Genomic DNA, 55,361 nt, shown 5'->3' with positions numbered 1-55,361 from the left:
GCCGGGGCGAGCGCGGTCAGCACCCGGCCCGAGGCGGCGCGGGTGGCCAGCCCCTTCGGGTCCGCGGGGAAGTCCGGAAGGCGGTCCGCCCAGCCGTCCGGCAGCCGGCGCTCCGTCAGCCGGTCCAGCAACGCGGCACGCTCGGGGTGCTCGGCGCGCCAGCGCTCGTAGCGCGGGGTCCACGCCTCGTGGAGCTCGCGGCCGCGCACCCGTGCCTCGCGGGTCCGGGCGAGGACCTCGTCCTCGACCGTGAAGCTGGCTGCGGGGTCGAAGCCGAGGAGTTCCTTGGTGGCGGCGACTTCCTCGTCGCCGAGCGCGGAGCCGTGGGCCTTGCCGGAGTTCCGGAGGTTGGGGGCCGGCCACCCGATGACCGTCCGCAGGACCAGCAGCGAGGGCCGGGTGGTCTCCGCGCGGGCGGCCCGGAGCGCTTCGAGGACGGCGTCGACGTCCTCCACGTAGCGGCCGGTGCGGGTCCAGTCGACGGTCTGCACGTGCCAGCCGTACGCGCGGTAGCGGGCGGCGACGTCCTCGCTGAACGAGACGTCGGTGTCGTCCTCGATCGAGATGTGGTTCTGGTCGTAGACCATGATCAGGTTGCCCAGCTGCTGGTGGCCGGCGAGCGAACTCGCCTCCGCGGTGACGCCCTCCATCAGGTCGCCGTCCGAGGCCAGGACGTAGACGTGGTGGTCGAAGGGGCTCTCGCCGGCCGGGGCGTCCGGGTCCAGCAGGCCGCGTTCACGGCGGGCCGCCATCGCGATCCCGACGGCCGAGCCCAGGCCCTGGCCGAGCGGACCGGTGGTGATCTCCACCCCTCGGGTGTGCCGGTACTCGGGGTGGCCCGGCGTGGCGGAGCCCCAGGTCCGGAGGGCCTTCAGGTCGTCGAGCTCCAGGCCGTAGCCGGTGAGGTAGAGCTGGATGTAGAGGGTGAGGCTGGTGTGGCCGCAGGACAGCACGAACCGGTCCCGTCCCAGCCACTGGTCGTCGGCGGGGTCGTGGCGCAGGACGTTCTGGAACAGCAGGTGGGCCAGCGGCGCCAGGCTCATCGCCGTCCCGGGGTGGCCGTTGCCGGTGCGCTGCACGGCGTCGGCCGCGAGCAGCCGGGCGGTGTCCACGGCCCGGACGTCCACGGCGTCCCAGCCCGACTGCGCGGCGACGGGGTCGGCCAGCGACTGGTGGCGGCTCGCGGGGTGCTTGTCGGGGGGTGTCACGGGTGTCCTCCCAGAGGGCCGGTCGGGTCGGTGAGGTCGCCGGGAACGGCTCGGGGCCGCCGCGCGGCCCCCAGCGTCTACCCGGTGTCCGGACCCGCATGGCCCGAACCGGTCCGGGATTCACCCTCCCGGGACGGCCGGCGCTCACCTGGCCCGCCGGCGCTCAGTGGGACGGCCCCACGCCCGGCGGGTGGAAACAGGCGGTGACCGTCTTGCCGTTCTTCTGCCGGCGGGTGTGCCAGTGGTCGGCGAGCGCCTCGACCAGCTTCAGGCCCCGCCCGCCGACGGCGTCGGGGGCGGCCGATCGCGGACGGGGGAGCCGGGGGCTGTGGTCGTGGACGCTCAGGTGCAGACAGCGCCCGTCCCACGTCAGCACCAGCTCCGCGTCACTGCCGGCGTGGACGTGGGCGTTGGTGGTCAGTTCGGACACGGCCAGCACCACCGCGTCCGCGACCGCCGGCGCGTCCCGGTTCCAGCCCAGGGCCTCCAGATGCGTCCGCGCCCACTCCCGGCCGGCCCGTACTCCCGCGCCGAGCGGAAGGCGTCGGGCCCACCCCACTCCGTGGATCCTGGCCATGCAGACCTCCCTCCAACCTTCGGATGCCTTCGAGAACCTCCGGATGCGTGCGTCCAGCGCCTGCCCGCATCCGGTCACCGCATGCCGACGCACCTCACGGTCCGTCGGCCGTCGGCCGACGGCCGGAGACCGGCGACCGGTCAGGCGCACCGGCGTTCCCGCCACTCGGCCGGAAGCGCCGCAGGGCCCCGACCTGGTGGTCGGGGCCCTGCGGGGCGCGCCGGTGAGGGGCGGTCAGAGAGCCCCGCCGTAGTACCCGCCGATCGCCCGGTGGTAGTCCGGGTCCGCGGTGTGCCGGTCCTTGTGGAACTCGGGCGAGTTCTTCACCTCGTCCTTCGTCCGGTTCACCCACACCGTCCGCTCGACGGTGTCCACGCGCCGGATGGTGCCGGCGGGCAGCAGCACTTCACGGCCGAAGATCCACGGGCCGGTGTCGACGACGATGTGCGCGGAGTCCACCTCCTCGGTGTGCCGGTCCACCTTGCCGATGTGACCGTCCTCGGCCTCGACCCGGTAACCCGTCAGGTCGGTGCCCGGGGCGTAACCCTCGGCGTTGCCGTAATCCCACAGTCCACTGGTCACAACTGCCTCCTCGTCGGACGGAGTTACCGTCTTCCTGGTGTGGCTGCCGGTTTCCCCCGTCCCGGCGGAACATTCCCCCGTAATCCGCACTTTCTCCCAGAGACGGGGCCCGTTGCGGGCGCCCGGCATCCGCTCGCGCCGGGCGCCCGCGCGCACGGGCCGCTGACGCATGAATCCGCAGATCAGGGGCAGACGGACGCGGAGAGCGGCCGGCGCATCCAGGGCCCGGCCCGACGACGAAGGGAGCAACCCGCCGTGACCGAGCAGACCCGGCCCCTCGAGGCCGCACCCCCTCCCGACCCCGGCGGCCCCTCCCGCCCCCCGCTGGTACCGGACCCACCGCCGCCACCCGGCGCCCCCGTACCGCCCCCGGAACCGCACCCGCGTACCCCGGCCCCACCGAACCCCGAACCGGCCCCACCGGGACCGGGCGAGCCCCACGCCCCCGAGCCGCCGGACTGACCCGGACCGATCCCGCCCGACGGGCCGCCGGGCCGGTCGGGCCGCGGGCCGTCACTGGGGTATCGGATCCGAGCCCGTCGGAGCCGCTCCGGCTTCCTTCCGCGGGGGCTCGGAGTCGAGCCGGCGGTGCAGCGCGCCCGCACCGGACGGGGCGCCCGAGGGCCGCCGACCACTCCCTCCTGCGCCCCTACCCGGGCTCCCGGGGCGCCCCTGTCGAGCTGACGCGCACCACCGCCCTCACCAACGCGAACGCCGCCGCCGGGACGGCGGCCACGGCCAGACGGCGGCGCCAGACGCGCTTGCGGCCGGGAACGTGCCGGCCCTGCGCAGGGTCGCCGCGACGGCGCCGCAGCCGTCGAAGGGCCCACCCGGCCGCCACACCGCTCCACGGCCCCGGTACCAGGCCGAACGCCTTGAACGTCACATCTGCAGGCTTCACGGTGCCCGCCTCCTTTCGCACAACGGCCCGGACGACCAACGAGGGCGTCCCGGGCCCGGCAGGCCGACCCGGCCCCGAGTACGAGACCCCCGCCGCCCACCGCTTCGACCCGCCCCGGCCCCGCCCACGGCGAGCCGGGGCCGGGGCTCATGACGCGGCGCCGCCGCTCACCGCGGGGCCGTCCTCCTCGCCGCCGTCGCCCGCGTCCCACACGTACTGGCCGTAGTCGTGGCCGGCCTTCAGAGCGTGGTACTGCACGGGGATCGGGTGTACGCCACGTCGCTGAACCCGGTTTCGCCGGTAGCCGTCGCGGGGCCTCCCTTCTCGGCGTTCGTCGCTCCGGTGCCCGGGCGCGTGCCCGGCGGGCGGGGCGGCAAACCCGCAGGCCCACGCCCCGCCGGAGGGACGCCGAGGGACGTCGCCCTCGTGGCTGCAGACGGCCCCCGTCCAACCCCGAATGGCCCCGCCGATCACCCGCAACCCGAGGTCAGGACCGGCCCCCGCCCTGGAGCGGTCATCCGCCGGCGCCCCCGTGTCGCGGAGCCCGGCGGCTTCCCGCGAGCACCGGAGCGGCGGGCCGCGCCGAGTGGACGTCAGCCCTCGAAGTCGGACCAGAAGTTGCCGACGCCCATGCAGCACAGACCGGCTCGACCGCCTCCGTCAGCGGCCCGGACCGCCCTTCACGCACCTGTCCGAGCGGTGCGGTCAGACTCCCCTGGCAGTCAGGTCGAGCCGCCAGTCGTTGGACTCCGACCAGGTGCCCTTGGGGTATTCGAAGGAGGTCGTGCCGACCAGGTCGAACCCGGCCTTGCGGCACACCGCGTTCGACGCCGCGTGTTCCACGTGGGGAAACGCGTGCAGGTAGCGCCGGTCGCCACGCGCCGCCGCCCGGTCCGCAGCCAACCGCAGGGCCTCGACCGCGTATCCGTTACCGCCGAACTCCGGAAGGATCCCGTACCCGGTCTCGTACACGTCCTCGCCGTTCCACTCCCGCTCCCAGTACCCGACCGAACCGATCGCCACCTCACCGAGGTGGACGATCAGCATCTCGCCGCCGTCAAGGCGCAGGTAGCGCGCATGACGATCGGCGATCGCCTGCTCGGTCTCCGGTCCGCCGAGGTGCTCGGTCATCTCGGGAGTGTTCTGGCGGTGCAGGATCTGCAGACCCTTTTCGGACCATGGTGCGAGGTGAAGAGTGTTCATGGCGCGGACAGTACGCCCCGCCACTGACATGACCGACCGCACCGCCGCCCCGGCGCACAGAGCCGCGCCCGCATGTCCTCGACTCGGACGCCACCACGCCGGGCGGAATCGGCTTCCGACGCCCGATGACTACCGGTACACCTGCCACGGCGGCGGCCCCGGCCACCCCGGCCAGGGTGGGGGCGGAGGCGGAGCGGGCTGCGGGAGCGGCGGGGGCTGGTAGACAGGCCCATCATGGTGACGCGGATGATCCGATCGACCATGACCAGGAGGTCCGGGCAAGTGGAGAACGAGGACCGTGGCGATCACCGTGAACAGGACGAGCAAGAGCGTGCGTGGCACTCGGAACTTGCTCCACATGTCCTCATTGTGCCCCGGCGGGAACGCGGTCACCCATCGTTTTAACTCGCGGAAATAACAAGTGAGTTACCACGTGCGACAGATTTCACGCGACGTACGCGACACGGACGCCGCGTCCCACACGAGGTTTTCCCCAGCGGGCGGCGATGGCGTCGCGGCCGCGCCTCGGTGCTCAGCCCTTCAGGCGTACGACCGCGTCGATCAGTGCGGTGCCTCCGGGCGAGTCCGGAGGCGACGATGCCGTAGCGCCAGCGTTCCAGGGCCCGGACGCGGTCCTCGTGGTCCATGAGGGTCTGGTCCACGGCGGCGCTGCTCTGGGGACGGGGTGGGCGATGCCGGCCGTGGGGATGGTGGCGACGTCCAGGCCGGGGCGGTAGGGGGTCATCGGCAGGACCGCGCCGAGGGCGCTGGCGGTGCGCTCCATCGCGGCCAGGCGGTGTCGATGCCCTGGAACTCGTCCACCAGGGTGGCTGCCGCCTCGTCCCCGCCGAAGCCCGTCTACGCCCTGTCCAGAGTCCAAGCGCCGCCGCGCCCCCGGCTCCGGCACCGCAGTCGTCCGAGGTGCGCCATCGGCGGACGCCGGGAGAATAGGAGCGGACCGGTCCTCCAGTACCCCCGCCCCCCGCTGCCCCGACCACCGGGCCGCGGGGCGTGAACGAGAGGGATGGCCATGGCCGTTTCCACCACCCCGATGAACCTCACCCGGGCCGCCCATGTCGGCATCTCGGTCTCCGACCTGGACGCGTCGATCGCGTTCTACACGGCCCTCACCGGACGGGAGCCCGTCGCGGAGGGGACCATGCACAGCGCGCCGTTCGGCCGGTCGCAGGGGCTGCCCGTCGCGAAGCTGCGGTACGCCACGATCAACCTGGACAACAGCCTCGGCATCGACCTCATCCAGTTCCAGGAGCCGGTCGGCGAGCGGACCAACGGGGTGGCCAACCGGCCCGGCTCGATGCACCTGTGCCTGCGGGTCGACGACTTCGACGCCGTGTACCGGCGGATGAAGGAGGCCGGCTACGAATTCCTCGGCGAGGACTACACCTTCATCGAGGGCGAGGTCACCCCGAACGCGGCCCTCGGCACCCGGGTCGCCTACTTCAACGACCCGGACGGCACCAACCTGGAGATCATCCGCCCCCAGGGCGGCTTCGCCAGCTAAGGGACCAAGGGCCGCCGGGCGCGCTGCCGCGTGGTCGAGCTGGTCATCGCCGCCGGGTTCCTCCACCAGGCCGGCCGGCGACGTCGCGGCCACCCTGGACGGCCGCGTCATGCTCACCATCTGGCAGCACCACCCCCCTGGAGCTGGAGCGCCAAACCGCCGAGAGCCGGGCCTCGTTCCTGCGATTGCGCGAGCAGGCCGATCGACACCCCAGGCTGAACCGGCGGCCGAGCGCCGGCGCACAGCCGACGAGCAGGCCGAACGCGAGCGCGCCCACCTGGCCCGCACCGGCGCGGACATCGACCTCACGTGGTCCGCGGCGGGTGCCGACCGCTGGAGCGTCACCGGCAGCGGCTGCGACCGTCGGCTCGACGTGGTTCTCAACGACTGCGACTTCGCATCGGACATGTACGAGATCCGGGAGAACGGCCACTTCCACTCCCGCCACCCCTACCGCCACCAAGCCGAGGCCGTCGTCCGGCAGTTGCCCGCCCATGGAGTGGAGATCGGAGGGCGGACACCAGAGCCCACCTCGAAGCGATCCATGCCATCTTCCCGCCCCACAAGGAAGCCCTCGGCGTGCTCACCTTCGAGATCGAAAGGGTGGACCCCGCGTGAGCCCGGCACGCCGCAAGGTCCTGGTGATCTGCAAGGGCAACCACTGCCGATCCCCGATCGCCGCGCTGATCATCGCCGAGCGGTCCGGAGGCACCCTCGACGTCCGCTCGGCCGGCATCCGGGACTGGCACGTCGGCACGGTCCGGCCCGACGAGGGCCCGGACGGCCCCGGCGGTCTCGTCGTCGACCGCGAGCAGGTCGTCCGCCCAGTCGAGCTGTTCCTCGTCCAGGAACGGACCCGTGGGCCGTCTCGGAGATCCAGGACGCCACGAGGCTCTTCCACGCCGCGTAGCGGTCCCCGGGATGTTGTGACAAAGGCGGGGAGCGGCCCGGCCCTTCCGCTCAGCCGAGCCCGTTCGACCAGTCCGTCAGCCGGGCGAAGTCCTTCGTCGTCAGGCCGGTCTTCGGGTCGACGTGGTGGAGGAGGGCCGGGCCGTCGTGGTGGGCGGCGACCCAGGTGCGGTCGGCGTCCGTGATCAGGTCGTCGACCCAGGCGAACGGGCGGCCCTGCGCCCAGGCGACGATCTCCGGGGTCTTCCAGAACACTCCGCCGTCCGGCTCGGGCCGGGGTTCGGGCCAGGCGAGGTACGGCAGGGCGGGCAGCCGCAGGAGGGGCGCGATGAAGGTGTTGGCCTCCTCTTCCCAGGTCGTCGCCCAGACCAGGTCGAAGGGCAGCGCGGCGAGGGCCGGCCCGTGGGCCGGGTTGAGCCAGACCCGCAGCGGCTTCGGGGGTTTGTGGGGAAGGCCCCACGCGGTGAGCCGGCGGCGCTCGGCCGCCGCCCAGCGCGGCGTCATCAGGCGGTGGGTCTCGTACCCCTCGGGCCGCCGATACGGCTTCGCCGCGTGCGGGTTCAGTGGTCCGTCGACGTCCACCAGCAGCAGCGGCCGCATCGTCTCGCCTCCTCCGGGTTCGTCCCCGCACGCTATCGGCGGGGACCGGGGAGGCCCAACGGATTTCCGGGCCCGGGACGGGGGGACGGTGGGCCCCGGGGCCTCGGGGCCCCGGAGCCTCAGCCGATGCTGAAGGCGCCGTCCGGCGGGGGCGGGGAGTCGGTGGCCTCGGCGTCGGTGACCGGGGCGATCCGGCCGACCAGGGCCGCCAGGTCCTCCCCCTCGGTGAGCCGGGCCGGGAAGATGTCGCCCGCGAGCAGCCGGGTCAGCTCGGCGACCGGCAGCGGCGCCGTCGAACCGGCCAGCAGGATGTTGCCGTACCGGCGGCCGCGCAGCACCGGCGCCTCCGCCACCAGGCAGACGTACGGGAACACCGCCCGTACCGTCGCCGCCTGGGCCTTGGCGAAGGCCAGCGGCGGGCCGTCCGCCAGGTTCGCCGCGTAGCAGCCGCCGGGGCGCAGCGCGGCCGCCGCCAGCCGCAGGAACTCCACCGAGGTGAGGTGGGCGGGGGTGCGCGAGCCGTGGAAGACGTCGGCGATCACCAGGTCCTGGGAGCCGGCCGGCACCTCGGCGAGGGCCGCTCGGGCGTCGCCGACGGTCGCGGTGATGTCCGCGCCGGGGCCCTGCCAGGGCAGTCGCTCGGTGACCAGTTCCAGCAGCGGTCCGTCGACCTCCACCACCCGCTGCCGCGAGCCGGGCCGGGTGGCGGCCAGGTAGCGGGGCAGGGTGAGGGCGCCGCCGCCGAGGTGCAGCGCGTCCAGCGGCCGTCCGGCGGGGGCCAGCGCGTCCGCGAGGTGGCCGAGGCGCCGGGTGTACTCGAACTCCAGGTGGGTGGGGTCGGCGAGGTCGACGTACGACTGCGGGGTGCCGTCGAGGGTGAGCAGCCAGCCGCCGTCGCGGTCGAGGTCGGGCATCAGCTTGGCGAAGCCCAGGTCGGTCTGCCGCCCGACCGGCAACGGATCGTCGTGCGAGTCGAACGAGTGGTACGAGTCGTCGGAGTCGCGCGAGTCGGGCTCGTGCTGCTCGGAGGTCACGCGTGCTCTCCGACGGCCCGCCCGGCCACGGGCTCGACGTCCAGGTAGGCCGCGAGCCAGTGGTCCAGCTCGGCGAACACCTCGGTGCGGGCCGCCTCGCCGGAGAGCACCAGGTCGTGCATGCCGCCCTCGATCCGCACGATGGTGACGTGCCGGCCCAGCCGGGGGCCCTGCGCGGCGATGTCGTCGGCGCGCAGCACGGCGTCGGCGTGGTGCAGCGCGTTGTGCCACTTGGTGGTGGAGATGGACCGGGTCGAGGCCATCAGCAGCACCGGCACGTCGATCCCCAGCCCGTGCCGCAGCCGCCGGTGGCCCTGGTGGATCGCCGACAGCCACCCCGCGAACAGCGGGAAGCTCTCGGGGCGCTTGAGGGTGAGGTCGAAGTCCCACTCGCCCCGGTGGTCCTTGTGCAGGCTGTGGGTGTAGTGCGGGTTGAGCGCGGACGGCAGGACGCGGGTCGGCGCCATCCGCCCGAGCGCCGTCAGGGGCGGCCCGCCGAGCGCGCGGACGGCCGGCCCGGTCGGCATCGACAGGAACGGCGAGTTGAGGAACAGCCCGTCCACCACCCCGCGCCCGGACCGCCGGCCGGCCCACAGTGCGGCGACGAGGCCGCCGGTGGAGTGCCCGTTCAGCAGCAGCTGCCGGTGGCCGTCCACCTCGCGGATGATCCGGACCGCCTCGTCGATCTCCTCGTCGTACTCGGCGAGGTGGCGGACGAAGTTCGGCGACTGGTGCGGGCGCAGCGAGCGGCCGTACTTGCGCAGGTCGAGGGCGTAGAAGGAGAACCCGAGCGCGGTGTAGTGGTCCGCGAGGTTGGTCTGGAAGAAGTAGTCGTTGTAGCCGTGGATGTACAGCACGGCCCGCTCCGACCCGGGCACCAGCCGGCGGACGAGCGTCGCGCACACCGGCCCCTCGCCGTCCGGCCGCAGCGTCAGCTCGGCCGCCTCGTAGGGGGCACCCAGGATGTCTTCACGGAAATCCATCAGCTCGCCGCACCCGTCCTCTGCTCCGCCTGCCCGGATCGGCAGGCGACCACCCGTTTCCGCCCCTGACCATACCGGCCGGTAGCCGCGGAGCGCTCGGCGGCCGGGGGTGTCACGCGTCGGTCCGCTCCCCGGCGCCGCGGACGGGGCCGGGATTCCACCTCGCCGGGGGTGAACAGGGCGACCATTCGGACGGAGGAACGAGGACGGCCGGGCGCCGCGGGGGGAGGGTCTCCCGGGAGGTGACCAGGAGGCGGCGGCGGGCGGACGGGGCCGGCGGAAGGCGGACCTGCTCGGGGGCCGGGCGGGGAGGCCGGCTGCGCCGTGTGCACCTGGACGACCGGGGCGTGGACGTTGCCGCCCCGAATGCCGTCGTGCACGCCGCCAGGGTAGCCGTCCGCCCCTCGTGCGCCTGCTGTGCGCCGGTGGTCGTGTGGAACGCTTCCCGGACGGACAAGGCGAGTTGGGGAGTCTGCATGCGGCACGGGCACATCGATCCGTCGCTCTACCGGTCGGCCGCCGAGGCGATCGCCGCTCCGCCGGAGAAGCTGGCGTACGTGGCCGGCTTCGACCGGTCGGGGCGGCGGCCGGACGCGCTGCTGAGCGTCGACACCGATCCGGATTCCGCGAGCTACGGGAAGGTCCTGAACTTCGCCGAACTTCCCACGCTCGGCGACGAGTTGCACCACTTCGGCTGGAACGCCTGCTCCAGTGCCCTCGCCCACGCCTGCCACGAGAACCCGGAGCGGCGCTACCTGCTGCTGCCCGGGCTGCGCTCCTCCCGGCTGTACGTGCTGGACACCCGTCCCGACCCGGTCCGCCCGCGCCTGGTCAAGACGGTCGAGGCCGGGGAACTGGCCGCCCGGGCGGGCTACTCGCGCCCGCACACCCTGCACTGCGGCCCCGACGGCGTCTTCCTGTCCTGCCTCGGCAGCGGCGAGGGCGACGACGGCCCGGGCGGGGTGGCGCTGCTCGACCACACCACCTTCGAGGTGCTGCGCGCCTGGGAGACCGAGCGCGGGCCGCAGCACTTCGCCTACGACGTCTGGTGGCACCTGGGCACCAACGTGGCCGTCACCAGCGAGTGGGGCACCCCGTGGATGGTCGAGGACGGCGTGGTGCCGGACCTCCTGCTGGGGCGCAGGTACGGCCACGCGCTGCACTTCTGGGAGTTGGACTCCGGCCGCCACCTCCAGCGGGTGGACCTCGGCGACCAGTACCAGATGGTGCTGGAGCTGCGCCCGGCGCACGACCCGCAGGCGGAGTGGGGCTTCGCCGGGGTGGTCACCAACGTGGAGGACCTCTCCTCCTCGGTCTGGCTCTGGTACCGGGAGGGGCCGGCCTTCACCGCGCGCAAGGTGATCGAGATCCCCGCCGAGCCGGCGAAGGCCGAGGACCTGCCGCCGGCGCTGCGGCCGTTCGGCGCGGTGCCGCCGCTGGTGACCGACATCAACCTGTCGGTGGACGACCGCTGGCTGTACGTGTCCGCCTGGGGCACCGGCGAGTTGTTCCAGTACGACGTGTCGGACCCGTTCCACCCCCGGTTGGCCGGTTCGGTCCGGCTCGGCGGGATCACCGCCCGCACCCCGCACCCGGCCGAGCCGGGCCGTCCGCTGAGCGGGGCGCCGCAGATGGTGGAGATCAGCCGGGACGGCCGACGGCTCTACCTCACCAACTCGCTGTACGGCGCCTGGGACGACCAGTTCTACCCGGACGGCATCGAGCCGTGGATGGTCAAGCTGGACGCGGACCCGGAGGCCGGCGGGCTGAGCGTCGACGAACGCTTCTTCCCGCACGGCGCCGACTTCCGGGGCCTGCGCGTCCACCAGACCCACCTGGCGGGCGGCGACGCCTCCTCCGACTCCTACTGCTACCGCTGAGCCGTCCGCACCGCCGGCGTCACCGGAACAGCGCCTGGTCGAACCGTACCCGCGCCGGCGGCAGCCCGGCCGCCGCCAGCCGGGTGCGGACGGACCCGACCATGCCGGCCGGCCCGGTGACGCAGGCCAGGTGCTCGCGCCAGTCGCCGGCCGCCGCGACGGTGTCGGCGAGTTCGCCGACGGTGACCGGGGTGACGGTCAACCACGGCTTGTGCAGGCCGAGTTCGGCCAGGGACTGCCAGTCGTAGAGGTCCGCGCGGTCCCGGGCGCCGACGAACAGGTGGACCAGGCGGCCGGTCGGCCGGTGGGCGGCCTGCTGCTCGACGATCGCCTTCATCGGGGCGAGGCCGGTGCCTCCCGCGACCAGCAGCAGGTCCCGGACGTCGTCGTCGGGCAGCAGGCTGCCGCGCGGCGGGCCGAGGCGCAGCCGGTCGCCGACGGCGGTGTGCTCGACCAGGGCGGCACTGACCCCGCCGGGCCCGGTGCGGCGGACGTGGAACTCCACCTCGTTGTCGGCGCGCGGGGCGCAGCCCATCGAGTACTGCCGCCAGGTGTGCGGCAGCGCCGGGTGCTCGACGGTGCCGTACTGCCCGGCCCGGTACGGGTACGGTTCGCCGGTGCGCACCCGCAGCACGGCGAGGTCGGGGCGGCGGCGCTCGTGGCCGGTGACCACGGCGTGCCAGTACGGGGGTTCGGTGAGCGCGGAGTCGGCGCCGGCGACCATCGCACCGACGGCGAAGCGCAGCATCCGCACCCAGGCGCCCTCCAGTTCCTCGCTCCAGCGCTCGCCGGCCCGGTGCCGGACGGCCGCGCACAGGGCCTCCTCGAACGCCTCGTAGTGCACCGGCCGGACGCCCAGTTTCCGGTGGTCGCGGCCGAGTTGGCGCAGCGTCCGCTCCAGTTCGGCCGGCCGGTCGAGGTGGTCGATCAGGTGGTGGAAGATCCGTTCGAGGTGGAGCTGCTGGAACTCCATGGAGTCGGGGAAGAGCGGCCGCAGGTACGGGCGGTGGTCGAACATCACCGCGTAGAGGTGGTCGATCAGGTCCGCGAGCGGGGAGATCAGGTCGAGGTCGCGCCGGATCAGGTACTGGTCGGCGGCGCCGTCGTAGCCGCTGTCCCCGCCGTGGGCGCCGTACCCGAGGTCGCCGCCGCCCGAGGAGGACGGGGCCAGGAGTCGGCGTCGCAGGCGCATCGCGTGATGGCGGGCGATCAGGCGGTCGTACTCGGCGGTGGCAGTGGCGGTGCCAGTGTTCGTGCTGCTGCTGTTGTCCATGTCCTGTTCAGTCAACTGCCCGCCCGCCGAACGCGAGAAGGGCCGATCGCCCCGGGCGGACCCGGGACCATCGACCCCTTGCGTCGGTGCCGACGGACCGGGAGGGTTGACGGCGGCCGGGACCGCGGCCGGAACCGCGGCTGGGACCGCCCGGAACGGGCGGGCACGACCGGAGGGTGCCCCCGCGCCCCGGTGCCCCGGCGCCCCGCGCCCTGGTGCTCTCCCACCACCAGGACCCCGGGGCGCCGCCGTCACGAGCCCCTGGCCGTCCGGCTGCGGCCCGCCAGGCGCCGGCCCCGACAGGCCGTGGAGACCCGTCAGGCCCGTCAGGCGCCCGCCCGGCGCGCCTCCCGGCGGTCCAGCCGCCGCTGCCGGCCCTGGCGCAGCGGCTGGTCGGGCAGCCATCCGAAGGTGAGGCAGGCGCCGACCACCCCGAGCAGCATCCCGATCACGAAGCCGCCCAGGTTGGAGGTGATCCAGCTGCCCAGCGAGGCCAGCAGGGCGAGGATGGAGTAGAACAGCCGCTGCGCCGGGTTGAACAGGATCAGCAGGCCGCACAGCACCATCACCGCCGGCACCAGGTACCCCGCCAGCCCCTGCATCCCGATGTGCAGGATGACGGGCAGCGGGGCCTTCAGGGTGAACAGGATCTCGGCGCCGCCGAGCGTCACCAGCAGCCCGCCCCAGAACGGTCGCTTGCCCCGCCAGTCGCGCTTGGCCGGGCGTGCGGCGGGCTCGGCGGCGGGGGCCGTCACGGCCTGGGCGGGCGCGGCCGCCGTCCCCTCGGCGGCCACCCCCTGGGCCCGTGCCGCGGTGTCCCCGCCGGTGCGGGCCGGCTCCGGTTCGGACTCCGTCATGGTCAGCAGCCCGTGGAGCTGAAGCTCAGCCGCAGGTTGGGCAGCTTGAACCCGACGGCGGTGCTCGCGTAGTTGTGCTGGTTCAGGTTGGTCAGCGTGACGTGGTCGGCCTGCTGGCCGAACACGCCGGGGTTGCCCTTGCCGATCGGTCCGGCCTTGGTGTACGTGCTGGCGTCGCCGCCGATCTCGATGTTCCTGAACTCCGCGTTGCCGGAGAGCAGGTCGGAGTCGGTGGTGAGGTCGGAGGCGGTGACCGGGGTGCCGCCGTCGCCCGCGTGGATCACCAGGTTGATGCCGCCGAGGTCGACGCTCTGGCAGAGGTTGGTGATCTCGGCCTTCTTGATCGCCGACACCGCGACCAGCACCTGGCCGCCGGTGGACCCGGCGTTGGGGCTGTCGGGGATCATCGAGTCCAGCGCGCCGAACTGCGCGAAGCCCTCGCCGTCCAGCTTGTCGGCGGTGATGGTGAACGGCATGCCGGAGATGGAGAACTGGGCGGCGAGCACGCCCTGCGCGGTGAGCGCCATCAGGACGCCCCCGGCCGCGACGGCCGGCACGGCCATCAGGGCGGTGCGCTTCATCCGAACCCGGCCTCTTCTCGGCGCGCTCGGCGTCTGCGGGGTCTCGGCCGCCGTGGCGGCGTCCTCGGACATGGCCATGTGTGCTCCCTGTGGATGGAATGGGTGTGCAGGCACTGGCACGTTGTCCTGGCGCGGACAGCGTTACCCGGCCCGACCGGGCCGTCCGCCCCTTGGCAGCGGGGCGGGCCCGGTCGGCGCTCGGTGAGTAACTGGGAAGCTACTGCCCGGTATTGGCCGGGTCAATACGGGTGCACGGAGGAACTTCACCAGTCCGCGACCCGCTTCGGCCAGTCCCGCACCCCCAGCCGCTCGGCCGCCTCCGCCGGACCGAGGAACGGCGACAGGCAGAACATGCTCAACACCGGTAGCAGTTCCATCAGTTGTTCCGTCCGGCCGGAGTCGATCCGCCGGTAGATCGCGCTGTAGACGCCGCCCACCACGGCGTCCACCATCTCCTTCGCCTCGACGCTGCCCGGCAGTTGGGGCACCTCGGCGAAGAACCCCCGGAATCTGGTGAGCAGTTGGGCCCGCTCATGCCGGCCGGCCGGACCGACGGCCTCGACCTCGATCACCGCCATGGTGGCGAACGCCGGTGTCCCGGCGAGCAGTTGGAGCATCACGCCGAGGGCCTTCCGGATGCCCCGGCACCAGTCGGATTCGGCCGTGAAGGCCTCCGCCATCCGCCGGATCACCACACCGGTGCCGTGCCGGTGCGCGGCCAGGAAGGCGTCCTCCTTGCCGCTGAACAGCTCGTAGAAGACCGGCCTGGTCACGCCGGCCGCCCGGCAGATGTCGCTGACCGTGGCGTGCTGGTAGCCGCGCTCGGCGACGGTCCGCACCAGACCGTCCAGCAGCCGGTCGCGCTGGGTGGCGGCGATGACGCCGGCGGGCAGTCGGCGCGGGCCGGGCTTGATCGAGCGGGCCGGGTCCCGGCCGGTCCGGGCGCCCGGCAGCAGGACCACGTCGGCTCCGCGGAGGTGTTTCCGATCCATCACCAACTCCTGTGTCCTGTATTGACATTGACGTAACACCGGGTTTACAACACTGACAGGTTTCCAACCGGTGGGCGAGCAGGCCCCCACCGGTCGAACCTCCGGGGGCCCCGGTCGGCCCGAGGCGAACGCCCGGGCCGTCGGGACCACGGCGGAGGCGGGACCGCGACGGTGGCAGCCGTCGACGTGCCCCCACGGCACCGCACGTCCCCGACCGAACGGCGCGGTGCCGCTGGTGGTCCACGCCGCCGTCCGTACGCAGGGCCGCACGGCAGCACCACTGCGGCCGGTACCACCACCGCACCACCGCACGCCGGTACCGCCGCACCACCACCGCACCACCCGCACCGCAGCACCACCCGCACCTCCGTACGCCCACCCTCGCGTACGTCCGCACCGCCGTACCGCACGGACGGGCCCGTGGCGCCGGGCCCGCCCTCCCTCGGCACCGTCCGAAGCCCGCGCGACGCAGCCTGCGGGACACCTCCCGCGGGACGAACCGGCTCGACGGAGCCTTCGGCACGAGGCCACCGGTACCAAGCCTCCGGCACGCCATGCACCTCCCCCGCCGTGCTCACCACCACACCCGCACGCCGGGATTCCCCCACCCGTCCTCCGGACGGAGAGAGGTACCCTCATGCGCATCCGCCGCACCCTCGCCACCACCGCCCTCGCCGCGCTCGCCCTCACCGGCGCGGCCGTCTCCCCCGCCCAGGCCGCCGGCGCGGTCCTGACCACCGGCAGTCCGACCGGCCCGGCCGTCGCCGTCGGTGACGTGCTGACCGCCAACCTGGTCTCCGGCACCTCCGCGACCTTCTACAACAGCGCCACCGGGACGACCGGCGTCAAGTGCGCCGCCTCCTCCTTCTCGGCGACCGTCACCTCCAACCCGGCCGCGCCGGGCAGCGCCGTCGAGCGGCTCGACACCCAGACCTTCGGGTCCTGCACCTCCAACGTCGTCGGTGTCACCGGCGTCAAGAGCGTCACGGTCACCAACCTGCCGTTCACCAACACGGTCAGCGACGCCCCCGGCAACCCGGTCAAGCTCACCCCCGGCGCGGCCGGCGTGATGGGCACCACCGTGGTGCTCAACACCATCCTGGGCAGCATCAGCTGCAACTACCAGAACACCACCGGGATCAACGGCACCACCTCCAACACCGGCAACACCATCGGGTTCGCCGGCCAGGCGTTCACCCTGGCCTCCGGCCCGAGCCTGTGCTTCTCGACGGGCTACTTCAGCGCCACCTACGGCCCGGTCGTCGACAGCTCCGTCGCCGGCAGCCCGGTCCTCTTCGTCAACTGACGCCGGGACGCGGCTGAGGGCCCCGGGTCCACCGCCCACCAGGCCCGCCGGCACCACGGCGGCGTACGGCACCTTCACGGGGCCGTACGCCGCTCCGCCGTACCCGCCCCGTAAGCGCGCCCTGACCGAACGCCCCCCGTCACCCGTCCCCGGACACCCGCCCCCGCCCCAACCCCCGAGACAGCGAAGTGACCGGCCGGTAGGGTGGCGCCGCACGCAGACGGCCAACCGGAACGGGGCAGGCGGATGAGCGACGACAGCACGGGCTTCTTCACCTCGGTGGCGGACGCCGCCGAGCAGTTGGCCGCCACCGGCTACCTGGCCTCCACCGCCGTGGCCACCACCGTCTTCCTCGCCGACCGGCTCGGCAAGCCGCTGCTGGTCGAGGGCCCCGCCGGGGTCGGCAAGACCGAACTCGCCAAGGCGGTCGCCGAGATCGGCCGCGCCCGGCTGGTCCGGCTCCAGTGCTACGAGGGCATCGACGAGGCCCGCGCCCTCTACGAGTGGAACCACGCCAAGCAGCTGCTGCGGATCACCGCCGGCCGCGACGAGGGCTGGCAGGAGGCCCGCACCGACATCTTCGGCGAGGAGTTCCTGCTCACCCGCCCGCTGCTCACCGCGATCCGCGGCGAGGAGCCGACCGTGCTGCTGATCGACGAGATGGACAAGGCCGACGTCGAGGTGGAGGCGCTGCTGCTGGAGGTGCTCAGCGACTTCCAGGTCACCGTCCCCGAGCTGGGCACCATCACCGCGACCCGCCGCCCCTTCGTCCTGCTCACCTCGAACGCCACCCGCGAGCTCTCCGAGGCGCTGCGCCGCCGCTGCCTCTTCCTCCACCTCGACTACCCCGACGCCGAGCTGGAGCGCCGGATCGTCCGGCTCAAGGTGCCCGGCCTGGACGAGACGCTGGCCGAGTCGCTGGTCCGGATCGTCGGCGCGCTGCGGGCGATGGAGCTGCGCAAGGCGCCGTCCGTCGCCGAGACCATCGACTGGGCCCGCACCCTGCTCGCCCTGGGCGCCGACACCCTGGACGAGGCCGTCGTCCGGGACACCCTCGGGGTGATCCTCAAGCACCAGGACGACGTCCGCAAGGCCGCCCAGAAGCTCACCCCGGCGTGACGGCGCCGCAGCCGGCCGACACCGCAGCCCGCCTCACCGGCCTGGTCCGCGCCCTGCGCGGCCACGGCCTGCGGATCGGCCCGGCCGAGACGGTGGACGCCGCCGCCGTGCTGGACGTCCTCGGCTTCACCGACCGCGAGCGGATGCGGGCCGGCCTGGCCGCCGCCCTGCTGCGCTCGGAGGGCCAGCGGACGGTCTTCGACGCCGCCTTCGACCTGTTCTTCCCGCTCGGCGTCGGCACCTTGGAGGCCGTCCGGGCGGACCCGCCGCCCGTTCCCGACGACCCCGAGCCGCCGCGTTTCGGCCGCCCCGACCCGCTGCGCGAGCAGCTGCGCGACCGCCTCGCCGCCGCGCTGGCCGCCGACGACCGCGCCGCCCAGGCCCGGCTGGCCGGCGAGGTGGTGGAGGCCTTCGGCCGGTACGGCACCGGCGGCTCGCCCGGCACCGGCGGCTCGCCCGGCACCGGCGGCTGGTCCGCCCAGCAGGCGCTCGGCCGGCTCGCCCCCGAGACGCTGCTGGCCCGCGTCCTGGCCGCCCTGCGCGAGGGCCAGGACGCCCCGGACCTCTCCGACCTGGTGCTCGCCGACGAGATTCGCCGCCGCATCCGGGACTTCCGCGCCCTGACCGCCGGCGAGGCCCGCCGCCGGGTCGCCGAGCTGCGCGGCCCCGAGCGGATCGCCGAACGCGCCGTCGCCCCCACCCCCGACCTGGTCGACTTCCTCTACGCCGGCCGCGACCAGCTCGCCGAACTGCGCCGCACCGTCCACCCGTTGGCCCGCAAGCTGGCCACCCGTCTGGCCGCCCGGCGCCGCCGCGCCGCCCGCGGCGAGATCGACCTGCGCCGCACCCTGCGCCGCTCGCTGACCACCGGCGGGGTACCGCTGCGCCCCGCGTACCGGCTGCGCCGCCCGGCGCGCCCGGAGCTGGTGCTGCTGTGCGACGTCTCCGGCTCGGTGGCCGGCTTCGCCGACTTCACCATGCTGCTGGTGCAGGCGATGAGCGAACAGTTCAGCAAGGTCCGGGTGTTCGCCTTCGTCAACCGCACCGCCGAGGTCACCGGCCTCCTCCGCGGCGGCGACGACCCGGCCCGCCTGGCCGCCCGGATCCTCGCCGAGGCCGAGGTCACGGGCTACCACGGCAACAGCGACTACGGCTCCGCGCTGGGCGGGTTCGCCGAGCACCACCTGGACGCGGTCGGCCCGCGCACCTGCGTCCTGGTCCTCGGCGACGCCAGGAACAACCAGCGCGACCCCAACCTGGACGCGCTGCGCCGGATCGACGCCCGGGCCCGCCGGGTATTCTGGCTCAACCCCGAGCAGCCCTCGCTCTGGCCGACCGGCGACTCCGCCGCCCTGGCCTACGCGGGCGTGGTGGAGATGCACTCCTGCCGCAACGCCCGCCGCCTCGGCGAGCTGATCGCCCGCCTGCTGCCGGTCTGACGCCGACCGGGGCCACTGGTCCGCGCCGAGGCGGAACGCCGGCTCCGGGCGGGCGGCCGCGACCGGCGTTCCGTCGGCCGATCACTTGTCCAGGTGCGCCAGGAAGTCCAGCAGCGCCTCGGTCACCTCCGCCGGGCGTTCCTGCTGCGTCCAGTGCCCGGTGTCCGGCAGCCGGACGTGGCGGTGCAGCCTGGGCAGCCGCCCCAGCAGGTGGTCCAGCACCGGGGGCGGGACCATCGCGTTGACCAGGTCCTGCTCGCCGACCACGAACAGCGCGGGCACGTCGACCGTCACCCCGCTGAAGGCGGCCAGCAGTTCGGCGTTGCGGTCGAGGTTGCGGTACCAGTTGAGGCCGCCGGTGAAGGCCTTCGCCCCGTGGGTGGCGTAGTCGGCCGTGAAGACGTCCAGGTCCGCGTCGGTGAGCCAGTCCGGCAGCCGCTCCGGCTCCGGGACGGTGTCCAGCAGCCCCTTGCCCTCGGGGATGATCCACGGCCGGGGCACGCCGTCCGGCTGCCTGCCGCAGAGGATGCGGCGCAGGCTGGACTTCACGTCCGCGGCCAGTTCGGCGTCGGCCTTGCCGGGCTCCTGGAAGTAGACCTGGTAGAAGCCCTCGCCGAAGGCCGCCCGGGCCGCCTCCAGCGGCGGCGGCCCGCCCACCGGCAGCGGCGGTACGCTCAGCCCGGCCACCCCGCGCACGAGGTCGGGGCGCAGCGCGGCGGTCGTCCAGGCCACCGGCGCGCCCCAGTCGTGCCCGACCACGACCGCCCGCTCCTCGCCCAGCGCGCCGATCAGCGCGGTCACGTCGCCGACCAGGTGCAGCAGGCTGTAGGCGTCCGCCCGCTCCGGCTGCGCGCTGCGGGCGTACCCGCGCTGGTCCGGCGCGACGACCCGGTAGCCGGCCTCGGCGAGCGGCCCGAACTGGTGCCGCCAGGAGTACCAGCTCTCCGGGAAGCCGTGCAGCAGCAGGACCAGCGGCCCTTCGCCCTGCTCCGCGAAGTGCAGCCGTACGCCGTTCACCTCGGCCTCGCCGTGCTTGATCGCCTGGTTCAACTCGAAGACTCCCCATCCGGTGACGACATCCGTTCACTCCCGACCCTGCCCAGCCGACCGGCCCCGGAACCCACCGGTGCCGCGCCGGTACCGCGTTGGTGCCCGCACGGCCCCACCCGCAAGGTGTCCGGCCCGCAAGGTGTCCGGCCCACCGGACGCGGCCGAGGCCGCCCCGGCGATCCGGGACGGCCTCGGTCTCGACTCCGGTGGAACCGGCGTGAGGTCAGCCCACCGTGTAGCTGTACGGGATCGCCGCGAGCACCGAACCGGTGGTGTTCAGGACGTTGTTGGCGGTGGCCACGCCGGTCGGGCCGGAGACCAGGTACAGCACGCCCCTCACGGTGCTGCCCCTGGGGCCGGCCGGGGTCAGCGTCACCTGGAGCGAGCCGGTGGCGCCGGGGGCGACGGTCACCGGGACGGCGGCCGCGGCCGAGGCGTCCACGGAGGCGGCGTACGGGTCACCGGTGCTGGAGGTCAGCGCCGGGTCGAAGGCCAGGGTGTGCGCGGTGGCCGTGACGGTGGAGGTGCCGGCCGGCGCCCCGCCGGTGCCGAACGGGCCGATCTGCTGGACGAAGGTGCCCCAGTTGCCGGGGACGACCGGCTGCTCGGCGGTGCCGTGGTCGGTCGCGACCGAGACGGCCGAACCGTCCTGGGCCTTCCTCAGGTCGCCGAACAGGTCCGGCGAGCCGGCGGTGGCGCTCAGCTCGATCTGCGCCGGCGTGGAGGACGCCGCCACGGCCTGGAGCCGGTCGGTGCCCGGCGGCACCAGGAAGGACGGCACCGCGGAGTCGAGGCTGAGCGGCAGGCTGACGGTCGCGGAGGCGCCCCGCGGTACCAGCGGCAGGTCCACCCGGCGGTCCAGCCGGCCGTCGGCCGCGATCCGCTGGGTCGCGACGGTGTTGTTGGTGTAGTCCACCTGGACGGTGACCGGCTTGCCGGCCGCCAGCCTGGTGCGGGTGTCGTTCGGCAGCCCGGCCGCGGTGGCCTGGTTCCGGTCGAACGCCACGGTGCCGGTGAAGTCCTGGGCGAGTTCCTGGCCGCTGACCGGGCCGAGCACGTTCAGGACGAACCGCCAGCGGCCGGCGGCCGGGGCGACGGCGGTGGCCGAGACGCCGTCACCGGTGCCGGCCGGGTTGCCCTGGGCGTCGAACAGCCCGTTGCCCTCGATGTCGACCGGGGTGCCGTTCGGGCTGATCAGCGCGCCCTGCATGAGCAGCTTCGGGTCCTTGCCGACAGTCACGCCGACCCGCAGGTCCCGCTGCCCCTTCGGGACGTCGAAGGCGTACGAGAAGCTCTGCGTCGGCGAGGCGCTGCGGGCGTTGCCACCGGTGACGGTTCCGGTGAAGGTGCCCTTGCCGTGGTCGACCGGGACGAGGCTGCGCAGCACGACCGGGACGCTGGTGGTGTGGCCGTCGGAGCTGGAGACCAGTACGGCCTGGCTGGAGTCGCCGCTGGTGGCCGGGGTGGTGAGCTGGACCTTGAGGGTCCTGGTCTGGCCCGGCTTCAGGTCGGTGGTGCTCGGGCTCACGGCGCCGGCCGGCACCGCGCGCTGGGTGGCGGTGCCCAGCTGGACGTCGCCCTTGTAGCCGGCGGGACCGGCCGGGGTGTAGAGGACGGCGGTCCACTCGCCGGCCACCGGGTGCGGGACGTCGACCAGGCCGAAGTCCGCCGGGGTGGCGCCGCCCTGCGGGCGGGTGTTGGTCTCGAAGCGGCCCGAGGGGTCGAGCAGCGTCATGCGGACCACCGGTCCGTTGGTGACCGGGTCGGGCGCGCCCTGCCAGGCGATCGAGGCCGCGAGGCGGTCGGCGCCGGCCGGGACGGTGAACGTGACCTGCTTGCGCACCCAGTCCGCGCCGTTGGTCGCGTACTTGAAGGTGTCCGTCGAGGACGGGTCCAGCTGGACGGTCTGCCGCTCGCTCGACTGCGGGGCGAAGGTGCGGGTCGCGGCGCTCACCGTCTGGGTGCTGTCGCCGGTGTTGGTGACGGACACCTCGGCGGTGTGGGTCGAGCCGGGGGCGCCGGCGATGTCGACCTGGCCGGTGCCGACCACCACGGTCCGCGCGCCCCCGGTGCCGTCCCCGTCGTCGTAGCCGCGGGCGGCCTCGACGGCGGCGCGGACGTTCAGCAGGCCGGCGCCCTGCTCCTCGGCCGGCACGCCGAGGTCGGTGGCGGTGCCGGTGAGGAGCTTCTTCACCAGGGCCGGGGACGGCGAGTCGCCGCCGTGGGTGTCCCGGTAGGCCTGGATGACCAGGGCCGCGGCGCCCGTCACGAAGGGGGCGGACTGGCTGGTGCCGCCGAACGGCTGGATCGGCGAGGGCCGGCCGTTGTAGCCCTTGCAGTCGGTGTACCTGCTGGTGTCGGGCGTGCACAGCGCCCAGTCCGACTCGCCGGGCGCGACCAGGTCGACGGTCCGGCCGGCCTGGGTGAAGCCGCCCGAGGAGAGCGCGGAGATCCGGTTGTCGCTCCAGGTCCGGTTGGAGAACTGGGAGGCCGCGTAACCGGTCTGCTGGTAGTTCTGGTTGTCGGTGGAGGCGCCGACCGCGATCACGTACGGGTCGGTGGCCGGGGTGCCGATCGTGCCGCTGATGCCGGCGTCACCGGTGGAGACGGCGACGGTGACACCGGCCTTGACGGCCTGCTCGTTGAAGAGCGAGATGGTGTCGTGGGCGCCGCTGTCCGGGGTGACGTTGCCGCCGAAGGACTCGTTCAGCACGTCCACGTGGGCGACCCGCACCGCGTAGTCGATCGCCTGGAGGATCGACGAGTTGGACATCATCTCGCCGCCGGCCTTCAGCGCGACCAGGTCGGCGTCCGGGGCGAGGCCGCGGATGCGGATGGTGCAGCCGGTCGGCAGCGGGTGCGAGGCGTTGACGAACGCGGAGACGTCGTAGACCTGGCGGCCCTGGGCGATGACCGCCGAGGCGTCGCCGAAGGCCTCGGCCGCGCCGGTCGGCGCGTCCCAGCCGTCGCCCGCGAAGTCCTGGTGGTCGACCACGGCGTGCGAGCCGTCGGCCCGGATGAAGTCCGGGTTGTCCGGGTCGAGGCCATCCGCGATGTAGGCGACCTTGACGCCCTTGCCGGTGGCCAGGTCCTCCACACCGGGCTTGCCGTTGCCGGTGACGGCCCGGGTCGAGTACAGGGCCTCGGGCTCCAGGAGCGGCTTGCCCGGGTCGGAGGGGCAGACCGTGTTGGTCGCGTTCTCCTCGGCCGCCTGAGCCTTGCCGCTCTGCCCCTTGCCGTCCAGAGCCTTGCCGTCCTGAGCCTTGCCGTCCTGACCGTTGCTGCCCGGAACGGCCTGCGGAGCGGCGTCGGCCTGTGGCGAGGCGTCGGCCTTGGGCGCCTTGGCACCCGCGGCGGCAGCGGCGGCCTTCGCCTTGGCCGCGGTCGGCGGGGCGACCTGGACCTGGCCGTCCGCCACCACCGCGGCGACCGCCGGGTCTGCCTGGAGCCGGGCCCGCAGGGCGGGACCGACCGTGGCGGAGAAGGCGTTGCCGACCACGAAGGTCTTGATGTCGGTGCCGCCGCCCGCCCTGACCCTGTCCAGCAGCGGCGCCTGGGCGTCGGCGGCCTTCTGCTGCCGGGCGCCCAGGTGGCGGTGGTCGGCCGGGGCGTCCGCGATCTGGTCCTTCAGGATCACGATCACCGGCACCGGGGCCCCGTCCGCGGGCGCCGCCTGGGCGTTCTGCGGGGCGGGGGCGGCCGGGGCCGCTCCGGCGACCGTCCCGAGGCTCAGGACCATGGACGCCGCGGTGACCGCGACGGCGGCTGTTAGCCGGGTTTTCCGCCAGCTGATCATATAAATCCTCTCGTCAGATGGACAGCTGACGCATTTCAACGCACCTGAGAGGATCACGACAAGGGGGTAAATCCCCATCAGAAAGTAAAGTTGACCATCGATCAGTAAAATTCGGAGCGGAAATCGGGCCGAACCCCCCGCTTTCAGCCGATCGGCCCTTTCCGAGCCCCGCTCAGCGGCCGGCCGACCGCTCCCGGGCGTCCGCCAGGTCCTCGGGGGTGGGCGCGTCGTCCTGGGTCAGCCGGTGGCGCCAGTAGCCGGTGAAGTCGATGTTCCCCTTCGGCACCCCCTGCTCCTCGACCAGGCACCGCCGGATCGCCCGGACCGCCCCCGCCTCCCCGGCCAGCCAGACGAAGGGCTCGCCCGCCGGCAGCACACCGTCCCGGAACGCCTCGGTCAGCACCGCACCCGGGGTCGCGCCGTCGCGGTACAGCCACTCCACCTCCAACTCGGCGCGGCTTTCCAGGCTTTGGCGCTCCGCCCGGTCGGCGACCTCGATCCAGGCGTACGCCCGCACCCCCTCGGGCAGCGCCCCGACCAGCGTCGCGAGCGCCGGCAGCGCGGTCTCGTCACCGGCCAGCAGCACCCAGTCGGCGGCGGCCGCCGCCTCGGCGAACGGCACCGCCGGGGCGTACAGCGCGGACGGACCGACCATCCCGAGCCGGTCCCCCGGCGCGGCCCGCAGCGCCCAGGCGGCGGCCGGGCCGGTGTCGCCGTGCAGCACGAAGTCGATCTCCACCAGTCGGGTGCCGGGGCGCCGTCCGCGCAGGGTGAAGCTGCGCAGCAGCGGGCGCCGCTCCTCCGGGATCGCCAGGTAGGCCTGGTACCAGCCCATCGGGTCGTCCTGCCGGGCGGGCAGCACCGGTTCGCGCTGCCCCGGGCGCGGGAAGCAGAGCTTGAGCTGCTGGTCGGGGGCGGTGCCGACGGTGTCGGGCAGATCGTCGGCGGCGAAGGTGATCCGGGCGGTGCGCGGGGTGATCCGGCGGACCTCGACGACCTCGACGAAGGTGACGGGCAATGTCATCGCGAAACGCCTCCGATTGATAGCCTTACGGCATAAAGAATTGCTCAGGAGAGATACTTTACGACATAAGGAGATGCCGGATGACCGTCTACGCCGGGCAGGGCGACGCCCACCGCTCGCTCGCCCTGCTCTGGGGCGCGCCCGAGGAGCCGCGCACCGGGCGCAGCGGCCCCAAACCGGGCCTGAGTGTGGACGCGATCGTGTCCGCCGGCATCGCGGTCGCCGACGCCGAGGGCATGGCCGCCCTGTCGATGCGCGCCGTCGGCGAACGGCTCGGCCGCACCGCGATGGCGCTCTACACCTACGTGCCCGGCAAGGCCGAACTCCTCGACCTGATGCACGACCGGGCGCTCGCCGAACTCCCCACCGCCGTTCCCGCCGAAGCTCCCGCGCCCGACGACTGGCGGCAGGCCGTCACCGGCTGGGCCGAGGAACTGTGCGCCTGCTACCTGCGCCACCCCTGGGTGCTCCAGGTCTCGCAGGCCCGCCCGGTGCTCGGCCCCGCCGAACTCGCCGCGATGGAGGCGCTGTTGAGCGCGCTGCGACCGGCCGGCCTGACGCCGCCGCGACTGCGCGGGGCGGTCGCCGCCCTCTGGCAGTTCGTCCGCGGCCTGGCCGCCACCGCCGCCGACGCCCGCGGCGCGGCGGCCGCGACCGGGGTCACCGACGAGGACTGGTGGGCCACCCGCTCGGCCCGACTCGCCGAACTGGCCCCGGACTTCGCGCAACGCTTCCCGCTGCTGGCCGCCCTCCAGACCCCCACCGGCGACGCCCCGGAGGACCCCCACCGGGAGGCCTTCCGCACCGGCCTCGCCGTGCTGCTCGACGGCATCGCGGCGGAGGAGGCCTCCGAGGCGCACCGGGCCCGGGGGGCCTCAGGGGCGGACGGTGACCCGGGCGCCTGGGCGGTTGGTTTCGATCATGGCGAGGGCGAGTGATGACGGCGGTTCCCGGGTGGCACCCTGGTGCGATGCGACCTGGAACCGACGCCACCGAGAACGACCTGCGGCAGCTGCTCAATCAGTGGGATCCGATCGGCGTCGCCGACGAGGTGCGGGACGAGTATGACTGCATGCTCGCCCCTCTGCTCCAGCGCCTCCGTGGTGGCGCGGACCAGCTGGAGATCGGTGCGCTTCTGCGGCAGGAGCTGGAGGAACACTTCGGTCTCGACCCTCTGGGCCTGCGACCTGACGCGATGGCAGCCCGAGTGATCGGCTGGTGGGCAACTGTCGGCAGGGCTGATGGCACCAGCTGCGTCTAGGCTGTGTGGCGAAAGTGGATCTGGTGCTGTGGATGATCACGGTTCATGGGTCGGGGAGATCTCACGGACGAGCAGGGCGGTGCTGGAGCCGTTGTTGCCGAAGGGCACGAAGGCGGGCCGGCCACCTGTCCGGCCTCCGCGGCGGTTGATCGATGGCATACGGTTTCGGGTCCGTACTGGGGTTCCGTGGCGGGACGTGCCCGTCGAGTACGGGCTCAACGCCCACATCGCCCGGTTCCTCGGACACTACGGGTAGGCTCGTAGGTATGGGAATTGACTGGGAGAACATACTCGACGCAAGCGGTGACGACCTCGACGATGCCTACAACAGGGCGGTCTCCGCGGCCATCCACAGCGATGACCCGGCGGAGGACCGTCGGCCACTCCCAGTCGGCGAAGAGCACGACGACACAGACGGCTTGCGCTGAACCGAGGAAACGCCCCGGCAAGCCGCGGCGTTTCGCCATCGGGTCAGAGGTCAGTCAAGAGGCGGCGAGCTCGACTATGCGGCTCGCTCGCCGCCTTCACCGAACTCGTCATCCCCGGCAACGGCACGGGTGACGGCCGGCACTACGGCACGGGGGTGCTGCCCGAGCACCGAGGTCACGGCTTCGGCCAGATGATCCGAACGGAACGACTAACCGCGGTGGGCGGCGGGGAGGGCCAGCACGACGCCGAGCACCACCAGCGTGGCGTACCCGGCGACCTCGTGGCCGACCGGTACCAGGACCCGGACGAAGCCGAACAGCCGGAAGCCGTCGATCCAGGTGGACAGCAGGCCGGAGGTGCCGCCGACGATCAACACGGAACCGAGGTAGCCGAGCAGGGTCTTCATGATCCCGAGCCTAGGAAGCCGCCCCTCGGCCGGGCATCCGACTTTCGGCGCGGCCGGGCACCACCAAAGTCGTGGTTTCCGCGCGGCCGCGCACAGCTCCGCACGGCTCCGCACGGCTCCGGACGGAGCAGCCGGCCCGGCGGCCCGGCGGCCGCCCGGGTACGTTCGCCGTGTGCTCCCCACCCGCATACCGCCGAAGCCGCCGTACGTCGCCAGGGCCGCGGCCACCGCCGGTACCGCCCTGGCACTCGCCGCCGTCGCCCCGTCGGCCCTCGCCCAGGACGCCGTCCCCGCCGTCGGCGGCGAGCGGCTCGGCCTCTCCGCCGTCCAGGTCGCACCGCTGGCCGGGGCCCCCGCGCTGCCGTCGGCGCTGACCGGCCGCTCCTGGCTGATAGCCGACGCGGCCACCGGCGAGGTTCTCGCCGCCCGCGACGCCCATCTGCCGCTGCCCCCGGCCAGCACCCTCAAGATGCTGTTCGCGGACACCGTGCTGCCCAAGTTCGACCGGGCGCTGGAGCACCGGGTCACCACCGCCGAGCTCGCCGGCCTCGGCGCGGGCAGCAGCCTGGTCGGCGTCAAGGAAGACCTCCCGTACCGGGTCGAGGACCTCTGGCGGGGTGTCTTCCTCAGCTCCGGCAACGACGCCGTCCACGTCCTCGCCCACATGAACGGCGGCCTCCAGCGGACCGTCGCCGAGATGCAGGAGCGCGCCCGGGCGCTCCAGGCCCGCGACACCAGGGTGGTCTCCCCCGACGGCTACGACATGGACGGCCAGGTCTCCTCCGCCTACGACCTCACGCTCTTCGCCCGGGCCGGGCTGCGCAACGCCGACTTCCGCGCCTACTGCGCCACCCGCACCGCGCGCTTCCCGGGCGGGCTGGACAAGCTCACCGGCCAGCGCGCCAGCTTCGACATCGCCAACACCGACCGGCTGCTGGGCAAGTACCCCGGCCTGATCGGCGTCAAGAACGGCTACACCACCAACGCGGGCGCCACTTTCACCGGCGCCGCCGAACGCGGCGGCCGCACCCTGCTGGTGACGGTGATGCACCCGGAGGTGCAGAGCAAGGTCTACGACGAGGCCGCCAGCCTGCTGGACTGGGGCTTCGCCGCCGCCGGGAAGGTCCAGCCGGTCGGCCGACTGGTCGACGAGGTCGCCGCGCCCTCCCCCACCGCGCAGGCCGGGGCCCAACCCGGGGCCGACGCCGAGACCGACGCCGTCGAGCAGGTGCCGCCCTGGTCCCGCCCGCCGGTGACCGGCGGCTCCGGCACCGGCCTCGCCCCCGCCGCCTGGACCGCCGCCGCCCTCGGCGCCGCCCTCGCCGCCTGGGCCACCGCCCGTACCGCCGCCCGCCGCCGCACCGCACCCGCCCGGGCCGTGGCCGCCCCGGCGTACGGCGGGGGCGGCGCGACCGCCCTCGGGGGCGCCACCACCGTCGGCGGGCGCGGCCGGCGCCGCCTCACCCGTCGCGCCCGCGCCCTGGTCCACTCCGCCCGGAGCCACCGGCACCGCCCGCCGCGCTGAGCGCCGGCCGGTCCCCGCTCGGGAGCGGGTCGGGCAGCCGCCCCGCCGTGGCCGGCCGGAGAAATCGGTGGCCGGACACCCGGCTCCGCGGGCACCATCCAGGGGTGACGACGTTGTTCCTGATGGTCGGCCTGCCGGGCGCCGGCAAGACCACGGAGGCCCGGCGGCTCGCGGCGGAGCACGGCGCACTGCGCCTGACGCCCGACGACTGGATGCTCCCCCTGTTCGGCACGGCGGAGGCGGACGGGAAGCGCGACGTGCTGGAGGGGCGCCTGCTCTGGCTCGCCCTGGAGGCGGTCCGGCTGGGCACCGACGTCGTGGTGGACTACGGCTGTTGGTCCCGGGACGAGCGCTCCGCGATCCGCTGGCTGGTGGAGGCGGAGGGCGCGTGCTTCCGCATGGTCTACCTGCCGGTGGACGACGCCACCCAGCGCGCCCGGATCGCCCACCGCTGGGCGACTTCCCCCGAGGAGACGTTCCCGATGACCGAGGCCGACATCCGGCACGGGCGGGCGCACTTCGAGGAGCCCGACGCGGCGGAGCTGGAGGGCCGCGGGCCGGTCGGCCCGCCCCCCGGCCCGGTGGACTGGCGGCGGTGGGCCGCCCACCGGTGGCCGTCGTTCGGCTGACCCGCGCCGACGCGTGGGAGGCCCGGGAGACAGGCCCTAGACTTCCGGCCATGACCACGCCCGACCCCTCCGCCGCGGACCGGCTCGCCCGGATCGTGCAGCTCTCCTCCGGGAGCTACCTGCTCGTCACCACGTACAAGAAGGACGGCACCGCCGTGCCGACCCCGGTGTGGGTGGTGCGCGACGGGGAGGCGCTCGGTGTCTGGACCGTCGCGGACTCCTGGAAGGTCAAGCGGATCCGCAACCGCGCCGACGTGCTGGTCGGTCCCTGCGACGTCAAGGGCCGCCCGACCGGCGAGCAGTACCCCGCCACCGCCGAGATCCTTGGCCCCGAGCGCACCGGCGCCTACCGCACGCTGCTGCGCCAGAAGTACGGCTTGCTGGGCGTGCTCACCCTGCTCGGCAGCCGGCTGCGGCGCGGCGAGCGCGGGACCGTCGGCATCCGGATCACGCTGACGGACTGACGGCGGCCCGGACGCCATCCGCCGCCGGGACACCGACCGCCGCCGGGACGCCACCCGTCGGCCGGACGCCTGCCACCCCACCCCGGCAGGCCGACCGCCGCTGCGCGGCCGTCCGGGCGTGGCAGGCTGGCGGCCATGGAACAGAACGAGGCCGCGCCGCCGCCCCTGCTGGTGGTCGACGGCGCGAACGTGGTCGGCTCCGTCCCGGACGGCTGGTGGCGGGACCGGCGGGGCGCCGCCGGGCGGCTGCGGGACGCCCTGGTCCCACTCGCCGCCCGGGGCCTGCCGGAGCTGCCCGGCCCGCTGGAGGTGGTCCTGGTGGTGGAGGGCGGCGCCCGGGGTGTCGCCGGGCTGCCCGAGGTCCGGGTGGTCGAGGCGGACGGCAGCGGGGACGACCGGATCGTGGAGCTGGTCCGGGCGGCGCGGGCCGAGCACCCGGAGCGGGCCTGCCTGGTGGCCACCGCCGACCGCGGACTGCGGTCCCGGGTCGGCGCCCTCGGCGCCGCCGTGACCGGGCCGCGCACTGTGCGGCCGTAGCGCCGGGCCCCGACCAGGTGACCCGGAGCCCGGCGAGGAACCGTACCGCGCCTGCGGGGAACGGTCCGGCCGGCGAAGCGGGCGCTTCGCCGGCCGGATCACCTCGATGAGGCGTGACGGTCAGAAGACGAGCTTCCAACCGTCGAGGCGGCCCGAGTCGCCGCGGTACACGTCCTGCACCCGGAGCCGCCAGGTGCCCTTGGCGGGCTGGGCGGAGGCGTCCACCGTGTAGGTCGCGACGACGTTCTCGGCCGAGTCGCCGAGGTTGCTCTTCTTCAGCGGGTACACGGTGCCGTCCGGGCCGACCAGGTCGATGGCCAGGTCACCGCGCCAGGTGTGCTTGATGTCCACGGACACCCTGAGGTCGCTCGGCGCCTGGCCGGGGAGCCGGTCGACGGCGATGTCCGAGAAGACCGCCGGGCCGCCGTCCGGGATCGGCAGGGGGGTGGTGTTCGCGAAGATGCCCGCGGAGACCTTCCAGGAGAACGTCGTCGTCAGGCTGCTGTGGTGGGAGGCCTTGGCGGTGAGGGTGACCGGGTACGTGCCGGGAAGGGCCGGGACGCCGGTGACGCGGCCGGTGACCGGGTGGAGCGTCAGGCCCAGCGGGAGGCCGGTCGCGTGGTAGGTGACGACGCCGGGGTTGAAGTTGACGGCCTTCACCTGGAGATCGGCGGCGGTGCCGATCGCGGTGATCTGGCTGTCGACGGGGTCCAGCAGGAGGCCGTCGACGACGCGCGGGCCGACGTTGATGGCCGCCCAGGCGTTGGCGACGTTCTGGTAGGTCGCGCTGGTCGACCCGTAGAGGTCGGCGGTGGCCTTCAGAGTGGCGACCCGGGCGGCCGCGTAGTTGGTGGACGAGGTCATGTAGGTGGTGAGCGCCCGGTACCAGATCTTGGTGGCGGCGTCCCGGCCGATGCCGGTCACCGGCAGGCCGTCGGAGGTCGCGGAGTCGTAGGCGACGCCGTTGACGGTCTTGGCGCCGCTGCCCTCGGAGGCCAGGTAGAACCAGTGGTTGGCCGGCCCGGAGGAGTAGTGCACGTCGACGGAGCCGAGGTCCGCCGACCAGTAGTCCCTGGACTTGCCGTCCTTGGACGGCTTGTCCATGTAGCGCAGCGGGCTGCCGTCGCCCCTGATGTCGATCTTCTCGCCGATCAGGTAGTCGCCCTGGTCCTGGGGGTTGTTCGCCCAGAACTCGATCGCGGTGGCCATGATGTCGGAGGTGGCCTCGTTCAGGCCGCCGGACTCGCCGCTGTAGACCAGGTTCGCGGTGGCGGAGGTGACGCCGTGGGTCATCTCGTGGCCGCCGACGTCGATCGAGGTCAGCGGCTTGACGTTGCCCGCGCCGTCGCCGTACGTCATGCAGAAGCAGGCGTTGGACCAGAACGCGTTGACGTAGTTCTTGCCGTAGTGGACCCGGGTGTACGCGGCGACGCCGTCGTCCTTGATGCCGTTGCGGCCGTGGACGTTCTTGTAGTAGTCCCAGGTGAGTTGGGCGCCGTAGGCGGCGTCGACGGCGGCGGTTTGCCGGTTGGCGACGGTGCCGTCGCCCCAGGTGTCGGTCGGGTTGGTGAACAGCGTCCTGGTGCCGGTGGTGCCGTTCAGGTCGTAGGTGCTGTGGCCGCCGCGGGTGTTGTCGGTCATCGCGAAGCCGCCGCCGGCCGCCGTGGTGCCGATGTCGACCTGGCCGGAGTACTTGCTGTTGCCGACACCGGTCTCGATGCCCTGGTACTCGAAGATCTTCTTGCCGGATGCGGCGTCGGTGATGACGTGCAGTTCGGACGGCGTGCCGTCCTCCTGGGTGCCCGTCACGACCGTCTCCCACGCCAGGCGCGGGGTGCCGGAGGCGGCCCAGACCACCTTGCGGGCGTCGTCGGCGGCCGGCTCCGCGACCTTCGCCTCCCCGGCGCTCTCCAGCGCGAGGCCCTTCGCCGCCTCCGCGCTCTCCTTGGGCGCGGTGTCGACGGCGATGCTCGCCTCGGTGGCCTTGTCGACGCCCTTCGTGGAGCCGTCCGGCGCGGTGTGGACGACCAGGTCGCCACCGAGCACCGGCAGTCCGTCGAAGGTCCGCTCGTAACGGGTGTGCACGGTGCCGTCCGCGTCCTTGGTGACGCCCCGGACGACCAGCGCCTCCTTCGACTCCAGGTTCAGCGAGGCGGCGGTCTTCGCCAGCGACGCGTCGGCGGAGGCCAGCAGATCACCGCGCTGCTCCGGCGAAAGCTCCACCGGCAGCGCGCCGGCGAAGGCCCGGGCCTCGGCGGAGGCCACGGCGGGAGTCTCGTCGGCGGCGGCGACGCCGGACGTCAGAGCGGTCACCACCATCGCGGCGCTGGCTATCAACGCGCCTGCGGCGGTGGCCTTTCGGAAGGATCGAGTCACACGGAACTCCTTCTGCGACGGCCGGGTTCGGGGCGGCCGGAGTCAGCCGGGCGGCGAGCGTGGTGCCGCCCGGTAGAGCTGGTGGTCCGAACGGGTGGAACGGTGTGTCCGACCCGACCCGACGCGATCGCCGCGTCGGGTGGTGCGCGTGCGACGGCAAGGGCCTCTGCCGCGATGGGACGGTACAGTGCCAGCTTTGGTGGGAACGCGTCACCCCGTGCGGCGACAAGTTGGCCGAAATCCCTTCGCCATCAACCTAATGTCGAGGTGATGATCCGTCAGCAGACGGGCAAATGCGGGAGAAAAGGCGGGCAGCGCCGACGGCGCCCCACCGTCCCCGGCTCCTCGGCCGTCATCCGATTGTTCGCGCACTGTTTCCGAGCTTCCGGGAACCGGCCGGGGTGGCCGTCCGACTGGTGGGGCGTGAGTGCGAAGTCGCCGGGTGTCCGGCCGTTGAGTGTGCTGGCGGGGTTCCTCCTGCTGCTGGTGGTGGTGTTCGCGGTGGCCTACGGGGTGGGGCGGCAGGTGGGGCCGGTGTCGCCCGGGCTGCGGCCCGCCGACGGGGGCGGCGCGCCGCCCGGGGCGGGTGGGCACGACATGGGCGGCATGCGGTGAGCGCCGTCGCGGAGCCCGTGGTCGCCACCGATCTGGCGGTCGGCGGGATGACCTGCGCCGCCTGCGTGGGCCGGGTCGAGAAGCGGCTGGCCCGGATCGAGGGTGTGACGGCCGGGGTGAACCTGGCGACCGGGCGGGCCCGGGTTCTGCACCCGGCCGGGGTGCCGGTCGGCGAGCTGGTGGCGGCGGTCGAGCGGGCGGGCTACACCGCCGCGCCGCTGCCCGCGGGGGCGCCGGTCGGGGTGGCGGCCGAGGAGCCGGACGAGCGGTGGCGGCTGCTGGTCACCGCCCTGCTGGCCGTCCCGGTGCTGGTGCTGTCGATGGTGCCGTCGGCGCAGTTCACCGCCTGGCAGTGGGTCTGCTTCGGGCTCGCCGTGCCGGTGGTGACCTGGGGGTCGGCCGGCTTCCACCGCCGGGCCCTGCGGGGCCTGCGGCACGCGGCGGCGACCATGGACACCCTGGTCAGCCTGGGTGTGGTGGCCTCCTTCGGCTGGTCGGCGTACGCGCTGTTCCTCGGCGGGGCCGGGGATCCGGGCATGCGGATGCCGTTCTCGCTGACCGCCGACGGCGGCGGCACCGCGCACGTGTACCTGGAGGCGGCGGTCGGCGTGCCGCTGTTCGTGCTGGCCGGGCGGCTGCTGGAGGGCCGGGTGCGCCGGCGCAGCGGCTCCGCGCTGCGGGCGCTGGCCGAGCTGGGCGCGAAGCAGGTCTGCCTGCGGGACGCGGACGGCGAGGAGCGCCTGGTGCCGATCGAACTGCTGCTGCCCGGGCAGGAGTTCGTGGTGCGGCCGGGCGAGCGGGTGGCCACCGACGGGGTGGTGGTCGAGGGCGGTTCGGCGCTCGACCTGAGCCTGCTGACCGGGGAGAGCGTGCCGGTCGAGGTCGGCCCCGGGGCCCTGGTGGCGGGGGCGACGGTGAACGTCGGCGGCGCGCTGGTGGTCCGGGCCACGGCGGTCGGCGCGGACACCCAACTGGCCCGGATCACCGCGCTGGTGGCGCAGGCCCAGGCGGGCAAGGCGCGGGCGCAGCGGCTCGCGGACGCGGTGGCCGGGGTGTTCGTGCCCTGTGTGCTGGCGGTCGCGGCGAGCGTGCTGGGCTTCTGGCTGGGGGCGGGCGCCGAGCCGCAGGCGGCGGTGACGGCGGCGGTCGCGGTGCTGGTGGTGGCCTGCCCGTGCGCGCTCGGGCTGGCCACACCGACGGCGCTGCTGGCGGCGACCGGACGGGGCGCGGAGCTGGGCGTGCTGGTGCGCGGCCCGGAGGTGCTGGAGAGCCTGCGCCGGGTGGACACGGTGGTGATGGACAAGACCGGGACGCTGACCACCGGCCGGATGGAGCTGGCCGCCGTCACCACCGCGGGCGGTCTCGCCGAGGACGAGGCGCTGCGGCTGGCCGGCGCAGTCGAGCACCGCTCGGAGCACCCGATCGGCCGGGCCGTCGCGGCGGCCGCCCGGGAGCGCTGCGGGCCGCCGCCGGCCGTGGAGGGCTTCGCGGCCACCACCGGGCTCGGGGTGTCCGGGACGGTCGGGGGCCGGGCCGTCCGGGTGGTGCGGCCGGACGACACCGTCCTGCCGCCGGCCCTGGCCGAGGCGGTCGCGCGGGCCGGGGAGACGGGCCGCACGGCCGTCGCGGTCGAGCTGGACGGGCGGCCGGCGGCCGTCCTGGAGGTCGGCGACACCGTGCGGTCGGGCAGCTGGCGGGCGCTCCACCGGCTGCGCGGGCTGGGCCTGGAGACCGTCCTGCTGACCGGGGACGGCCCCGGCGCCGCCCGCGCGGTGGCGGCCGAACTGGGCATCGGGCGGGTGCACGCCTGCGCCTCCCCCGAGCGCAAGGCCGAGGTGGTGGCCGAGCTGCGCGCCTCCGGCCGGACGGTGGCGGTGGTCGGCGACGGCGTCAACGACGCGGTGGCACTGGCCTCGGCGGACCTCGGGGTGGCCCTGGCCTCCGGCAGCGACGCCGCGATCGGTGCGGCCGGGCTGACCCTGGTGCGCGGCGACATCGAGGCGGTGGTGGACGCCGTACGGCTGGCGCGGCAGACCCTGGCGACCATCCGGGCCAACCTGCTCTGGGCCTTCGGCTACAACCTGGTGCTGATCCCGCTGGCGGCGGTCGGGCTGCTCAACCCGATGCTGGCGGCGGTCGCGATGTCGCTCAGCTCGCTGCTCGTGGTGGGCAACAGCCTGCGGCTGCGCACCTGGGAGCCCGGGCACGGACGGCGCCGGGGAGGCCGTCGGTGAAGGCGGTCGGACGGCTCGGGGTGGTCGGCCCGCCGGTCGGCGCGGCGGCGCTGGCCCTGGTCCTGCTCTCCGGGTGGACGGCGGTCGGCGGGGCCGGCCGCGCCCGCCCGGTGGAGGCCGGGCCGGGCTGGGTGCTGCTGCCCGCGGCGGGCGCGGCCTCCGCCACCGCGGCCTTCTTCACGGTCCGCAACCCGGGCGACGTACCGGACGAACTGACCGGTGCCAGTTGGCGGTTCGGCGGCCGGATCACCCCGAAGCGGCACCTGCACCAGGGCGCGGCGGGCCGCTGGGAGGCGGCCCCGGCGCTCCCGGTGCCGGGCCGCGGCGAGCTGCGGATGACCCCGGAGGACGCCGACCTGATGATCGCCGACCCGCCGCCGCTGCGGGCCGGCCAGTGGGTGGAGTTCACCCTCACCTTCCGTCACAGCCCGCCGCTGCGGCTCGCCGCCCAGGTGCTGCCCGCGGCCGAGCGGCCGCGCTGAGCGGGGCACGGGCCGAGCCGGCTGCTGGGCGACGGCCACTGGGCAGCGGCTACTGGGCGACGGCTGCTGGGGAACGGCTGCTCAGGAACCCCCGAGGGTCTCCTCGGCGGACCGCCGCGGGGTGGCCGCACCGGGCGGGCCGTAGCCGGCCCGCAGCACCAGCTGGACGTGGCCCGGCCCGGCGGCCGGGTCGCGCAGCGCCCAGCGGGTGTCCGGCCACTCGATCGCCTGGTGCCAGACGGTGAGCCGCACCCCGTGCACCGTGGCCAGCAGCCACACCCTCTCCAGCGCCTGCCCGGTGCGCAGCCAGTCCAGCGGGCCGTCGCCGGGGGTGCTGAGCGTGCACAGCTGGGGCAGCGCCTCGAAGCGCTGGGACGGCTGCTGCCCGGGGGCCACCGGCGGGCGGCCCGCGAACCCGCGCATCGGCACCCGGGCGTCGTGGTCCTGCGGGCCGAGCGCGGCCTGCGGGATGCCGTCCCCGGCGGTGCCGTCGTCGGGCCGCAGCCAGGCGCGGGACTCGGCGGTGCGGGCCGGGTCGGCGGCGTTGCGGCGCTCGGCCTCGGCGGTGAGCGCCTGCACCCGCCGTACGCCCTCCTCCTCCAGCACGGTCAGCACGACGCCCTCCTCGCGGGCGGCGTCGATGAGCTCGCCGACCACCGTTTCGGGCACGTCGCGCTGGGTGAAGGGCAGGCGGCTGGAGTGCCGGGCGGCGACGGCGGGGTAGAGGTCGCGGCCGAACGGCGTCTGCTCGGCGGCCGGGCGGGAGAGGTCCAGCACGGCGAGCAGCCCGGGCTCGGCGGCGTCCGGCAGCAGCCGCACCAGCGGTTCGCGGTCCAGCCGCCCGGCCGCCACCCGCAGGTTGAACACGGCCGCGCCGACCGCGATGTGCACCGCGGCGCCGACCGGGTCGGCCAGCGGTACGGAGCGCCCGGTGTCGGCGTACACGGCGAGCCCGCGCCCGTCCGGGGTCGGCGTGAAGCGCCAGGGCTGGCTGTTGTGCAGCGACGGCGCGGCGCCGCCGGCCGCGGCGAGCAGGCGCAGGTCGGCGGCGCTGAGCATCGGGGTGAGGGCCGGGTCGAGCGTCATGGCGATGCACTCCTTCAACCGCGGGGCTTCGGCTTCGACCGCCGGGTCCGCGCGCGTGCCCGGAGGTCCCGCTGCTTCCGAGGGTGCGCGCCCGGCACGGGCCGGCGAAAGGGCCCTTGGGCCTGTTCCTCCGGCCGCCCCCAGGCGTTCGCAGGCCTGGGGAGGGCCCGTCCGGTGGATCGGGACGGGGGCGGATCCACCGGACGGGCCGCCCGTCACCCGTGCGGAACGACCGCGACGGGGGCCTCGGTGTGGTGCAGGACGGCGTGCGCGACCCGGCCGAGCCGGGGGCCGAGCTCGATCGGGCGGCGGCCCCGGCCGACCACGACCAGCGCGGCGCCGGCCGAGGCCTCGACCAGGGCGCGGGCGGCGCCGAGCTGCACGTCCTCGACCACCTCGACGTCCGGGTGCCGCTCGCGCGGCCCGGCCAGGGCGAGCGTCAGCAGCTTGGCCTCCAGCGCCTCCAGCTGCGCGAGCTCGGCCGCCGGGACGGCGCCGCCCGCGTAGCCGAACACCGGCGGCAGCTCCCAGCCGTGCACCGCCCGGACCCGGGCGCCGCGCAGGGCCGCCTCGCGGAAGGCGAAGTCGAGCACCTCGGCCTCCGGGGTGTGGGCGTCGACGCCCACCACCACCTCGCCCGCGCCCTCCGCGCCGGCCTCGCGCACCACGACCACCGGCACCGGGCTGCGCCCGGCCACCGACCTGCTGACCGAGCCCAGCAGCAGCCCGGTGAAGCCGCCGCGGCCGCGCGAGCCCAGCACCAGCAGCTCCGCCTCCTCGGCGGCGGCCACCAGACCGTCCACCGGTGCGTCCAGCACGGCGTCGGTCTCCACGGCCAGCTCCGGGTGCGGACCGCGGACGTCCTCGGCGGCCTCGGCCAGGATGCGGCGGACGGCCTCGGGCAGCGTGTCCGGCTCGGCGAAGGACGACACGCCGTCGGTCAGCCACGGCCAGGCGTGCACCAGGCGCAGCGAGGCGCCCCGGCGCGCCGCCTCGGTGGCGGCCCAGCGGGCGGCCGCGGTGCTCTGCGGCGATCCGTCGACCCCGGCCAGCACGGTTGACGTCATGAGTCCTCCTCCACACTGTCGACACGCTGTCGACGCTCGGCGGTTCGGTGCGGGCCGCGGTGCGCTCTGACGCCCCGTCCGCTCCTCCCCCACCCTGGCAGCGGTGCACGGCCCGGCGGCAGAGGCCGCAGGACCCTCCGCGACGGGACGAAAGGCCCGCCCGACGGAGCCTACGGCCGACCCCGCCGTCCCCACCGCCGACACGATGGCGCTGCCGGGAACACGGCGGTCCCGCCGATCGGACGGCACTCGGTCCCGGCCGGGCGCCGGGGCCGTCAGCCGTCAGCCCCGCAGGGCGCGCAGGAAGCCCAGGAGGTGGGCGTTGAACTCGGCGGGCCTTTCCATGTTCGGGTAGTGCGCGGTGCCCTCGACGGTCACCGCGCGGCCGTCGACGACGGTGCGGCAGACCCGTTCGGCCAGGCCGATGTGGTCCACCGAGTCGATGCCGCCGTTGATCGCCAGCAGCGGGACGGTGATGCCGGTCAGCCGCTTCCAGGTGTCGGTCACCGGCACCAGGTACTGGGGCTCGTCGGGGGTGTGCTTGGCGACGGTGTGCCGGGTCATCTCCTTGAGCCGGCGCACCACTTCGGGGTCGACCTCGTCCAGGCCGCGGTACGGACCGGAGGCGAGCCGGGTGAACGAGTCGAGCCAGCGCTCGCCGTCCCCCTCGGCGAGCGCGGCGCCCTGCTCGGCGGCGAGTTCGCGCAGCCACGGGTCGTTGAACTCGGACTCGCCGGTGCCGTTGCCGCTGATCACCAACGCGCGGACCAGCTCGGGGTGTTCGAGCGCCAGGTCGAGGGCGATCGTCCCGCCCATGGAGAGCCCGACCACGGTGACCGGGCCGAGGCCGAGGTGGCGCAGCAGGTCCGCCAGGTCGTCGGCGGGGCGGAACGGCCGCCTCGCGTTGTCGGAGGCGCCGTGGCCGCGGGTGTCCGGTGCGATCACCCGGTGTTCGGGCAGCAGGGCGGGGAGCTGGTCCGCCCAGCTCCGGTGGTCCAGCAGGCCGCCGTGGAGGAGCACCAGCGGCTCGCCCGAGCCGGCGTCGAGGTAGGCGAGGCGGCCGTGGCCGCTGTCGAACGAATGCAGGTCGAAGGTCGATCCGGGGGCAGCGGAGTACGTCATGACGACAATTTTAGGTCGGACGACCTATATTTGTCTCCCATGAGCACCGACCCCGTGGGCGACGGCCTGCCCGTACACCCCACCTTCCCCTCAGACCGCCTCAGCCACAACCCCGACGGCCCCGTCCTGCTGGTCGGCGGCTACGGCACCGTGGGCGCCGAACTCGCCCGACTCGCCTCCCCCGCCTGGCCGTTGCTGCTCACCGGCCGCTCCGAACGGCGCGGCGCCGCCCTGGCCGCCGAACTGGGCGACGCCACCGTCCGGCGCTGGGACCTCGCCGACCCCGAGCCGTTCGGCGCCGCCGTCCGGGCGGTGGTCGGGGTGGTCAACGACCCGGACGACCGGGTGCTGCGGGCCGCCGTCCGCGCCGGCGTCCCGTACGTGGACGTCACCCGCTGGACCGCCCGGCTGCAGCGCGCGGCCACGCTCGCCGCCCTGCTGCGCCCGACCGCCCCGGTGCTGCTCTCCTCCGCCTGGATGGGCGGGGTGACCAGCCTGGTCGCCGCCGCCCTGGCGGACCGGCTGGGCGGCGCCGAGCGGATCGAGACCGCCGTCCGCTGGGACCTCGCCGACCGGGCCGGCGCCGACTCGGTGGAGTTCATGGACCGCCTCGGGCTCGACTACGAGGTGGTGCAGGACGGCCTGCGCCGCTCCGTCACCCCGCTCAGCCGCCCCCGCACCGTCCGGATCGGGGACTCCCCGACCCTGGTCGCCGGGATCGACACCCCCGAGCAGTTCACCCTCCCGCTCACCCTGGGCGCCACCACCGCCACCACCCGGATCGGCTTCAGCTCCCGCTCCTCCACCACCGCCCTGCTGGCCGCCCGCCGCGCCGGGTTCTTCCGCTGGGGGCGCGGCGAGCGCTGGCAGGGCGCCCGCCGCGCCCTGCTGTACTCCCCCGGCGAGGGCGGCACCGCCCGGCTGCGCGTCGACGTCGGCTCCGGCGGGCGCACCCTCACCGCCACCGTCGAGGACCGGGCCGGACAGGCCCGGCTCACCGCCGTCGGCGCCCTGCTCGCGCTGCGCCGGACGCTCGGCACCGACGGCGCCCCGCCGCCCGCCGGGGTGGCCTTCCCGGAGCAGACCCCCCTGCCCGGGCGAGTCCTGGGAGCCCTCGCGGCCCTGGACGTCACCGTCACGGTCTCCGCGGCCGACGGGCGGCCCGGTACGGAGGCGGCGGCATGAGCAACACCCGGGGCCTGAGCGGCAAGGGCGCCCAGCGGCGCGAGCAACTGCTGAACACGGCCGAGGAGTTGCTGGTCACCACCGGCGGCAGCGAGCTGTCCATGCGGGCGGTGGCGGCTGCCGCGGGCGTGCGCCTCGGCCACCTCCAGCACTACTTCCCGACCCACGCCGAGCTGGTGGGCGCCGTACTGGAACGCGTCCTCGGCCGCTCGGCGGAACGGCTCGCCCCGCTGCTCGACCCCGGCCGCGACGAGGACGACCTGATCCGCGCCCTCCTCGCCGAGCAGCAGGACGCCCGCCTGGTCCGGCTGTTCGCCGAGCTGTGGGCACTGGCCGCCCGCGACCCCTCGGTGGCCACCGCCGTCCAGGCCTTCTACACCCGCTACCGGGACCTGGTCGTCTGCTTCCTCGCCGAACGCCGCCCGGCCCTCGGGGAGGACGAACGCCGGGCCCGCGCCCAGGTGTTCATCATGCTGATCGAGGGCGCCTCGCTCTTCCGCTCCGGCCTGGCCGGCGCCCCGGAGACCTCGGCGGACACCGAACTCCTGCGCACCGCCCGGGGGTTGCTGGGACTGTGAGGGAGCCGAACCGCCCCGGAGGGAGCCGGGCGGCCGGGTCAGAACCGGCCGGCGCGCAGCACGGAGGACTGCGGGGCGGCGGAGGCCTGGCGCAGCTCGGTGGCGATCAGGGCGGCCTGCACCCGCCGCTCGACACCGAGCTTGGCGAGCAGCCGCGATACGTGGTTCTTGACGGTCTTCTCGGCGAGGTAGAGCCGCTCGCCGATCTGCCGGTTGGTCAGGCCCTCGCCGATGAGCTCCAGGACCTCCTGCTCGCGCGCGGTCAGGCCCGGCCCGGTGGTGACCGGCTGGGCCGGCTCGGCGTCGCTGCGCAGCCGGTTGAGCAGGCGGGTCGCGGCGCCCGGGTCCAGCATCGAGCGCCCGGAGGCGACGGTGCGGACGGCGGCGACCAGGTCGGTCCCGCTGATCTGCTTGAGCACGTAGCCGGCGGCACCCGCCATCACGGCGTCCAGCAGCGCCTCCTCGTCGTCGAAGGAGGTCAGCATCAGGCAGGCCAGCCCGGGCATCCGCGAGCGCAGCTCACGGCAGACCGAGACGCCGTCGCCGTCGCCCAGCCGGACGTCCAGCACGGCCACGTCGGGCCGCAGGGCGGGCACCCGGACGAGCGCCTGCTCGGCCGTCGCCGCCTCGCCGACCACCTCCAGGTCCGGCTCGCTGTCCAGCAGGTCGTGCACGCCGCGGCGCACCACCTCGTGGTCGTCCAGCAGGAACACCCGGACCGGTGCCGAGGCCTCGGCACCCTCCGTCTTGGTCGCCATCATGATGCGGCTCCGCCTTCGTCACACCCCCGCACACTCCCAGCGGGGCCCAGGGCATCCTCCCCCGGATCCGGCCGCCGCCCCAGGGCCCAACGGCCCCATTCGGACCGGGCCCCGGTGCCCTGGGCCCGGAGCCCCGCCCCCGCCCCCGCCCCCGCCCCCGCCCCCGGCAACGGGCACCCGGCTGTCGGCGCGGGCGCCTCAGCGCCCCTGCCGCCGTACATTGCCCAGCCCCATCAGCAGGAAGGCGAGCGCGACGCCCGCGCCGCTGACCGCCGCGAGCACCACCCGGGGCACCACCGCGCCGCCGCCGGACAGCAGGATGGCCGCCGCCCCCAGCGAGGCGACGGCCGCGCCGACCACCAGCCACCCGGCCAGCACCAGCGCCGGCGGCCGGTCGGAGCGCGGGGCGGGCCCGGCGTCCAGGGCGGCCCAGCGGGCGGCCGCCTCCCGCACCTCCCGGCGGCGGTCGCCCAGGGCCCGCAGCCGCAGCGCCGCGCCGCCGACCAGGCCGGCGAGTGCGATCTGCGCGGCGGGCCGCCAGTCCGGCAGGACGAGCAGCAGCCCGCCCGCCAGCGCGAGCCCGGCCCACCACAGCACGCAGGCCGCGGCGGCCGTACGGGTGGAGCGCGGTCGGTCGGCGCCGGCCTGGAGGTCGGCGATGGCGGGCAGGTACCAGACACAGCCGCTCGCGGTGAGGGCGGCGGTGCCGATGGCGAGAACGGTGTGGTTCACGACCCGGCCTTCCTGGTCACGAAGGGGTGGCGAGAGTGGACGGGCCGTCCCCGCCCGCCCGGCGGCGGCGAGGCGGGCGGGGACGGCGTTCGGTACGGCGGAACTCAGCCGCCCGACGGCGGGTCGGCGGGCCCGGCGGCCGGGGCCTCGGCGGCGAGGGCGGCGGCCGCCCGGTCCGCCCGGCTCAGCGGCCGGTCGTACTTCGCCGGCTCCACGCCCTCCAGGTGCTTGGCGGGCTCCCCGCTGTGCTCCAGCACGTCCCGGGCCGCGATGTCCGGGTGGTGGAGGTCGAAGGCCGGGGATTCGGAGCGGATCCGCGGCAGCTTCACGAAGTTGTGCCGCGGCGGCGGGCAGGAGGTGGCCCACTCCAGCGAGCGGCCCCAGCCCCACGGGTCGTCCACGGTGACCTTCTCGCCGTACTTGGCGGTCTTCCAGACGTTGTAGAGGAACGGCAGGATCGACAGGCCGAGCAGGAACGAGCCGATGGTGGAGACGGTGTTCAGGGTGGTGAAGCCGTCCGACGCCAGGTAGTCGGCGTAGCGGCGGGGCATGCCCTCGGCGCCCAGCCAGTGCTGGACCAGGAAGGTCGAGTGGAAGCCGACGGTGAGGGTCCAGAAGGTGATCCGGCCCAGGCGCTCGTCGAGCTTCCTGCCGGTCATCTTCGGCCACCAGAAGTGGAAGCCGGCGAACATCGCGTAGACCACGGTGCCGAACAGCGTGTAGTGGAAGTGCGCGACCACGAAGTACGAGTCGGAGACGTGGAAGTCGATCGGCGGGGCCGCGAGCAGCACGCCGGTCAGGCCGCCGAACAGGAAGGTGACCAGGAAGCCGACCGTCCAGAGCATCGGGGTCTCGAAGCTCAGTGAGCCCTTCCACATGGTGCCGACCCAGTTGAAGAACTTCACGCCCGTCGGCACGGCGATCAGGAAGGTCATGAAGGAGAAGAACGGCAGCAGGACCTGCCCGGTGACGTACATGTGGTGCGCCCACACCGTCACCGACAGGCCCGCGATGGCCACCGTCGCGGCGATCAGGCCGGAGTAGCCGAACATCGGCTTGCGGCTGAACACCGGGATGACCTCGGAGACGATCCCGAAGAACGGCAGCGCCAGGATGTACACCTCGGGGTGCCCGAAGAACCAGAACAGGTGCTGCCAGAGCATCGCCCCGCCGTTGGCCGGGTCGAAGACGTGCGAGCCGAACTTGCGGTCGCACTCCAGCGCCAGCAGCGCGGCTGCCAGCACCGGGAAGACCAGCAGCACCAGCACCGAGGTCAGCAGCACGTTCCAGCAGAAGATCGACATCCGGAACATCGTCATGCCCGGGGCGCGCATGCAGATGATGGTGGTGATGAAGTTGACGGCCCCGAAGATGCTGCCGAAGCCGGACAGCGTCACGCCCATGATCCACATGTCGGCGCCGACGCCGGGCGAGTGGATCGCGTCGGACAGCGGCGCGTAGAGGAACCAGCCGAAGTCGGCGGCGCCCTGCGGGGTCGCGAAACCGGCCGCGGCGATCAGCGAGCCGAACATGAACAGCCAGTAGGACAGCATGTTCAGCCGCGGGAAGGCGACGTCCGGGGCGCCGATCTGCAGCGGCATGATCCAGTTGGCGAAGCCGGTGAACAGCGGCATCGCGAACAGCAGCAGCATCACCGAGCCGTGCATGGTGAAGGCCTGGTTGAACTGCTCGTTGGAGAGGATCTGCGTTCCGGGCCGGGCGAGTTCGGCGCGCATGACCAGGGCGAGGATGCCGCCGATCAGGAAGAACGCGAACGAGGACACCAGGTACATGGTGCCGATCGTCTTGTGGTCGGTGGTGGTCAGCAGTCTGACCAGGGCCGAACCGGGCCTGCTGGGCCTGACCGCCCCGGCGGGGAGGGCCGTCGGCGGTGAGGTGGGGTCGCCCTGTGCCTGGGTGGCGCTCAAGGACGCGCTCCTTCGGAACGTCGTGCGGATGGGTGGCGATCCATGATCCGAACAGACCGCCTCCGCACCCCAGGGCCCTTCGGCCCGCCCGCCCGGGGCCGCTGGGCCCGAGTTCCCGGGCCCCGACCGGGACCTCCCGACCGCGTGCCCGGGGCCTCACCGGCCGCGCACCCGGGGCCTCCGCACCGCCCGCGCGGGACCTCCCGACCGGCCGTCAGGCTCCAGGCCGCGCCGGCGCCAGCCGGGCGATCTGCCCGCGCTCCAGCGCCGCGTACACCGTGCCGTCCGGGGCGACCGCGATGCCGTGCGGCTCGGCGCCGTCGCCCGGGACCGGGTGGCCGTCGAGCCGCCCGTCCGGGGTGAGCACCCCGATCCGCCCGGCGCCCCACTCGGTGAACCAGAGCCGGCCGTCCGGCCCGGCCGCGATCGCGTGCGGCCGGGCCGAGCGGTCGGCCAGCGGGAACTCGGTCACCCCGCCGTCCACGGTGATCCGCCCGACCAGCCCGCCGCCGATCCCGACGTACCAGAGCGCCCCGTCCGCCCCGGCGGTGATCCCGACCGGCGCGGTGCCCGCGGTGGGCAGCCGATGGACGGTCACCTCGCCGTCGGTGGCGACCCTCGCCACCGCGTCCGCCTGGTTGAGCGTGCACCACAGCGCTCCGTCCGGCCCGGCGGTGATCAGCGACGGGAACGCCCCTTCGACCGGTAGCGGGTACTCCGTCACCTCGCCCCGCACGGTGATCCGCCCGACCCGGTTCGCGTTCAGCTCGGTGAACCAGAGCGCCCCGTCGGGCCCGGCCGCGATGCCGTACGGCCCGGCGTCCGCCGTCGGCACCCCGTACGAGCGCGCCGTCCCGTCCGCGCCGATCCGCCCGATCCGGTGGTCCCGCATCCGGCAGAACCACATCGCCCCGTCCGGCCCCGCCGTGATCACCGAAGGCCCGCATCCGGGCGCCCCGAGGCCGTGGAGCTCGACACCGCCGCCCGCGTCGAGCCGCCCGACCTGCCCGCTGTGCACCAGCGTGAACCAGACGCCCCCGTCCGGCGCCACCGCCACCCCGTACGGCCCGGCCCCCGCCTCGGCGACCTCGATCAGTTCCATGCGACCCCTCCAAGCGCTATCGCGACTCTCGTCGCATTAGCGATCTTCGCACAGCGGTCAGGCCCCGGCAACCGACTTCTCCGCCGCCGGTCCCGGGTCGCCCCGCAGGACCGAGACGACGCCCATGCCCGCGGCGCAGACCGGGACGGCGAGCAGGGCCCCGATGATGCCCGCGATGCCGGAGCCGGCCACCACGGCGACCATGATGGTGGCCGGGTGCAGCTCCACCGTCCGGCTCTGGATGACCGGTTGGAGGATGTTGCCCTCGATCATCTGCACCGCGAGCACCACGCCGAGCGCCCACAGGGCCGTGCCGAGACCGCCGTCGGCGAGGGCCACCAGCACCGCCACCGTGCCGGACAGGAAGGCGCCGACGAAGGGGATGTAGGCGCCCATGAAGACCAGCGCCCCGAGCCCCGGCGCACCCGGAACACCGAGGGCGACCAGGCCGACGGTGATGAAGCCCGCGTCGATCAGGGCGATCAGGGTGGTGCCGCGCATGAACCCGGCCATCGCGGCGAAGGCCCGCTCGGCGCAGGCGATCACGGTCGTGGCGCTGCGCTCGGGCAAATAGGAGCGGATGGCGTCGCCGGTGCGGTGGCCGTCCCGGAGGAAGAAGAACACCAGGGCGAGCGACAGCACCCCGCCGGCGATCAGCTGGGTGAGCAGGCCCAGCCCGGAGAGCACCCCGCTGGTGAGGGTGGAGACCAGCGAGTCGGTCTCGCCCTTGGCGTTGCTGAGCGCGTGCTGGATCTTCGCGCCGAACGGGCCGAGCCAGTCGGCCAGCCGCTCCCCGGCCTCCTGGAGCGAGGAGGCGATCTGCGGGGCGCTGTGCACCAGGGAGTTGACCAGCAGCGCCAGCACCCCGCCGACCGCGCAGACCAGCACGGTGCAGGTCAGTCCGGCGGCCAGGCCCCGCCCGACGCCCCTGCGCACCAGCCAGGGCACCACCGGGTGGAGCAGCGAGGCGCCGAGCAGCGCCAGGACGAACGGCACGGTCGCGGCCCGCAGTTCGACCAGCGCGAAGACCGCCAGCGAGGCGACGGCGATCAGCAGGATCACCGCCACCGACCAGGCCGCCGCCTGCCGCAGCGCGGGCGGCAGCATCAGGTACGGCCTGCGGTGGTCCGGCGGCCGCTGCTCGCCGGGCTCGCGCTCCACGGACACGGCCACCTCCGCCGGGGTCGTCGGGGATTCCGGACCGCCCCAGCTCAGCAGAGGTTCCGACGGCCCGCGCGGCGGACCTGCCGGGAGTACCCGAACGGACTACCCGGGCGCCTGGAACCGCACCACGCCGTCCTCGCCCGCCCCCGCGAACGCCAGCACCCGCCGCGCCTCGGCTTCCGCCGCCTGCCGGTCGGCCCGCCCCAGCGGCGCGAACGGTACGACGTCCACCTCGCGTTCGCCGGTCAGCCGCCAGGTGCCGGCGACCAGCCCGTCCACCAGCAGCGTCCCGGGCACGATGCCGTTGCGGGTCATCACCCGGCCCCGGTGCTCCTCGGGCAGCACCCGGGTGCGGTCGGCGTGCGAGAGCAGCAGGTTGTCGAAGGGCGCGACCAGCCGTACCGGCGCCGGGGTGTCCGGGTCGGGGCGGGGCGCCTCGGGCAGGTCGTAGAGCTGCCGGCCCCGCTCGTCGCGGAAGGCCAGGAGCCGCGGAGCGAGCCGCCGCAGCACCGGGGCGAGGCCGGCCAGGCCGCACCACTGGCGCAGGTCCGCCGCGGAGGCCGGGCCGAAGGCGGCGAGATGGCGCAGCACCAGGCCGTCCGGGTCGGGCGACGGATCGAGCGGTCGGCCGAGCCAGGCTTCGGCGGTGGTGTGGGCGGCCGGGCCGCCGCGCCCCCACAGCCCGCGCGGTGGGACCTGCACCAGCGGCAGCCGGCAGCGGGCGGCCTGGGCGAGGGCGGCCGGGTCGCGGTCCGGCCGGCTCTGCGCGAGCAGCGCGCCGAGCTGCTGGAAGGTGCGCGGCTCCGCCTCGACCAGGGCGCGGGCCTCGGCGGCCAGCGCGTCCAGGTCCAGCCCGGCGAGCCGCTTGCCGTAGGTGGTGCGCAGCGCCTGGTCCAGCATCGGCTGGAGGAGCGGGCGCAGTGTCCGGCAGTCCTCGGCGGTGACCAGGTGGATGGTGCCGCGGTGGAGGGCGATCCGGACCGCGGCCCGCTGCTCCAGCAGCGTGCTCAGCCGCTCGGGCGTGAAGCCGTCGAGCCGGGCGAGCAGGCCGAGGTAGGGCGGCTGGGGCGCGGCCTGGGCCTGGAGTCCGCCGAGGTGGTGGATGACGGCGGCGGGCGGCTGGTCAGTGCGGGCGAGCAGGTGCTGGCGGGCCAGCAGGGCCCGGCCGAGCGCCCGCCGCCCGAGGACCGGGCCGGTCACCGGCGGCCGTCCAGCACCGAGCGCAGGACGCCGATCCGGTTGGAGGTGATGGAGGCGACGCCGCTCCCGCGCAGTCGGCGCATGGTGCGGCGCAGGTCGGCGGTCCAGGTGGAGACGGCGAGTCCCTCGTCCGTCGCGGCGGCGGTGAACTCGGGGGTGACCAGCCCGAACGGCGGGTTGAGGTAGCGCGGGCGCAGGTCGTCCAGCAGGGCGCGCACGGGCATCCGGGGCTGCTTCCAGGTGAGCGCGAGCTCGGCGTCCGGGCTCAGCTCGCGCACGGCGAGCATGGCGGCGGCGGGGCCGCAGAAGGCGACCGCCCGTTCGGCGCCGAGCGCGGTGACCACCGACCAGGTGGCGGCGGCCGGCGCTGCGTCGTCCAGGTCGATCAGCAGCCGGCGGCCGTCGACGGCGGCCACCGCCTTGACCGCCTCGGCGAGGGTGGGGACGGCGAGCGGGCCGTGCCGCAGCTCCGCCAGCTGGTCGGCGGTGACCCGGTCGATCGGGCGCGGGTCGCCCCACAGCCGCTCCAGGGTGCGGTCGTGCAGCAGCACGGGCACCCGGTCGCGGGTGAGCCGGACGTCCACCTCGACGGCGTCCGCCCCGGCGGCGAGCGCGGACTCGACGGAGGGCAGGGTGTTCTCGCGGAACCGGTACGGGTCGCCGCGGTGGGCGACGGCGAGCGGCTTGGCTGCGGCGTTCATCGGAGGCCTCCAAGGAAGCCCCGGCTTCAGGCCGGGGAGGAATTGGACTTCCCGCGTGGCGGGATACGGGATAGCCACGCCACCATCAAGGCGGTCCGGCAGCTGGAAAATGATGATCCGTCACACACCCACAGGCCCAGGCGATACGGTGTGAGCGATGACCACTCACGTGAAGAGGGCGTACAAGTTCCGCTTCTACCCGTCCGATGCGCAGGCAGCTGAACTGTCGCGCACGTTCGGGTGTGTGCGAAAGGTCTACAACCTGGCTTTGCAGGCCAGGACTGAGGCGTGGGCGCTGCGCCGGGAGCGCATTACCTACAACCAGACATCGGCCATGCTCACCGCTTGGAAGAGGACCCAGGAGCTGGCGTTCCTCGACGAGGTGTCGTCGGTGCCGTTGCAGCAGACATTGCGGCACCTGCAGACCGGCTTCACCAACTTCTTCGCCAGGCGAGCGAAGTACCCGAGCTTCAAGTCGAAGAAGAAGTCCCGCGACAGCGCCGAGTACACCACCAGCGCGTTCCGCTACCGAAATGGCGGACTGACGCTGGCGAAGATGGCGGAGCCCCTGGACATCGTGTGGTCGCGCCCGTTGCCCGAAGGGTCGTCGCCGTCGACGGTCACCGTCTCCCGGGATGCCGTCGGCCGGTGGTTCGTCTCGATACTGGTCGACGACCCCGGCATCAAGCCGCTGCCCGGGCTTGACACGGCGGTAGGGATCGATCTCGGAATCACCAGCCTGGCAACGCTTTCCACCGGCGAGAAGATCGCCAACCTGGGCCATGAGCGCAAGGACCGTGAGCGCCTGGCCAAGGCGCAGCGGGACCATGCCCGCAAGGCCAAGGGCTCGAACAACCGCGAGAAGGCCCGGCGCAAGGTCGCCCGCATCCATGCCCGGATCGCCGATCGGCGCGGGGACTTCCTGCACAAGCTCACCACTCGACTCGTCCGTGAGAACCAAACGGTCGTGATCGAGGACCTGTCGGTCCGCAACATGCTCGCCAACCACAAGCTCGCCCGCGCCATCAGCGACGCGAGCTGGGCCGAGTTGCGAACCATGCTGGAGTACAAGGCGCGGTGGTACGGGCGGGACCTGGTCGTGATCGACCGCTGGTTTCCCTCGTCCAAGCTGTGCTCGGCTTGCGGCACCCTGCGAGGCAGTATGCCGCTGAACGTCCGCGAGTGGACGTGTGGCTGCGGGACGACCCATGATCGGGACGTGAACGCGGCCAAGAACATCCTGGCCGCCGGACTGGCGGTTGCAGCCTGTGGAGACGGTGTAAGACCTCAACGGAGCACTCCGGGCGGGCAGTCGTCGGTGAAGCAGGAAACCTCCCGACCGCAGCACACACGCGCAGCGGCTCAGCCGCGAGGCTGAGGGGACTCCCCCTCCTTCGGGAGAGGGAGGAAGTCAACGGATCCTTCGGGTGAGCCAGGGGGTGAGGCTGTGGACGCCGACGTCCTCGCGGTAGCTCGGCTCCCCGGGGACGGTGACGATCAGCGTGGTGGACGGCGGGAAGGTGCGCGCCCGGACGTGCACCAGGTCGGACCAGACGGCGTTCAGGAAGCCGGGGACGCGGTCGCGGTCGACGTCGAAGGGGACGCCCTCGACGGTCACGGTGACCTCGTCGTGGGTGAACAGCCGGACGGTGACGGCGGGGCGGCCGTCGAACTCCAGCAGCGCCTCGTGCGGGAGGCCGGCCGGCTCGTCCGCCGGGCCGTCCGGACCGACCAGCCCGGCGAAGGTCCGGTCGCGGCCGATGTCGTGCTCGGCGCGGACGGTGCGGCCGTGCCGGCCGGCCACGGCCTCGATCGCGAGCACGGCGCTCTGGGTGGTCGGCAGGTGCGGGGGCGGCATCCGGGCCTCTCCTTCGGTTCCGGGACTCGGGCGGCTCGTGCGGGGAGGGCTAGGGAATTGTCAGACACGCCCTAGCGCAGTTCGACCATCACGTTGGTGGACTTGACGACCGCCGTGGCGGGTGCGCCGGGGACCAGCTTCAGCTCCTCCGCCGACTCCCGGCTGATCAGCGACACCACCCGGAACGGCCCGGCCTGGATCTCCACCTGCGCGGCCACGTCGCCGAGCACCACGTGGGTGACGATCCCCGGGAAGCGGTTGCGGGCCGAGGACGGCCGGCCCTCCGCCTCGGCGTTCTCCGGCCGGGCCAGCTCCCGGGCGAAGGCGGCGAGTTCGGCGCCCGGGATGATCCGGTGCCCGTTCTCGTCCCGCGCGGCGGCGACCCGCCCGGCGTCCACCCAGCGCCGCATGGTGTCGGCGCTGACGCCGAGCAGCGCCGCGGCCTCGCCGATGCGGTACGGGTTGGCCGGCACCTCGGGCTGGCCCATGTGCGTCTCCTGACCGTGGTTCGGGATCCGGGGACGGGTGCCCCCGCGCCATCCTGCCGTACCGGCGGCGCGGGTGATCACCCGAGGGCGGCGGACCGGCGCTACGGCTCGCCGAAGAGGTCGCGCCGCACCGCGTCCCCGGCGGTGAGCACCGCCCCGGCGAGCACCGCGCCGCCGCCCGCCGTGCCGGCCCGCACCTCGGTGCTGAGCGGGGAGAGCCGGGCCAGCCGCCGTTCGACCCGCCGGGCCAGCTCCGGTCCGCCGGCCCGGCCGGTCTCGCCGCCGAGCACCACGCAGCCGGGGTCCAGCACCACGCAGACGCCGGCCGCGCCGATCGCGATCCGCTCGGCCAGCTCGTCCAGGAAGCCGTCGCCCGCCGCGCCGGCCGACAGCGCGGCCCGGACGACGGCCTCGGCGGCGGGGGCGTCGTCCGCCGGGTCCGCCGGCAGTCCGTGGGCGCGGGCCAGCGCGCAGATCGCGGCGCTGCCGACCAGTCCGTGGAAGCCGCCCTCGCAGCTGTCGGCGCTGGGCAGGCCGACGGTGCCGGGGACGGGCAGGAAGCAGATCTCGCCGGTGCCGCCGGAGAAGCCCCGGCGCAGCCGCCCGTCCAGGATCACGGCGGCGCCGACGCTGTGGCCGAGCCACATCAGGACGAAGGTGTCGCGGTCGCGAGCGGCGCCGACCCGGTACTCGGCCCGCCCGGCCAGGTTGACCTCGTTCTCGAGGATCACCTCGGTGCCGGGCAGGTCCCGCAGCGCGGCGAGGAGTTCGGCGTGCCAGGCGGGGAGCTTGCCGGTGCTCTGCAGCCGTCCGGTGGCCGGGTCGACCAGCCCGGGGGCGCCGACGGCGACGGTGTGCAGCCGTTCGACGCCGGCGCCGCGGGCGGTCTCCCGCAGGGCGGCGACGACGGCGCCGGCGGTCTCCGGGCCGCCGTCGCCCTCGACCGGGACCTCGGCGGTGGCGAGGCTGCGCCCGGCCAGGTCGGCGACGACCAGGCTGACGCCGCCGGAGCGGACGTCGAAGGCGGCCAGGTGGGCCCGGGACGCGACCAGCGCGTAGAGCCGGGCGTTGGGGCCGCGCCGCTGTTCGCCGCGCTCGCCGACGACGGCCACCAGGCCGGTGCGCTGGAGGCGTTCGAGCAGGTCGGCGACGGTCGGCCGGGACAGGCCGGTGAGGTCGCGCAGCTCGGTCGCGGTCAGGGGGCCCTGTTCGAGCAGCAGGTTGAGTGCCAGCCGGTCGTTGATCGCCCGGGCGGTGCTCGGCGTGGCCGTACGCGCGATGGTCATGGCAGATCATCCTTCCAGAGCATTTCTATCAGGGTCCCTTCCTGATAATTTATCCACCGTCACAGGGCACTGTCGCGCCCCTCGTCGCGCGACCGGGAGGGAACACCGAATGAGCGGGACCACCGCACCACCGCCGGAGCCGCTGACCGCCCCGCGCCGGGCCCGGGCGGGCATCGCCCTGGTCTTCTGCGTGCACGGGGCCGTCAGCGGCAGCTTCGTCACCCGCATCCCGTGGATCCAGGACCGCCTCGACCTCTCCGCCGGCCAGCTCGGCCTGGCCCTGGTCATGCCCGCCATCGGCTCCTCCCTCGCCATGCCGCTGGCCGGCCGCTTCGTGCACCGCTACGGCGGCCGGGCGGCGGTGCGCGGGCTGATCTCGCTCTGGTGCCTGGCCCTCGCCCTGCCCGCGCTCGCCCCCTCGCTGCCCGCGCTGTGCGCCGCCTTGCTGGTGTACGGCGCCACGGCCGGGATGGCGGACGTCGCGATGAACGCCCAGGGCGTGGAGATCGAGGAACGGCTCGGGCGCTCGATCATGTCCGGACTGCACGGGATGTGGAGTGCCGGCGGCCTGCTGGCCTCCCCCTTCGGCATCCTCGCCGCCCACCTGGAGCTGGACGCCCGGCTCCAGCTGGCCGTCACCGCGCTGATCCTGCTCGCCCTCGCCCAGCCCGTCTGCCGCGCCCTGCCCGACATCCGGGCGCACGAGGGCGCGGAGGAGCCGCCCCGGTTCGCACTGCCGCCGCGCAGCTCGCTGGTGATCGGGCTGGTCGGCTTCTGCGCGGTCTTCGCCGAGGGCGCCTCGATGGACTGGAGCGGCGTCTACCTGCGGGACGTCACCGGCGCCTCGGCCACCGTCGCCGCCGCCTCGTACACCGCCTTCTCGCTCACCATGGCGGTCAGCCGGCTCGCCGGGGACGCCGCGATCCGCCGCCTCGGCGCCGTCCGCACCACCCGCATCGGCGGCGCCGTCGCCACCGCCGGCGGCCTGCTGGTGGTCGCCGCGGACAGCCCGGCGCTGGCCATCCCCGGGTTCGCCCTCATCGGCGTCGGCATCGCGGTGATCGTCCCGCTCGCCTTCGCCGCGGCCGGCCGGATCGGCACCAACCCCAGCCAGGCCATCGCGGGCGTCGCCACCGTCACCTACACCTCCGGCCTGATCGCCCCCGCGGTCATCGGCGCCCTCGCCCAGGCCACCTCGCTGACCGTCTCCTTCACCCTGGTCACCGCGCTCGCCTGCGCCCTGCTGCTGAGCGCCGGGGCGCTGAAGCTGGCCGAACGGAACTCCGGCGACGGGAACGTGACCGCAATGTCACCGGAAAAGCCTTCCGGAAAAGATCTCTCCGCGATATGATGGTGAATTCCCGAGGGAATTCCCCGCTAAGGTCTCGAACCGCCGGGCGCACACCGCGCCCGGCGGTTCTCGCGTTCCACGAGAGGAATTCCCCGTGTGCTACGACCCGAATGCCGCCCCGCCCGCCTTCAGCCCCGCCCGGTGGCCGCCGGCCGAGGCCGCCCCGCTCACCCTGACCTCGGCCGACGGCACCCGCTTCGGCGCCTTCCTGGCCCGCCCCGAGGTCGCCACCGGGCCCGGCGTGCTCGTCCTGCCGGACAACAAGGGCCTTTCCGCGTTCTACCGGCAGACCGCCGCCCGGCTCGCCGAACAGGGCCACCCGGCCCTCGTCCTCGACTATTACGGCCGCACCGCCGGGGCCTTCCCGGAAAAGCGCCCGGCGGAATTCGGCGAAATGCCGGGCCTGCTCCCCCACCTGCTCGCGCTCACCCCCGGGGGACTGGACGACGACATCACCGCCGCGCTGGAACGGCTGCGCGCGGTCGGGCCCGCCGAGGTGGTCGCGCTCGGCTTCTGCTTCGGCGGCCGGCAGGCCTTCCGCACCGCCGCCCCGCGCTTCGGCCTGGCCGGCGCGGTCGGCTACTACGGCTACCCGGACGCCCTCCACGGCGCCCCGGGGCCCACCCAGCTGGCCGGGGAGCTGACCGCCCCGGTCCTCGCCTTCTGGGGCGGCGCCGACGAGCACATCCCGGCCGGCACCGTCGACGCCTTCGACGCGGCGCTCACCGCGGCCGGCTGCCCGCACGAGTTCGTCCGCTACCCGGGCGCACCGCACAACTTCTTCGAGAGCGCCGCCGTCGAGCACGCCGACGCGGCCCGGGACTCGTGGCGGCGCCTGCTGGCGTTCCTCGCCGGGCCGCGCTGAACCGGGGCCGCACCGAACCCGGGCGGCGCTGTTCAGCGGCTCCCCGGCCGAGAGCCGCCGGACGGCGGAGGCCGGAGGCTCACGGCGAACCGCTCCTGCGCCGGTGCCGGTCGCCGCTCGCGGTCGCCACGAGGGTCAGGGCCGTGGTGCCCGCGAGGGCCGCCCAGGCCGGGGTGAAGCTGTGCGTGGTGTCGCGGAGCAGCCCGAGTGCGGGCGGGACCAGGATGACGGCCAGCTGGTTGACGGCCATGACCAGGCCGAGCGCGAAGCCGGTCCGGCCCGGCGGGGCGGACTCCGCCAGGTGGGCGACCCAGGGGCCGTACCAGCCGATCCCGAAGAAGCCGAGCCAGGTGAACACCAGGGCGGCCACCGGTGGGGACTGGCCCGCCGGCGTCATCAGCACCGTCAGGCCCGCCACCACCGCGCCCATGCTGACCAGGACGGGCCGGTACCGTCCGCCGCGGCTGCGGTCGCTCCAGGCGGCCAGGCCGATCCGGCCGGTCGCACCCGCCACCTGAGCGGCCACCAGGACGGCGGCCGTCGGACCGGCGCCCAGGCGCGTCACGTCGTGCAGGTACAGCGCGCCCAGGAGGCCGACGCCGCCGTGCACCGCCACCATGCTCGTGCCGGACAGCAGGATCCTCACCATGGCCGGTTCCCGCAGCATCCGCAGCCGGGAGCGCGGCGCGGCGGACGGGGCCCCCTCCCGGAGGTCGGACCGCGTCCGGCCGGGGTCGGCGACCGGAACGACCGCGACGGCGGCGGCGGGCGGCCTCCGGTAGAGGGCCATGAAGACCACGGCTCCCGTGAGTGCCGCGAGCCCGCCCACCACCAGGGCCATCCGCCACCCGTACGCCGCGGCCACGGCCGGCAGGACGGCGGCGGCGACCGCCGCACCCAGTGGCAGTCCGGCCTGCCGCACGCCCATCGCCAGCCCGCGCTGCGCGGGGGCGAACCAGGCGGCGACCGACTTGCTGCCCCCGGGCTGCGCCGTGCTGTACCCGGCGCCGACGACCAGCAGCACGGCCAGCAGGGAGGCGTACCCCTGCGCCAGGCTGCCGAGGAGCAGGCCTCCGGCGACCACGGCGGCGCC

General features: G+C 74.5%; 52 protein-coding genes and 1 pseudogene (2 of these 53 only partly in view). 22 read left to right on the top strand and 31 right to left on the bottom strand.

The features are described 5' to 3' along the window. From tkt to ACFY0X_RS02305, 5 genes are all read right to left on the bottom strand, one after another. Positions 1-1,208, bottom strand: the 5' portion of a protein-coding gene (gene tkt, locus ACFY0X_RS02325) for a transketolase (RefSeq protein WP_387747871.1). Its footprint begins 940 nt before the window's first position; only the first 1,208 of its 2,148 coding nucleotides appear in the window; it begins with the start codon at positions 1,206-1,208; the stop codon falls past the left edge of the window. 163 nt (positions 1,209-1,371) lie between these two features. Next, positions 1,372-1,785, bottom strand: coding sequence for an ATP-binding protein (locus ACFY0X_RS02320; protein WP_387747869.1), 414 nt, complete (start codon positions 1,783-1,785; stop codon positions 1,372-1,374). Between the two features lie 234 nt (positions 1,786-2,019). Beyond that, a complete protein-coding gene (locus tag ACFY0X_RS02315; protein WP_387747867.1) occupies positions 2,020-2,367 on the bottom strand; it encodes a PRC-barrel domain containing protein in 348 nt (115 codons plus the stop codon). Positions 2,368-3,016: 649 nt separating this feature from the next. Next, complete coding sequence (locus tag ACFY0X_RS02310; RefSeq protein WP_387747865.1) at positions 3,017-3,268, bottom strand: hypothetical protein; 252 nt, start codon at positions 3,266-3,268, stop codon at positions 3,017-3,019. Between the two features lie 705 nt (positions 3,269-3,973). Further along, entirely contained in the window at positions 3,974-4,471 is a 498-nt protein-coding gene (locus ACFY0X_RS02305) for a GNAT family N-acetyltransferase (protein ID WP_387747863.1), read from the bottom strand. A 1,030-nt stretch (positions 4,472-5,501) separates the two neighbouring features. Here ACFY0X_RS02305 and ACFY0X_RS02300 point away from each other — a divergent pair. After that, on the top strand, positions 5,502-5,993 hold the full coding sequence (locus ACFY0X_RS02300; RefSeq protein ID WP_387747861.1) for a VOC family protein: 492 nt from the start codon (positions 5,502-5,504) through the stop codon (positions 5,991-5,993). Between the two features lie 494 nt (positions 5,994-6,487). Continuing rightward, positions 6,488-6,739: pseudogene (locus ACFY0X_RS02295) on the top strand (hypothetical protein); the annotation flags it as partial. Between the two features lie 214 nt (positions 6,740-6,953). Here ACFY0X_RS02295 and ACFY0X_RS02290 read toward each other — a convergent pair. The 3 genes from ACFY0X_RS02290 to ACFY0X_RS02280 form a co-directional block, all read right to left on the bottom strand. Continuing rightward, positions 6,954-7,502, bottom strand: a complete 549-nt coding sequence (locus tag ACFY0X_RS02290) for a hypothetical protein (protein ID WP_387747859.1) — start codon at positions 7,500-7,502, stop codon at positions 6,954-6,956. 119 nt (positions 7,503-7,621) lie between these two features. Beyond that, positions 7,622-8,416, bottom strand: coding sequence for a spermidine synthase (locus ACFY0X_RS02285; protein ID WP_387748071.1), 795 nt, complete (start codon positions 8,414-8,416; stop codon positions 7,622-7,624). A 116-nt stretch (positions 8,417-8,532) separates the two neighbouring features. Beyond that, positions 8,533-9,519 (bottom strand): alpha/beta hydrolase, encoded by a 987-nt coding sequence (locus ACFY0X_RS02280; RefSeq protein WP_387747857.1) that lies wholly within the window; start codon positions 9,517-9,519, stop codon positions 8,533-8,535. Between the two features lie 476 nt (positions 9,520-9,995). Here ACFY0X_RS02280 and ACFY0X_RS02275 point away from each other — a divergent pair, with 476 nt between their 5' ends. Beyond that, entirely contained in the window at positions 9,996-11,399 is a 1,404-nt protein-coding gene (locus ACFY0X_RS02275) for a selenium-binding protein SBP56-related protein (protein WP_387747855.1), read from the top strand. 19 nt (positions 11,400-11,418) lie between these two features. On the opposite strand, the gene ACFY0X_RS02270 is transcribed toward ACFY0X_RS02275, so the two are convergent. The 4 genes from ACFY0X_RS02270 to ACFY0X_RS02255 form a co-directional block, all read right to left on the bottom strand. After that, positions 11,419-12,687: a globin domain-containing protein gene (locus ACFY0X_RS02270; protein WP_387747853.1), complete on the bottom strand. Its 1,269-nt coding sequence runs from the start codon at positions 12,685-12,687 to the stop codon at positions 11,419-11,421. A gap of 311 nt (positions 12,688-12,998) precedes the next feature. Further along, positions 12,999-13,427 (bottom strand): DUF6114 domain-containing protein, encoded by a 429-nt coding sequence (locus tag ACFY0X_RS02265; RefSeq protein ID WP_387748069.1) that lies wholly within the window; start codon positions 13,425-13,427, stop codon positions 12,999-13,001. A 104-nt stretch (positions 13,428-13,531) separates the two neighbouring features. Next, positions 13,532-14,188 carry a DUF6230 family protein gene (locus ACFY0X_RS02260; protein ID WP_387747851.1) on the bottom strand — a complete coding sequence of 219 codons (657 nt, stop codon included), beginning with the start codon at positions 14,186-14,188 and terminating at the stop codon, positions 13,532-13,534. Positions 14,189-14,373: 185 nt separating this feature from the next. Then, on the bottom strand, positions 14,374-15,102 hold the full coding sequence (locus ACFY0X_RS02255; protein ID WP_387747849.1) for a TetR/AcrR family transcriptional regulator: 729 nt from the start codon (positions 15,100-15,102) through the stop codon (positions 14,374-14,376). Between the two features lie 637 nt (positions 15,103-15,739). On the opposite strand from ACFY0X_RS02255, the gene ACFY0X_RS02250 reads away from it, so the two are divergent. The 3 genes from ACFY0X_RS02250 to ACFY0X_RS02240 all read left to right on the top strand — a co-directional run bounded on the left by ACFY0X_RS02250 (position 15,740) and on the right by ACFY0X_RS02240 (position 18,966). Then, positions 15,740-16,408: a Tat pathway signal sequence domain protein gene (locus ACFY0X_RS02250; protein WP_387747847.1), complete on the top strand. Its 669-nt coding sequence runs from the start codon at positions 15,740-15,742 to the stop codon at positions 16,406-16,408. A gap of 246 nt (positions 16,409-16,654) precedes the next feature. Then, complete coding sequence (locus ACFY0X_RS02245; protein ID WP_387747845.1) at positions 16,655-17,527, top strand: AAA family ATPase; 873 nt, start codon at positions 16,655-16,657, stop codon at positions 17,525-17,527. Next, positions 17,524-18,966, top strand: coding sequence for a VWA domain-containing protein (locus ACFY0X_RS02240; RefSeq protein ID WP_387747843.1), 1,443 nt, complete (start codon positions 17,524-17,526; stop codon positions 18,964-18,966). The genes ACFY0X_RS02245 and ACFY0X_RS02240 overlap by 4 nt, the downstream gene beginning before the upstream one ends. 81 nt (positions 18,967-19,047) lie before the next feature. On the opposite strand, the gene ACFY0X_RS02235 is transcribed toward ACFY0X_RS02240, so the two are convergent. The 3 genes from ACFY0X_RS02235 to ACFY0X_RS02225 all read right to left on the bottom strand — a co-directional run bounded on the left by ACFY0X_RS02235 (position 19,048) and on the right by ACFY0X_RS02225 (position 24,836). After that, a complete protein-coding gene (locus tag ACFY0X_RS02235) occupies positions 19,048-20,016 on the bottom strand; it encodes an alpha/beta fold hydrolase (protein ID WP_387747841.1) in 969 nt (322 codons plus the stop codon). Between the two features lie 223 nt (positions 20,017-20,239). Next, positions 20,240-23,812 (bottom strand): S8 family serine peptidase, encoded by a 3,573-nt coding sequence (locus tag ACFY0X_RS02230; RefSeq protein WP_387747839.1) that lies wholly within the window; start codon positions 23,810-23,812, stop codon positions 20,240-20,242. A 172-nt stretch (positions 23,813-23,984) separates the two neighbouring features. After that, entirely contained in the window at positions 23,985-24,836 is an 852-nt protein-coding gene (locus ACFY0X_RS02225) for a siderophore-interacting protein (protein WP_387747837.1), read from the bottom strand. A gap of 80 nt (positions 24,837-24,916) precedes the next feature. Between ACFY0X_RS02225 and ACFY0X_RS02220 the strand changes: the two genes are divergently transcribed. The 4 genes from ACFY0X_RS02220 to ACFY0X_RS02205 are packed head-to-tail and all read left to right on the top strand — an operon-like array spanning position 24,917 to position 26,525. Further along, complete coding sequence (locus ACFY0X_RS02220; RefSeq protein ID WP_387747835.1) at positions 24,917-25,774, top strand: TetR/AcrR family transcriptional regulator; 858 nt, start codon at positions 24,917-24,919, stop codon at positions 25,772-25,774. Positions 25,775-25,806: 32 nt separating this feature from the next. After that, positions 25,807-26,097, top strand: coding sequence for a hypothetical protein (locus ACFY0X_RS02215; RefSeq protein ID WP_387747833.1), 291 nt, complete (start codon positions 25,807-25,809; stop codon positions 26,095-26,097). After that, entirely contained in the window at positions 26,078-26,353 is a 276-nt protein-coding gene (locus ACFY0X_RS02210) for a transposase (RefSeq protein ID WP_387747831.1), read from the top strand. The genes ACFY0X_RS02215 and ACFY0X_RS02210 overlap by 20 nt, the downstream gene beginning before the upstream one ends. 10 nt (positions 26,354-26,363) lie before the next feature. Beyond that, the gene (locus tag ACFY0X_RS02205) at positions 26,364-26,525 is read left to right on the top strand and encodes a hypothetical protein (protein ID WP_387747829.1); all 162 of its coding nucleotides are present in this window, start codon (positions 26,364-26,366) and stop codon (positions 26,523-26,525) included. Positions 26,526-26,734: 209 nt separating this feature from the next. Here the strand turns inward: ACFY0X_RS02205 and ACFY0X_RS02200 are convergent, their stop codons facing one another. Beyond that, positions 26,735-26,932 carry a hypothetical protein gene (locus tag ACFY0X_RS02200; protein ID WP_387747827.1) on the bottom strand — a complete coding sequence of 66 codons (198 nt, stop codon included), beginning with the start codon at positions 26,930-26,932 and terminating at the stop codon, positions 26,735-26,737. 172 nt (positions 26,933-27,104) lie between these two features. Here ACFY0X_RS02200 and ACFY0X_RS02195 point away from each other — a divergent pair, with 172 nt between their 5' ends. The 4 genes from ACFY0X_RS02195 (at position 27,105) to ACFY0X_RS02180 (ending at position 30,087) form a co-directional block, all read left to right on the top strand. Beyond that, positions 27,105-28,457 carry a D-alanyl-D-alanine carboxypeptidase family protein gene (locus tag ACFY0X_RS02195; protein ID WP_387747825.1) on the top strand — a complete coding sequence of 451 codons (1,353 nt, stop codon included), beginning with the start codon at positions 27,105-27,107 and terminating at the stop codon, positions 28,455-28,457. 104 nt (positions 28,458-28,561) lie between these two features. Next, positions 28,562-29,086 carry an AAA family ATPase gene (locus tag ACFY0X_RS02190; protein WP_387747823.1) on the top strand — a complete coding sequence of 175 codons (525 nt, stop codon included), beginning with the start codon at positions 28,562-28,564 and terminating at the stop codon, positions 29,084-29,086. A gap of 50 nt (positions 29,087-29,136) precedes the next feature. Next, positions 29,137-29,550: a PPOX class F420-dependent oxidoreductase gene (locus tag ACFY0X_RS02185; protein ID WP_387747821.1), complete on the top strand. Its 414-nt coding sequence runs from the start codon at positions 29,137-29,139 to the stop codon at positions 29,548-29,550. A 135-nt stretch (positions 29,551-29,685) separates the two neighbouring features. After that, positions 29,686-30,087, top strand: coding sequence for an NTP pyrophosphohydrolase (locus tag ACFY0X_RS02180; RefSeq protein WP_387747819.1), 402 nt, complete (start codon positions 29,686-29,688; stop codon positions 30,085-30,087). 120 nt (positions 30,088-30,207) lie between these two features. On the opposite strand, the gene ACFY0X_RS02175 is transcribed toward ACFY0X_RS02180, so the two are convergent. Next, positions 30,208-32,406: a M4 family metallopeptidase gene (locus ACFY0X_RS02175; RefSeq protein WP_387748067.1), complete on the bottom strand. Its 2,199-nt coding sequence runs from the start codon at positions 32,404-32,406 to the stop codon at positions 30,208-30,210. A 510-nt stretch (positions 32,407-32,916) separates the two neighbouring features. On the opposite strand from ACFY0X_RS02175, the gene ACFY0X_RS02170 reads away from it, so the two are divergent. From ACFY0X_RS02170 to ACFY0X_RS02160, 3 genes are read left to right on the top strand one after another with little or no spacing between them, the layout of a single operon-like run. Next, a complete protein-coding gene (locus tag ACFY0X_RS02170; protein WP_387747817.1) occupies positions 32,917-33,078 on the top strand; it encodes a hypothetical protein in 162 nt (53 codons plus the stop codon). After that, positions 33,075-35,312 (top strand): heavy metal translocating P-type ATPase, encoded by a 2,238-nt coding sequence (locus tag ACFY0X_RS02165; protein ID WP_387747815.1) that lies wholly within the window; start codon positions 33,075-33,077, stop codon positions 35,310-35,312. The genes ACFY0X_RS02170 and ACFY0X_RS02165 overlap by 4 nt, the downstream gene beginning before the upstream one ends. Next, on the top strand, positions 35,309-35,794 hold the full coding sequence (locus tag ACFY0X_RS02160; RefSeq protein ID WP_387747813.1) for a copper chaperone PCu(A)C: 486 nt from the start codon (positions 35,309-35,311) through the stop codon (positions 35,792-35,794). Before ACFY0X_RS02165 ends, ACFY0X_RS02160 begins: the two co-directional genes overlap by 4 nt. A gap of 81 nt (positions 35,795-35,875) precedes the next feature. Here ACFY0X_RS02160 and ACFY0X_RS02155 read toward each other — a convergent pair whose 3' ends face one another. The 3 genes from ACFY0X_RS02155 to ACFY0X_RS02145 all read right to left on the bottom strand — a co-directional run bounded on the left by ACFY0X_RS02155 (position 35,876) and on the right by ACFY0X_RS02145 (position 39,069). Next, positions 35,876-36,880, bottom strand: coding sequence for an Acg family FMN-binding oxidoreductase (locus tag ACFY0X_RS02155; protein WP_387747811.1), 1,005 nt, complete (start codon positions 36,878-36,880; stop codon positions 35,876-35,878). Positions 36,881-37,095: 215 nt separating this feature from the next. Further along, positions 37,096-37,947 (bottom strand): universal stress protein, encoded by an 852-nt coding sequence (locus ACFY0X_RS02150; RefSeq protein ID WP_387747809.1) that lies wholly within the window; start codon positions 37,945-37,947, stop codon positions 37,096-37,098. A 282-nt stretch (positions 37,948-38,229) separates the two neighbouring features. Further along, positions 38,230-39,069 (bottom strand): alpha/beta fold hydrolase, encoded by an 840-nt coding sequence (locus tag ACFY0X_RS02145; RefSeq protein WP_387747807.1) that lies wholly within the window; start codon positions 39,067-39,069, stop codon positions 38,230-38,232. A gap of 39 nt (positions 39,070-39,108) precedes the next feature. Here ACFY0X_RS02145 and ACFY0X_RS02140 point away from each other — a divergent pair, with 39 nt between their 5' ends. Next, positions 39,109-40,254, top strand: coding sequence for a saccharopine dehydrogenase (locus ACFY0X_RS02140; protein ID WP_387747805.1), 1,146 nt, complete (start codon positions 39,109-39,111; stop codon positions 40,252-40,254). Beyond that, positions 40,251-40,832: a TetR/AcrR family transcriptional regulator gene (locus tag ACFY0X_RS02135; RefSeq protein ID WP_387747803.1), complete on the top strand. Its 582-nt coding sequence runs from the start codon at positions 40,251-40,253 to the stop codon at positions 40,830-40,832. The genes ACFY0X_RS02140 and ACFY0X_RS02135 overlap by 4 nt, the downstream gene beginning before the upstream one ends. Before the next feature lie 38 nt (positions 40,833-40,870). Here ACFY0X_RS02135 and ACFY0X_RS02130 read toward each other — a convergent pair whose 3' ends face one another. The 7 genes from ACFY0X_RS02130 to ACFY0X_RS02100 all read right to left on the bottom strand — a co-directional run bounded on the left by ACFY0X_RS02130 (position 40,871) and on the right by ACFY0X_RS02100 (position 48,420). Further along, positions 40,871-41,590, bottom strand: coding sequence for a response regulator (locus ACFY0X_RS02130; protein WP_387748065.1), 720 nt, complete (start codon positions 41,588-41,590; stop codon positions 40,871-40,873). Between the two features lie 201 nt (positions 41,591-41,791). Beyond that, complete coding sequence (locus ACFY0X_RS02125; RefSeq protein ID WP_387747801.1) at positions 41,792-42,325, bottom strand: hypothetical protein; 534 nt, start codon at positions 42,323-42,325, stop codon at positions 41,792-41,794. 104 nt (positions 42,326-42,429) lie between these two features. Continuing rightward, positions 42,430-44,118 (bottom strand): cytochrome c oxidase subunit I, encoded by a 1,689-nt coding sequence (gene ctaD, locus ACFY0X_RS02120; RefSeq protein ID WP_387748063.1) that lies wholly within the window; start codon positions 44,116-44,118, stop codon positions 42,430-42,432. A gap of 349 nt (positions 44,119-44,467) precedes the next feature. Beyond that, on the bottom strand, positions 44,468-45,355 hold the full coding sequence (locus ACFY0X_RS02115; protein WP_387747799.1) for a virginiamycin B lyase: 888 nt from the start codon (positions 45,353-45,355) through the stop codon (positions 44,468-44,470). 57 nt (positions 45,356-45,412) lie between these two features. After that, on the bottom strand, positions 45,413-46,522 hold the full coding sequence (locus tag ACFY0X_RS02110; RefSeq protein ID WP_387747797.1) for an AI-2E family transporter: 1,110 nt from the start codon (positions 46,520-46,522) through the stop codon (positions 45,413-45,415). A 99-nt stretch (positions 46,523-46,621) separates the two neighbouring features. Next, positions 46,622-47,719 (bottom strand): winged helix DNA-binding domain-containing protein, encoded by a 1,098-nt coding sequence (locus tag ACFY0X_RS02105; RefSeq protein WP_387747795.1) that lies wholly within the window; start codon positions 47,717-47,719, stop codon positions 46,622-46,624. Continuing rightward, positions 47,716-48,420 carry a glycerophosphodiester phosphodiesterase gene (locus ACFY0X_RS02100; protein ID WP_387747793.1) on the bottom strand — a complete coding sequence of 235 codons (705 nt, stop codon included), beginning with the start codon at positions 48,418-48,420 and terminating at the stop codon, positions 47,716-47,718. The genes ACFY0X_RS02105 and ACFY0X_RS02100 overlap by 4 nt, the downstream gene beginning before the upstream one ends. Positions 48,421-48,577: 157 nt before the next feature. Here ACFY0X_RS02100 and ACFY0X_RS02095 point away from each other — a divergent pair, with 157 nt between their 5' ends. Further along, positions 48,578-49,798 carry an RNA-guided endonuclease InsQ/TnpB family protein gene (locus tag ACFY0X_RS02095; protein ID WP_387747791.1) on the top strand — a complete coding sequence of 407 codons (1,221 nt, stop codon included), beginning with the start codon at positions 48,578-48,580 and terminating at the stop codon, positions 49,796-49,798. Positions 49,799-49,831: 33 nt separating this feature from the next. On the opposite strand, the gene ACFY0X_RS02090 is transcribed toward ACFY0X_RS02095, so the two are convergent. From ACFY0X_RS02090 to ACFY0X_RS02080, 3 genes are all read right to left on the bottom strand, one after another. After that, positions 49,832-50,278, bottom strand: coding sequence for a hypothetical protein (locus ACFY0X_RS02090; protein WP_387747789.1), 447 nt, complete (start codon positions 50,276-50,278; stop codon positions 49,832-49,834). A gap of 71 nt (positions 50,279-50,349) precedes the next feature. Continuing rightward, a complete protein-coding gene (locus ACFY0X_RS02085) occupies positions 50,350-50,766 on the bottom strand; it encodes a molybdopterin-binding protein (RefSeq protein WP_387747787.1) in 417 nt (138 codons plus the stop codon). Between the two features lie 101 nt (positions 50,767-50,867). Further along, positions 50,868-52,052, bottom strand: coding sequence for an ROK family transcriptional regulator (locus ACFY0X_RS02080; protein ID WP_387747785.1), 1,185 nt, complete (start codon positions 52,050-52,052; stop codon positions 50,868-50,870). 109 nt (positions 52,053-52,161) lie between these two features. Here ACFY0X_RS02080 and ACFY0X_RS02075 point away from each other — a divergent pair, with 109 nt between their 5' ends. Together ACFY0X_RS02075 and ACFY0X_RS02070 are read left to right on the top strand one after the other, a co-directional pair. Beyond that, positions 52,162-53,403, top strand: coding sequence for an MFS transporter (locus ACFY0X_RS02075; protein ID WP_387747783.1), 1,242 nt, complete (start codon positions 52,162-52,164; stop codon positions 53,401-53,403). A gap of 94 nt (positions 53,404-53,497) precedes the next feature. Next, complete coding sequence (locus ACFY0X_RS02070; RefSeq protein ID WP_387747781.1) at positions 53,498-54,268, top strand: dienelactone hydrolase family protein; 771 nt, start codon at positions 53,498-53,500, stop codon at positions 54,266-54,268. Positions 54,269-54,347: 79 nt separating this feature from the next. Here the strand turns inward: ACFY0X_RS02070 and ACFY0X_RS02065 are convergent, their stop codons facing one another. Further along, on the bottom strand, positions 54,348-55,361 hold the 3' portion of the coding sequence (locus ACFY0X_RS02065; RefSeq protein ID WP_387747779.1) for an MFS transporter. It continues 285 nt past the right edge of the window; 1,014 of the gene's 1,299 nt are visible here — the last part of the coding sequence; its start codon lies beyond the right edge, outside the window; it ends in the stop codon at positions 54,348-54,350.

Source organism: Kitasatospora sp. NPDC001547 (assembly GCF_042894165.1).
Taxonomy (GTDB): Bacteria; Actinomycetota; Actinomycetes; order Streptomycetales; family Streptomycetaceae; genus Kitasatospora.
Note: the sequence above shows the minus strand (reverse complement) of the source record. Positions and strands in the feature narration are given on the sequence as shown.

What these genes read in the sequence shown, in the direction of transcription:
- ACFY0X_RS02140 (WP_387747805.1), top strand. Translation starts at nt 39,109, where the DNA reads ATGAGCACCGACCCCGTGGGCGACGGCCTGCCCGTACACCCCACCTTC.
- ACFY0X_RS02280 (WP_387747857.1), bottom strand. Translation starts at nt 9,519, where the DNA reads ATGGATTTCCGTGAAGACATCCTGGGTGCCCCCTACGAGGCGGCCGAG.
- ACFY0X_RS02220 (WP_387747835.1), top strand. Translation starts at nt 24,917, where the DNA reads ATGACCGTCTACGCCGGGCAGGGCGACGCCCACCGCTCGCTCGCCCTG.
- ACFY0X_RS02245 (WP_387747845.1), top strand. Translation starts at nt 16,655, where the DNA reads ATGAGCGACGACAGCACGGGCTTCTTCACCTCGGTGGCGGACGCCGCC.
- ACFY0X_RS02255 (WP_387747849.1), bottom strand. Translation starts at nt 15,102, where the DNA reads ATGGATCGGAAACACCTCCGCGGAGCCGACGTGGTCCTGCTGCCGGGC.
- ACFY0X_RS02275 (WP_387747855.1), top strand. Translation starts at nt 9,996, where the DNA reads ATGCGGCACGGGCACATCGATCCGTCGCTCTACCGGTCGGCCGCCGAG.
- ACFY0X_RS02155 (WP_387747811.1), bottom strand. Translation starts at nt 36,880, where the DNA reads ATGACGCTCGACCCGGCCCTCACCCCGATGCTCAGCGCCGCCGACCTG.
- ACFY0X_RS02290 (WP_387747859.1), bottom strand. Translation starts at nt 7,502, where the DNA reads ATGCGGCCGCTGCTGCTGGTGGACGTCGACGGACCACTGAACCCGCAC.
- ACFY0X_RS02085 (WP_387747787.1), bottom strand. Translation starts at nt 50,766, where the DNA reads ATGGGCCAGCCCGAGGTGCCGGCCAACCCGTACCGCATCGGCGAGGCC.
- ACFY0X_RS02075 (WP_387747783.1), top strand. Translation starts at nt 52,162, where the DNA reads ATGAGCGGGACCACCGCACCACCGCCGGAGCCGCTGACCGCCCCGCGC.
- ACFY0X_RS02135 (WP_387747803.1), top strand. Translation starts at nt 40,251, where the DNA reads ATGAGCAACACCCGGGGCCTGAGCGGCAAGGGCGCCCAGCGGCGCGAG.
- ACFY0X_RS02150 (WP_387747809.1), bottom strand. Translation starts at nt 37,947, where the DNA reads ATGACGTCAACCGTGCTGGCCGGGGTCGACGGATCGCCGCAGAGCACC.
- ACFY0X_RS02300 (WP_387747861.1), top strand. Translation starts at nt 5,502, where the DNA reads ATGGCCGTTTCCACCACCCCGATGAACCTCACCCGGGCCGCCCATGTC.
- ACFY0X_RS02095 (WP_387747791.1), top strand. Translation starts at nt 48,578, where the DNA reads ATGACCACTCACGTGAAGAGGGCGTACAAGTTCCGCTTCTACCCGTCC.
- ACFY0X_RS02130 (WP_387748065.1), bottom strand. Translation starts at nt 41,590, where the DNA reads ATGGCGACCAAGACGGAGGGTGCCGAGGCCTCGGCACCGGTCCGGGTG.
- ACFY0X_RS02080 (WP_387747785.1), bottom strand. Translation starts at nt 52,052, where the DNA reads ATGACCATCGCGCGTACGGCCACGCCGAGCACCGCCCGGGCGATCAAC.
- ACFY0X_RS02230 (WP_387747839.1), bottom strand. Translation starts at nt 23,812, where the DNA reads ATGATCAGCTGGCGGAAAACCCGGCTAACAGCCGCCGTCGCGGTCACC.
- ACFY0X_RS02175 (WP_387748067.1), bottom strand. Translation starts at nt 32,406, where the DNA reads ATGGTGGTGACCGCTCTGACGTCCGGCGTCGCCGCCGCCGACGAGACT.
- ACFY0X_RS02285 (WP_387748071.1), bottom strand. Translation starts at nt 8,416, where the DNA reads ATGCCCGACCTCGACCGCGACGGCGGCTGGCTGCTCACCCTCGACGGC.
- ACFY0X_RS02210 (WP_387747831.1), top strand. Translation starts at nt 26,078, where the DNA reads ATGGCACCAGCTGCGTCTAGGCTGTGTGGCGAAAGTGGATCTGGTGCT.
- ACFY0X_RS02305 (WP_387747863.1), bottom strand. Translation starts at nt 4,471, where the DNA reads ATGAACACTCTTCACCTCGCACCATGGTCCGAAAAGGGTCTGCAGATC.
- ACFY0X_RS02090 (WP_387747789.1), bottom strand. Translation starts at nt 50,278, where the DNA reads ATGCCGCCCCCGCACCTGCCGACCACCCAGAGCGCCGTGCTCGCGATC.
- ACFY0X_RS02200 (WP_387747827.1), bottom strand. Translation starts at nt 26,932, where the DNA reads ATGAAGACCCTGCTCGGCTACCTCGGTTCCGTGTTGATCGTCGGCGGC.
- ACFY0X_RS02145 (WP_387747807.1), bottom strand. Translation starts at nt 39,069, where the DNA reads ATGACGTACTCCGCTGCCCCCGGATCGACCTTCGACCTGCATTCGTTC.
- ACFY0X_RS02100 (WP_387747793.1), bottom strand. Translation starts at nt 48,420, where the DNA reads ATGAACGCCGCAGCCAAGCCGCTCGCCGTCGCCCACCGCGGCGACCCG.
- ACFY0X_RS02115 (WP_387747799.1), bottom strand. Translation starts at nt 45,355, where the DNA reads ATGGAACTGATCGAGGTCGCCGAGGCGGGGGCCGGGCCGTACGGGGTG.
- ACFY0X_RS02180 (WP_387747819.1), top strand. Translation starts at nt 29,686, where the DNA reads ATGGAACAGAACGAGGCCGCGCCGCCGCCCCTGCTGGTGGTCGACGGC.
- ACFY0X_RS02260 (WP_387747851.1), bottom strand. Translation starts at nt 14,188, where the DNA reads ATGGCCATGTCCGAGGACGCCGCCACGGCGGCCGAGACCCCGCAGACG.
- ACFY0X_RS02215 (WP_387747833.1), top strand. Translation starts at nt 25,807, where the DNA reads ATGCGACCTGGAACCGACGCCACCGAGAACGACCTGCGGCAGCTGCTC.
- ACFY0X_RS02250 (WP_387747847.1), top strand. Translation starts at nt 15,740, where the DNA reads ATGCGCATCCGCCGCACCCTCGCCACCACCGCCCTCGCCGCGCTCGCC.
- ACFY0X_RS02225 (WP_387747837.1), bottom strand. Translation starts at nt 24,836, where the DNA reads ATGACATTGCCCGTCACCTTCGTCGAGGTCGTCGAGGTCCGCCGGATC.
- ACFY0X_RS02320 (WP_387747869.1), bottom strand. Translation starts at nt 1,785, where the DNA reads ATGGCCAGGATCCACGGAGTGGGGTGGGCCCGACGCCTTCCGCTCGGC.
- ACFY0X_RS02185 (WP_387747821.1), top strand. Translation starts at nt 29,137, where the DNA reads ATGACCACGCCCGACCCCTCCGCCGCGGACCGGCTCGCCCGGATCGTG.
- ctaD (WP_387748063.1), bottom strand. Translation starts at nt 44,118, where the DNA reads ATGTACCTGGTGTCCTCGTTCGCGTTCTTCCTGATCGGCGGCATCCTC.
- ACFY0X_RS02205 (WP_387747829.1), top strand. Translation starts at nt 26,364, where the DNA reads ATGGGAATTGACTGGGAGAACATACTCGACGCAAGCGGTGACGACCTC.